We start from the raw sequence: 56,643 nt of genomic DNA on the forward strand, positions 1-56,643 counted from the left end.
CTGATCGGGCGCAAGCAGATCGAGGCCGCGCCCGAGGAGCAGCGCGACGCGATCCGCAAGCAGATGATCGACTTCTACAACACGACGGTGGCCACCCCCTGGGTCGCCGCCGAGCGCGGCTACATCGACGCCGTCATCGATCCCTCGACCACGCGGCTCGAGATCCGCAAGGCCCTGCATCTGCTGCGCGACAAGAAGATCTACCGCAATCCGCGCAAGCATCATCTGCTGCCGCTGTAGCGGCGACGGCGGCCGATCGCCGGGCGCGTGTCTTTCGCGGATTCGCCCGGCCGACCGGTCGCCGTGTGAGAGCCTTCAGCTATGGGTAGCTCACCGAAGGCCGTACTAGAGGGCGGGCCCGCCGACCTGCCGCAACGGATCGTGCCGATCACCCCGCCGGGCATCGAACTGCGCGTGCGGTTCAACGGCGGGTACGAGCGCTTCAGAGTGACCCCGCGGTGGCAGGAAACCCCGGAGGGTTCCCTGCCCGTCTACGAGTGGTGTGCCCGCGTCGAGCACTGATCAGAACACCCGCATCCGACCCGGCGTCCAGAATCCCGAACGGGTGGTGGTACCGGTCTCCACCCGGGCGGGCCGGGCGTCGGTGTAGTACCGGTCGTAGCGTTCGAGCGAACCCCAGTCGCGCGCCCAGTCGTCCTTCAGATAGGTCGGGACGGTCGTCGCCCCGGCCAGCATGTTGGCGAAGCCGAGCGGGCCGCCGAACTCCTCGGCCTGCCAGGTGTCGGTGGAGCTGACCGCCAGCGGCCGGTCCGGTTTGATGCGATAGCCGGGCATGGTCGCCACGCCGTCGCGGTGCAGGAACGGCTGCTGGCACGGGAATTGCAGGCCGACCGCCCAGTCCTCGAGCACCTGCTGCTTCGAGCCCAGGAAGTCGTTGAGCGACACCAGCTTCGGCACCCGCGGCGGGGTGAAGGCCAGCCACTGGTCGCCGATGAGCACATTGCGGTTGGCTACGATGCGGACCGCGTCGGCGTCGGGCGACAGCTCCGCGAGCGGCACCCGCAGATTGCGCCACGAGGGGGCCGGGCCGATATCGCGCGGCACGTACTTGCCCTCGGCGGTCACGCTCCCGTCGGGCTGCCGCTTGCCGTACTCCAGTTGCAGATCCTGGCCGTACTGCATGGCCCCGGTCTGGTCGAAGGACAGGATGCGCCCGGCGGCCGAGATCACCACCAGCGGCGCGTCGTCCGACCGCGCGGGCAGTCCGTACCAGCTCGAGGTGAGGTGCGCGGGCTGCTGGATGCCCTGCTGGTAGCTGCCCAGGACCGGGGTGGTCTTCGGGTTCAGACCGAACGGCAGCGCCACGGTGCTGCCGTTGACCCCGGCCTCGGCGATGGTGCCGCCGCCGGTGCCCGCGTTCTGGCCCTCGGCGAAGTTGGCGCCCACCGACTGGTTGGAGGTGTTGCCGGTGCCCGGCTTCACCTCGACCGAATCGGCCTTCAGATCGGTCGGCACGCCGTTGGGGTCGAAGCCGGTCGGGTCCGCGCCCGCGAGCGGGTCGTCGTTCTTCGGCGGATTCGCGGGATCGATGATCGGGGTCAACCGGCCCGCGTTCGGATCCGCCTCCACCAGAACGTCATTGGCGAGCCCGCACGAATTGCCGCCCAGCGCATCGAAATTCGAGCGGGCCAGCGAGTACGCCGGGTACTGGGTGGCCGCGCCCTTCACCAGCGACAGCACCTCGAAGGCCACCATGAGCGCGGCGATCACGGTCAGCGGGATGGCCGCGAACCGGCGAATCCGCCTGCCGCGCGCGGTCTTCGGGCTCGCGGGCGGTTTCGTGTAGTCCTCGCGCAGCGCCTGCCAGGCGACCAGCGCCAGCGCCAGGCCGAACAGGATGAGCACGATCGTGTTGGACTGCCGGCCGTGCAGCGAGACGGTCTTGTCGAACCACGGCACGCCGTAGCTGGACACGTACCAGTAGCCGTTGATGCCGGAGAACGTCAGCGCCAGCACGAACAGCAGCGCGGCCAGGAAGACCGTGCGGTTCTTGCGCGACCGCAACGCCGTCGCCGACACCGCCACGGCCGTCACCGCGGCCAGCGAACCCGCCACGCCCGCGTAGGCGCCGAAGTGGTGGGTCCACTTCGTCGGGTTGAACATCATGAAGAAGATCGTCCCGAACACCACGCCGATGAGCCGCCACGCCGGACCGCTGGAGATGCCCGGCACCCGGCGCCGCCGCAGCAGCACCAGCGCGGTGGTCACCAGGCACAGGATCATCACCAGGAAGGCGAACCGGCGCGACACCGAACCGTCCACGGTCTGCACGAACAGGTAGTAGTACCGCAGATAGTCCTCGTACCAGGCCAGATTGGGCCCGGTCACCTGCCGGACGCGATTGGCCTCCTGGATCCCGGCGAAGGTCTGATCGGTGTAGACGGCGGTGAGCACCAGGAATCCCGCGGCGGCGATGGGCGCCAGCAGCGGTAGCGACGATCCCCACATCGTCGCGAAGAAGCCGCTGCGCGCCTGCGCCGCGGCCGCCCGATGCCGCCGCACCACGATCCGCACCAGCGGCCGGATCCCGGCGAGCAGCGCGGCCACGCACATCAATCCGGTCGGCGCGGCGGCCAGCGTGAACGCCGCCACCAGCACCGCCACCGCCGCGGGCAGCAGCCGCCCGGTGGCGATGGCCCGTTCGATGGAGACCCAGGTCAGCAGCGCGCCCAGCGCCACGATCGGCTCCGAGCGCAGGCCGTTGTCGTAGGGCAGCCAGAACGCCAGGAAGACCAGCCCGCCGGTCCACAACGCCACGTTCGAGTTCCGCACGCCGCGCCCGAGCCGGGGCACCACCTCGCGGCTGATCACCAGCCAGCACAGGATCGCGCACAGCGTGGCGGGGATCCGCACCCAGAAGCTCGCGGTGGAGACCTGCGCGAACAGCTGGATCACGTAGTAGTACCAGCCGAAGGGCGCCTCCGGCACGCCGTACCAGCGGAAGTAGTTGGCCAGATAGCCCGCGTGCGGCGCGACCCGGACCATGGACAGGATGTAGCCGTCGTCGGAGGTGTTGGCACCCACGAAGTGCCACAGCAGCAGCGTGCCGATCACCGCGCCGTCGGCCCAGGTCGGCTTCAGCCAGTGCGCGGGCAGGACGCGCCGGTGGCCGCGGCCGTCGCTGGTGTCGAGCCGGGCCAGCGCGCCGAGCGCGAGCAGCGTGCACAGCACCGCGACGATCATCGCGGTGAGCTTGATCCAGGTCGGCGTCGAGGTGAAGCGGGTGTCGACGGTCATGTGGAACGACAGCCCGGCCGGGGCGGGGCCCTTCAGATCGGAGAAGACGCCGACCACCTGCGGCCGCAGGTCACCGTTGAGGGTGCCCTCGACCCCGATGCCCTCGAACGCGGCGTGCGTGCGCTGGATGTCGGAGGCGATGGTGATCGCGGTGCAGTCGCCGATCTGCGACCGCTTCGCCGACGCCACGATGGCGTTGCGGTCCATGACGTCCACCGAATCCGGGGTGATCCGGACGAACAGGCCCTCCAGCGCGGCCCGATCGCCCTGCGGCGGCGCGGTGTTGAGCACGATGCCCTGCGGCAGCTGCGCGACGAGCGAGCACGGGATGGACGCGGACAGGTCGATCGGGACCTGCGCCATCAGCGGCGCCTCGACGTTGCCGATCGTCCCGCCCTGCGGCCAGTTCACCTCGGCCGTGGTCTGCTGGACCGGCAGGAACGGCGTCGCGAGCGCGCACAGCGCACCCAGCAGACCCGCGACCAGCGCGATCAGGCGAGCGGTTCGGAAATCCCGCGGTGTCGCCGGGCTGGCGGCGGCCCTCGGTTCGGTCAAGACAACGGTTGCGGCGTCGGGCACGGTTGGTGATGTTATCTGCCCGTCCTGTGAGTGACCGCCTTCACTGGGCACCTCGACGCCGCATCCTGTTACCGGGCCTTGATGGGACCGTCCTGCGCCCAGCCCCAGCGGTTCTCCACCCGCACGCCGACGGTGGCCGGGCCGGTGCCGGACACGTACGGGGTGAACCGTTCCAGCGAACCCCAGTCCCGCCCCCAGTCGTCGTTCAGGTACGCGGGCACGGTCCGGGCGGAGAGCAGCAGGCCGGTCCAGCCGAGCGGACCGCCGCCGATGTCGTCCTGCCAGGCGTTGGAGGCGTCGGAGCCGACCCGGTCGGGCAGGATGCGCCAGGCCGGGACCTCGGCGACCCCGTCCTTGTGATCGAACGGCCGCTGACACGGGAAGGCCAGGCCGACGTGCCAGTCCTCGAGTACGGGGGCCGCGCGCCCGACCACCGAATCCAGCGTGGCCAGCCGGGGTACGCGCGGCGGGGTGACCGCGAGCCACTGCTTCGGAGTGAGATCGGCGGCGACGGCCACGATGCGAACGGCGTTGGCGTCGGCGGGGATTCGATCCAGCGGCACCCGCATGTTCCGCCACGACGGGCCACCGCCGATGTCCAGCGGCACGAACGAGCCCAGTGCCCGCTCGGTGCCGTCGTCGTCGCGATGCGCGAATTCGACGCGCAGATCCTGACCGTAGGTGACCACCCCGTCCTTGTTCACCGACTTGATCCGCCCCGCCGCGGTCACCACGAGCAGTTTGCGCGCGGCGTCGGCGCGGGCCGCGGCCAGATCCAGGCGGTACCACTGGGAAGTGAGGTGGGCCTGTCGCTTGTCCTTGGTGACGTAGCTGCCCAGCACCGGGGTGCGGGCCGGATCCAGGCCGAACGGCAGCGCGACCGTGCTGCCGTTGACGCCGGGCCGGTCCACGGTGCCGCCGCCGGTGCCCGCCTGGGTGGTGTTGGTGGTCTTGTTCTCCGATTTGCTGTCGATGGAATTCGCGCCGCCGCTGACGGTCTCCTCCGCGTCGGCGGTGAGGTCGCTCGCCACCCCGTCGGGGGTGAAGCCGACATTCTCGGCGGCCAGGCCGTCGGCGTCGGAGCCGGTGTAGGGGTGCAGCAGCGAATCGGCGGTATCGGTCTCGACCAGCACGTCGTCGGCCAGCCCGCACGAATCACCGCCCAGCGCACGGATATTCGATTTCGCGATCGAGTACGCCGGGTACTGGGTGAGCGCGGCCTTGCCCAGCGACGCCACCTCGAACAGCACCATGACCGCGGCCGCGACGGTCAGCGGCTCGACGGCGAACCGGTCGAACCGCCTGCGCCCCTCGGCCTTTCGATACGGTTCGCGGTAGTAGCGCCAGGCCGCGAACAGCAGGCACAGCACGGCCAGCCCGAGGAACAGCGTGGACAGGCCCTTCCCGGCGATCACCGGCGCCTTGTCCCACCACGGCACCCCGTAACTGGACACGTACCACCAGCCGTTGGACCCGGTGAAGGTGATCGCGAGCAGGAAGAACACCGCCGCCGCGAACAGCGAGCGATTGTAGGGCGCGCGAATCCCGTTGACGCCCACCGCGATCGCGGTCAGCGCGGCCAGCGATCCGGCCAGCCCCGCGTACACGCCGAAGTGATGGGTCCACTTGGTGGGCGTGAACATCATCAGCAGCAGCGACATGAACACGATGCCGAGAATCCGCGCCGAGGGCCCGCGCGAGGTGCCCGGCACCCGCCCGCCCTTGCGCAACATGACCAGCACGCACACGCCCAGGCACAGCAACATGCCCAGAATGCCGAACCGCCGCGCCAGCGAGCCGTCCGGCGACAGCATCAACAGCGAATCCCAGCGCGTGCGTTCGTCGAACCACGCCACGTTCGGGCCCACGAGGGTGCGCACCCGCGTCGCCTCCAGCACCGAGGCGAGCGTCTGATCGGCGAAAACGACCACCAGGACCAGGGTTCCGGCCGCGATCCCGGGCGCCAGCGCCGCGCCGTACCGCAGGACCGCCGACCCCCGGCCGAGCCGGGCCCGAGAGATGATGTGCCGCAACACCGGTCGCGATCCGGCGATCAGGGCCGCGAGACAGATCAGTCCCGTCGGCCCGGCCGCGAGCGAGAAGGCGGCGATCAGCACGCCGAGCGCGGCGGGCAGCAGCCGCCCGGTGGCGATCGAGCGTTCGACGGCACACCAGGTGAGCAGCGCGCCGAGCGCGATCAGCGGTTCCGGGCGCAGGCCGTTGTCGTAGGGCAGCCACGCGACCAGGAACACCAGCCCGGCCGTCCACCGCGCGACCGAGTCGCGGCGCACCCGGGAACCCAAGCGCGGCAACACCTCCCGGCTGATCACCAGCCAGCACGCCACCCCGGCCAGCAGCGCGGGCAGCCGCATCCACGGGCTCGAGTCGCTGACCCGGGTCATCCACGCCAGCACCTCGTACGGCCAGCCGAACGGCGCCTCCGCGACCCCGAACCAGCGGTAGTAGTTCGACATGTAGCCCGAATGCCGCGACGCGCGAGCCATGTTCAGGATGTAGCCGTCGTCGGAGGTGTTCGCGCCGATCACATGCCACAGCAGCAGCGTGCCCAGCACCACCGCGTCGGTGAGGGTGAACCGCCACCAGTGCGCGGGCAGGAATCGCCGCGCCCGGCGGCCGTCGGCGGTGTCGACGAGATGCAGGCAGCACAGCGCGATCAGGGTGAACAGCACCGCGCCGACGATCGCGGCGAGTTTGAGCCACGACGGGCTCGACGAGAACCGCGAGTCGATGTCCGCGTGCAGTCCCGCGTCGCCGAGGCGCGCCCGATCCAGATCGGTGAACACGCCGACGATCTGGGGCCGCACATCCCCGCCCACGGTCGAGGTGAACGGGGTGCCGTCGCGGCGCTGCACGCCGGTCAGCTCCGCGGTCGTGGCCGTCGCCGTGGACACCACCGACAACCGGTCGCAGCCGCCGACCTCGGTGAGCGACGCGGACACCAGCGGAATGTCGCGCAGCAGCACCGACAGCGTCCGGTCCGCGCCCGGATCGCCGGTCACCTTGGCCACCAACCCCTTCGAGGTCGCGTTCGGCGCGGTGGGGGCGACGGTCGCGAGGACCGTGCCGGACGGCAGATCGCGGAAGGCGGCGCACGGCACCGACGCCCGCAGTTCCAGCGGAACGTAGGAGACCAGCGGCGCGTCCACGTTCACCGCTCCCGGCTGCGGCCAGTCCAGACTCGCCCGATCCTGCCGCACCGGCAGCAGGGGCGTCAGCACCGCCAACAGGATGCCGAGCACCCCGGACACGAGGGCGATCAGGCGGACACGGGCCATCCGGGCAGAGTCAGCGCGCACGATCGACGATGCTAGCTACCGCCCGCGCACATCCCAGACCCACATGCCGTCGTCGTAGCGACCCGGGAACAACAGCTGATCGAGCGTCGCGTGCAGCACGTCGCCCTGCGGCGTGGGCGGCAGCACCACCACATCGGCCCGCCAGTACCGCAGATCCTCCCGGGCCTGCGCGCGCACCCGATCGTCGATCGCGGGAATCCGACCGCTCTGCTGCGCCTGCATGAGCAGCGCGGCGGTCGGCCGGTCGTCGGGTCCGTAGCGGCCCTTCTTGTCCGCGGTCGGGCCCACGAAATAGCCTCCGGCGAGCGGGAATCGGAATCCGCCGTCGATCTGCCACCGCAACGGCCAGGCGTCGAGCCGGGTCGGCGGCGGCGCGATCACGACCGACCCGTTGTCGACGTACTCGTCGACCGTCCCGTCGGTGAAGAACGAGGGCGTCGCCGCGCGGTGCACCACCGGCAGCACCGTCGGGGTCAGCGGGACCAGTGCGAGCGCCAGCGCCGCGAACCAGGTCAGCGGCCGCCAATCCGTCAGCGCCACTTGCCAATAGCCGAGGGCGCGGGTGGTGGCGACGGCCAGGATCGCGGCGATCGCCGGAATCGCCGCCATCACGAAGCGGGTCTCGAGGACCGTGTTCAGCAGCGGCAGGTGTTCGATCCACTTCCAGGGCAGACTGATTCCGGTCGGCCGCTTGCCGATGACGGCCTGCGCGCCCAGCGACAGCACGCCGAACGCCACGATCACCACCGTGGCCGCCCGCACCACCCGTTCGCGCCACAGCAGCACGGCCGTCACCGCGACCAGGCCCAGCAGCGGCCAGCCGAAGTAGGCGTTCTGCTCGGTCGGATTGATCGCCACGTTCTGGCCGGGCGCGAACACCCCGCCCAGCGATTCGGACGGGAACTGCGTCAGCGCCTTCAGATCGTTGCCCATCGGGCCGTGGTCGATCGAGCGGTAGCTCTGCGGCCCGAAGAACTGCCACCACAGCGGAATCACGGTGAGCGCCACCGTGATCAGCGCGGCCCCCGCGACGGTCGGGGCGAGCCCGCGCAACACCCGCCACCCGTCGCGCGGCCGGTGCAGGTAGTACACGACCGCGAACAGCCCGAACGCCAGCGCGAAGATCAGCAGCGGTTCCTCGCCGAGCGCGATCTGGAACGCCACGAGCAGCCCGAGCAGCCCGGCCTCGCGCGCCCGCCGCCCGAGCGTGGCGGATTCGCCGTCGAGCACCCGGCGGGCCATCCGGATCAGCAGCCCGGCGATGACCGGAAGCGCCGCCAGCACCACGAAATTCGGGTGCGCGCTCGCGTGCGAGATCATGGCCGGGGCGAAGCCGCAGAACAGCCCGCCCACGGCCGCTCCCGCCCGGGAGGCGACGAGTTCGCGGGAGAACAGCCAGTACCAGGCGTAGGCGGTTCCGGCCAGGCCCAGGGTGAGCACGAGCACGAACGTCACGGTCGGCCCGAACAGCAGGGTGACCGGGGTGAGCGGCACCCCGACGCCGAACGAGGCCGTGTTCGCCATCATGTTCACGCCGTCGGGGAAGTTCTGGAGATTCGTGCCGAGCGGATTGTTCAGGTGGGCCACCGCGTGCGCGGTCTCGGCGAAGAACCACTCCCACATGGTCTGGTCCTGGCCGCTCTTGATGAGATAGCCGTGGTCGGTGTCGCGCCACTGGCCCGACAGCACCAGGACGGCCAGGGCGGTGTAGGCGGCGGCGACGGCGAGGTCGGGGGCCGACGGTCTGCGAAACCGTCTGCGGCGCACCGGGGGAGTGGCCGCGCGCTCCGGCGCCGCGGTGCCGATTCGTCCCGTCTCGATCCGATCCGCTTCCTGCCCCACAACCACAGGTGCAACTCCTCTTGCCGACGATCAGCGGCCCAGGCTACCTGCCGAGGCTGGGAGCCGCCGCCCGGGAAGCGGAGTTATCCACAAGAAAAGGCCCGATTCCACAGTGTTATGCACAGGTTCGATCGGCTGTGCACAAGGACACTCAGGCGCGGACGACGAGAGTGAACGGGCCGATGTCGGTGGTCCTGAAGTGGGGATCGTCGAACAACGCCTTGGGGAAGGCCACGGTGTAGCGGCGCACATTCGGGTCGTTCGGGTAAACGTCCTCCGACAGCCGCAGCGTGTACTCGTCTCCGCTGCGCCGGAACACGAACGCGTCGGGCGCCCGCCAGGGGCAGTGGTTCAGCGCGTCGATCAGTTCCGCGGGGGTCTTCAGTTCGCTCCACCGCTTGATCGCCGCGGCCCGGCCCGCGAAATCGGCGAGCGGGTTGGCGTAGTGCGAGGTGAGCGCCTGGAAGCCGTAGTACGGGTAGTAACTGAGGAAGCTGGTGTCCGCGGTGAGCACGACCGTCTCGTCGCGCGGGCGTCCGGTCTGCGTCCGCAGGGCCTCGTCGATCGCGCGGTAGTGCGTGACCGCCGAGGGCGCGCGCTTGTCCGCGCGGACACCGTCGCCGTCGGTGTCGGTGTAGGCGGTGGTGATCTCGGTGGCCAGCACGGCCGGGATGTCCTGGGTGAACGCCAGTGCGCCCACTACGGCCACGGCCGCGGCCGCCGCCCGCAGCCGGGCCGGCTCGCCGACGGCCTGATACAGCGCGCGCGCCCCCTCGGCGAAGCCGAAGGTTCCGGCGGCGGCCAGCAGCACCTGCAGAATCGGCTCGAGCCGGAACGCGAGCAGGGTCGTCCCGCCCGCGGTGACCGCCATCGAGCCCAGCGACCACAGGTAGATCGCCGCCACCGACACGGCCAGCGCCTGCGCCCGCCGCGAACTCGCCAACCGCAGCACCAGCCAGATCGTGCCCAGCAGGCACAGGGCCCCCAGCAGCGGATGGGTGAAGTCGAACATCGGGAACGCCAGGCGCGCACCGGATTCCGGCAGATAGTGCAGGGCGGTCCCGCCACTCGGCCGCGGGCCCGAGGCCATCCGCAGCAGATACGGGCCCCAGGTGATCAGCGTGAGCACGCCCGCGATCGCGCCGATCACGATGAGCCGCACCAGGATCGGCCCCAGCAGCCGCCACGGCCCCGGCGCATCCTCGGCGGGCCGCCGATGGATGGCGTCGGACCGCCGCTGCCACAGCAGCGCGCACCAGGCCACCACCGCCATCACGCCCACGGTGAAGGCCGCGACCGCGAAGAACAGGGTGTAGAACATCCCCGACACGCCGACGAACACCCCGGCCCCCACGACCGCGCCCCATCCGCGCGCGGTCGCCGCCCCGGTTCGCTCGCCCGCGCCCCATTCGGCGGGCCGGTACAGCGCGCCCCAGGCCAGCGCCATGCTCGGCGCGAACAGCACCACCAGCACCGCGCTGTAGGCCTCCGGCGACGCGAACGCCACCATCACCGCGGTCGTCGCGGCCCCCACGGCGACCGCCAGGTCCGGCCGAATCAGCTTGGACCACAACACCGTCGCGAGCACCGCCGCCACCGCCAGCGACACGATCGCGTACGGCTTGAACGCCGCCCACCCCGCCAGCCCCAGCAGATTCGCGACCCGTCCGCCGATCCAGAACCACCCCGCCGGATAGAACGGCGGCAGATCCGCGTAGGTCATATCCCGCGGCGCGGCGGTATCGGTCAGCCGGGTCAGATACTCGGTCCGGAACTCCTGATCCACCGAGATCCCGAGCAGATACAACTTCGTCGCCGCCAACGGCATCCCCAGCGTCACCGTGACGAACCCCGAAACCCCCACCCACGCAAGCCCTTTCGCCCACCACCCCCACCCCCGCACCCGCGCCACCACAATCGCCCCCACCACGAACCCCGCCGCCCCCACCTGCCCCACGGTCGTCAACGCCCGCGTCACATTCGACGACCCGAACGCGGGCCACTGCACGGTAGAGAACGCGTAAAGCCCCACCACCCCCACGACAACGGCCACCCCCACCGCGACCACAGCCTCCCCCAAGCCATCCCCCACCTGCCGCAGAAATGCCCGCACACCGCCTCCGCTTTCCCTCTCGCCCGGTTAAGCCGTGCGCCAGCCTAACCACCCTGCCCGGCGCCCTAGCGGGCACCGGGCAGGGACAAGAGGAAGCCACGCCGAACCAGCGGGGACAAGAGGAGCCACGCCGAAACGGCAGGGACATGAAAGATAGCCCCGCCGGGCCTTGGGGTGGGGGTTCGTACTTCCCCCAAGCCGTCCCCACCTTCCGACTGGTAGGGCTTGGGCTTGGCGTGGCCCCGCTCCAGTTGGCGGGGCTTGGGCTTGGCGTGGCCCCGCTCCGGCTGGTGGGGCTTGGGCTCGGCACTTCCCCCAGGCGCCCCCGCCCCCCTTGTTCCTCGGGTCGGCGCCCCCAGGCGCCGACCCGAGGACTCAAATAGGCAACCGCCGAAAAACAGGCCGCGGGATATGCCGCAACACCATCATCACCCACCGGAAAGTCCCAGGCGCCCAGACGATCTCGCGACCACGATCGGAGGCCGCCACCGCCAGCGCCGCGACCTCCTCCTTGTCCACCGTCAGCGCGTTCTCCTGCACATGCGCCGACAGTTTGGTGCGGACCTGGCCCGGGCGGATGACCGTGACGCGGGGGCCGAAGGGGGCGAGGGCCTCGCCGAGGCCGAGGTAGAAGCCGTCCAGGCCGGCCTTGGTGGAGCCGTAGACGAAGTTGAAGCGGCGGACGCGTTCGCCCGCGACCGAGGACATGGCCAGGATGCGGCCGTAGCCCTGGGCCTTCATCTTCTCGCCGAGCAGCACGCCCACAGAAACGGCCGCGGTGTAGTTGATCCCGGCCATCAGCACGGCCTTGCGCTGGTTCTGCCAGAACTCCTCGCCGTCGCCGTCGATGCCGAAGGCCACGATCGCGACGTCGATATCGCCCTCGGCCCAGGCCGCCTCGATCACCTTGGGGTGGTCGTCGGTCTCGAGCGCGTCGAAGTCGACCAGCTCGACCTTGCTGGCCCCGGCGGCCTCGACGCGCGCGACCGATTCCGCGCGCAGCGGGTCGTCGGGCAACGCCGCGAGGACGACCCGGGCCGGGCCCTTCTTCAGGTACTCGGCCACGATCGCGAGACCGATCTCCGAGGTGCCACCCAGGAGCAGAATCGATTGCGGATTTCCGACCGCGTTGATCACTAGTGCAGCTCCAGCCTTCTCGCCATATCGGACATGAAAACGCCTGTGGGATCGATGTTCCGGCGGACCTTGATCCACTCGTCGATCCGGGGATACATCTGATGGAAGGTCTCCGCGGTGGTGCGCGAATCCTTCCCGGTGTACAGCCGACCGCCGAATTCCAGTACCCGCCGGTCCAATTCGGTCACGAACTCGTTGAGCCCCGCCTTGATCGGGAAGTCCACGCAGATGTTCCAGCCCGGCATCGGAAAGCTCAGCGGCGCTTGGTTTCCCGGCCCGAACAGCTTGAACACGTTGAGGAACGAATAGAACCCCGACGCCTGGATATCGCGGATGATGCTCTTGAACTCCTCCACGGCCTCCGGCGGCACCACGAACTGGTACTGCAGGAACCCGTTGGAACCGTACCCGCGATTCCACTCACCCAGCATGTCCAGCGGGTGATAGAACTGCGTCAGATTCTGCACCTTGCCGCGATAGGTGCCCGACTTGCGGTACCAGAGTTCGCCGATCGGGGTGAAGGTGTACTTGTTGGCCAGCCCGTTCGGGAACACGTCCGGCAGCGTGAAGAACGTCTTGCCGTTGAACCGCAGCGGATCGGCCCGCAACTTCTTCGGCAGCTCATCCAGTTTCGCCAGATTGCCGCGAGAGATGGCCGCCCGCCCCAGTTTCGGCTCGGGGCTGATGGCGTCGAACCACGCCGAGCTGTACTCGTACCGGTCCTCCGACCCGTCGCTGTGGAAGGCGATGGTCTCGTCCAGGGTCGCGGTGACGTCGCCGTCGGCGATGAAGTACGCCGTCTCGGTCGGCGTCATCTCGATGGTCGCGCGCAGGATGATGCCGGTCAGCCCGCAGCCGCCGACGGTGGCCCAGAACAGTTTCGCGTTGCGCTTGGGGGTGATGTGGTGGACCGTGCCGTCCGCGGTGAGCAGATCCATCGAGCGCACGTGATTGCCGAAACTGCCCGCGCTGTGATGGTTCTTGCCGTGGATGTCAGAGCCGATGGCCCCGCCGACGGTCACCTGCCGGGTGCCGGGCAGCACCGGAACCCACAGCCCGAACGGCAGCGCGGCCTTCATAAGCTGATCCAGGTTGACGCCCGCGTCCACGTCCACCAGGCGGGTGTCGCGGTCGATGCGGTGAATGTTGTTCAGCGCGGTCATATCGACGACGAGTCCGCCCGCGTTCTGCGCGTTGTCGCCGTAGGAGCGGCCGAGCCCGCGCGCGATGATCCCGCGCCGCAGGTGCGGGGGCTTGGACTCGTTGTCCTCGGCCACCATCCGAACGGCCTGCGCGATCACCTCCGGATCGCTGGTGGCGAGCACTTCGGCGGAGGTTGGTGCGGTGCGACCCCAGCCGGTCAGCCTGCGGGTGCGCGTCGGCAATTCGGGCACGGCGTCGCTCGCCGTGTCGGCAGAACCCGCGGCGGTGGAGGTCTGAGCTTTCGTGGACATCGGCATAGAGGCTACAGGTATGACAGACCATTGGTCCGTTTGTCGTGACCGCCCCGGCGGTTAGGCTCGTGGCCGTGACCGCGGAACCCCAGCTGCCCCTGCCGCCCGAACTGCCCCTGGTCGACGAGCCCGGCGGCACGGCGGTCGATCTGAAGACGCAGATCGTCCGGTTCGTCCTGTCCGGCGGCTTCTCCGCGATCATCGATTTCGGCCTCTACATGCTGCTGCTAGAGGCGGCCGGACTGCCGGTCGCGGTGGCCAAGTCGATCAGCTTCATCGCGGGCACGACCACGGCGTATCTCATCAACCGGCGCTGGACCTTCCGGGCCGAACCCAGTCGCGCGCGCTTCCTCGCGGTCGTCGCGCTCTACGCGGTCACCTTCGCCGTCCAGGTGGGCATCAACCAGATCCTGTTCTACGCGCTGGCCGACGAATGGTGGCGCAAGCCGCTGGCGTTCGTCGTCGCCCAGGGCACCGCGACCGTGATCAACTTCATCGTGCAGCGCGCGGTGATCTTCAAGATCCGCTGACCCCCACCGCCGATTCGGCCTTCGCGCCGAAGAAGTCACCCCCCTTGGCGCGCACGTTGTCGGTGCCCCACATCCGGTCCTCCCGGCTCGCGGGCGCCAGGCGCGGAATGTGCTTGCGGCAGTGGATGTACGCCTCCTCGACGTCGACGACCACCCAGCGTTCGGCGATCCGGCCGCGTTCGTGCGGCGGCAGGTCGGGCACGCAGTGCCGCAGCACGGCGTCGTCGACGATGCGCGCGGCGCCGTTGATGTGCAGGCCGATCAGCTCCTCGACGAAGTCCAGCACCAGGATCGCCACATGCGGATTCTCCAGAATGTTGCCCAGACTGGCCATTACGCCGTTGCCGCGGTACTCCGGATAGGCGAGGGTGCGCTCGTCGAGAACGTGCAGGAAGCCGGGGCGGCCCGCGCGGAAACTCGCGTCGCATTCCCCGCGCCGATCGGCGGTGGCGATGAAGGCCATGTCCATCCGCCGCACGAACTCGATCATCCGGGGATTCAGCCGGTCGAGCACCTGGTCGGCGTAGAAGCGTTCGGCGCGCTCGCGGGTGCCGAGCCGGTCCTGGAGTTCGCGCTCGCCGTCGCTGCCGTACCGCCCACCGGACATGCCGCATCCCCTCGAGATTCGAAAGACGGCACCTGGCGACCTCGGCGCCGAGCGTTTGCCGAACCGATGCTAATGCCCCGGGCCGGGCCGCGGGCGAGTTCGCTTGGAACCGCCCGATTTTCGTGGAACCCGACCGGTCGGATCAGGCGGGGGACAGCGTGACCGGCACCCCGTTGAAGACCGCGTTGCCCGACGGCACGTCGACCAGCGAATCATCGGTCAGCACATTGGCGTTCACCCCCGCGTGCGCGCGGGCCACCGACTGCGTGCTGTCGCCGTGCCCCCAGCCGTGCGGGAGGCTGACCACGCCCGGCATGATCTCGTCGGTCGGCTCGAGCGGCACGGTGAGGCTGCCCGCCGCCGATTTGATCACCGCGTGGTCGTCGAGGCCGAGGCGGGACACGTCGTCGGGGTGGATGTGCAGGGTGCAGGTGTTGGACCCGCCGACCAGCGTCGAGACATTGTGCAGCCAGCTGTTGTTCGAGCGCAGCTGCCGCCGCCCGATCAGCACGACCTCCGGGGCGGCCTCGTCGAGTTTGGCGCGCAACCGCTCGACGTCGGCGAGCAGCTGCGGCGGGGCGAGTTCCACCCTCTTCGAGGCGGTGAGCAGGATCTCGGGCAGCCGCGGTCGCAGCGGGCCGAGGTCGATGCCGTGCGGATTGTCCAGCAGCGCTTGCAGATTCAGCGTGCCGCCGCGCCATTCCCCGTAGGGGCCCAGTTTGAGCATCATGTCGATGCGCTGTTCGGTGGTGTCGGCGCCCTGGAGTTCGTCGCGCCGGTCCAGCATGCCCGCCTTGTGCAGGGTGCCCGCGATGATCAACTCGTCGACGGTCGCCACGGGATCGCGGCCGGGTTCGGGCGACTGACCCGAGATGGCCAGCGCCAGCCGCGCCAGGATGTGCGGTTCGGAGGGCCGGTCGCCGAGCGGCAGCAGCGGGCGGGAGTACCGGGTGTAGTCGCGCACCGCGAACGCCAGCAGCGCGAAATCGTAGTGCGGTGCCTGGAAGGTGCGCGGCGGCGGCAGGATGACATCGGCGTGCCGGGTGGTCTCGTTGAGGTACCGGTCGACGCTGACCATGAACTCGAGCCGGTCCAGCGCCGCCGCCAGCCGCGCCCCGCTCGGCGCGGACAGCACCGGATTGCCCGCGACGGTGATCAGCGCGCGCACCTGCCCCGCGCCGGGTGTGATGATCTCGTCGGCCAGCGTCGCGACCGGGAATTCGCCCATGGCCTCGGGCAATTCGCGCACCCGGCTGGTCCAGCGGCCGGTGCGGAACGGGCGGGTGCGCACGATGCCGAGCGCGGCCGGGGTGGCGAACATGGCCCCGCCGGGCCGGTCCAGATTGCCGGTGAGCACGTTGAGCACGTCGACCAGCCACTGGGTCAGCGTGCCGAATTCGGCCGTGCACGTGCCGATTCGCGCGTAGACCGCCGCGGTCGGCGCGGCCGCGAGTTCGCGGGCCAGTCGCAGGACGGTCTCGGCGGGGACGCCGGTGCGCGCGGCCACCACCTCCGGGGTGAACGGTTCGGCGGCGGCGCGGACCTCGTCGATGCCCGTGGCGTCGACGCGCACGTCGGTCAGCTCCTCCGCGAACAGCGTGCGCACGATGCCGAACAGCAGGTAGGCGTCGCTGCCCGGCCGGACGAACACGTGCTCGTCGGCGAGTTTGGCGGTGCGGGTGCGTCGGGGATCGACCACCACCAACCGGCCGCCCCGCTGCCGCAGCGCCTTCAACCGGCCCGGGAAATCCGGTGCGGTGCACAGTGATCCGTTGGATTCGAGCGGGTTGGCGCCCAGCATGAGCAGATAGTCGGTGCGATCGAGATCGGGTACCGGCACGGTCAGCGGATCGCCGAACATCAGCCCCGAGGCCACCTGCTTGGGCATCTGGTCCGCGGTACTGGCCGAGTACAGATTGCGCGTGCTCAGCGCCCGGATCAGCGCGGGCAGGTACATGCTCCCGGCGATGGTGTGCGCGTTGGGGTTTCCCACGTACAGCGCCGCCGCCTGCCGCCCGTGCTCGGCCAGCAGCGCCGGAATCCGCTCCGCGATCAGGTCGAACGCCTCGTCCCACGAGGCCGTCCGCCACTCCCCGGTCCCGCGATCGCGAATCATCGGCTCGCTCAACCGATCCGGATCCTCGTCCAACCGCCCGAGACTGGCCCCCTTGGGACAGATGAACCCCCTACTGAACGGATCCTCCCGATCCCCCCGCACCCCCACCACCCGATCCCCCGAGTCGAGCGTCACCTCCAACCCGCACACCGCCTCACACAGCGGGCAGGTCCGCAACAACTTCCGATTTCCCTCGGTGACGCTCGTCATACCCCCATCATCACCGGCCCGGCGGCCCAGGGAAACAGATCCGGGCAAAAAGTAACCGCCGGACATAGGGGCCCTCGCCTCCATCCCCACCCGGCCCTCCGGCCCCCTCATGTTCCTCGTCTTCCGGCCCCCAGGCCGGAAGACGAGGACCCCCACAACAACGAACCGCGAGGGCGCATGGCCCTCGCGGTTCGGTAAGTCGGTGTCAGCTGGCGAGCCGGACGCCCTGCGGCTTGCGGCCGGAGGCGGCGGCCCGGACGGCCGCGGCGACCGCGACCACCGGCGGAACCCAGCGGGCCTCGCTCGGGGCGACGCCCCAGCAGGCGGAGCCCGCCGAGAGCTGGGTGGGGGGCAACGGGATGCCGTCGCCGTCGGTGTACACGGTGATGCCCGCCTCGCGCAGCGCCTCGATGGCCATCGCGGCCTTCGCGGTGCCGGTCACCAGGTGGATCTCGCGCCGCTCGGCACCTGGGACCTCGATCACCGGACCGGAGAGGTTGTTCGCCCGCAGGAAGCGCCGGACGGTGGCGGCGAGTTCGCCGGTTACCTCGATGCCCGCCACATTCTCGTCGGTGATGAGGCAGATGCCGTTGGCCGTTTCGGCGACCGTCCAGCCGCGCTGGATGTAGTCCTGCGCGGCGGCGGCCATCGTCGCCGCCGGGACGGAAGTCGGAAACGTCGTACGCACTGTCTTCTCCATTCCCCGCATCAGATCAGGTCCTGCTTCGGTGTTCATGGGACTAATCGGGCCGTGACATCCGTGGTGTTACAGCTTCACGAAACTTTCTTGCCCGACGTCATCTGTGTCACAAGATCATCGGACTGATCCGGATTCGCTATCGAACCATCCGTTGTTCTCGTTCGGGGACAACGATCGTCGCCATACCTGCGAGGCAATTGCGTTGTCCCTGAGTGTTTCCCGTGAGCCCGTACGGGCACGCCGGAAATCACGAGCGTTGCCGCGAGCAAGTATCTCGGAGAGGATCGGGGCATGAGCGACGAGCCCGTCGGCGCCGAGCCCGACGCGGACGATTACGAGGTGGAACCGCGCTGGATCGCCTGGCGGGAGTCGGCGACCAGGCGCCTGGCCCGGCACGTCGGCGAGCCGGACGAGGACGGCCCGGCCGAACCGTTCCGCGGCCCGGGCGCGTTCGCGGGTTGGGCGGCGTCGGCCGCGCGCGGCCTGCTCGACCTCCAGTTCCGCCGACAGGCCACCCGGACCCTGCTCCCGCTGGCCTATCTGCTGGGCCTGGCCTTCGCCGTGGGCGTCCCGATCGTGCTGACCGTGCTGCTGTGGCGGTACTCGCTGGTGCTGGGGCTCGGCTTCGCGATCGTGGTGGCCCTCCCGCTCGGCCTGACCATCGCCGCGTCGGTGCGCCTGGCGCTCGAGTTCCTGGTGAACGCCTCCCGGCTGGCGAGCCGGGTCGAGCACATCAACGCCCTCGCCGACGATCTGTTCCAGGTGTTGTCCGATGTCGCCGAACCGGTCAACCAGCTCTCCGAGGACGTGCGCGCCGTCCAGTTCTGGCGATTCCGCAGGCGACCGCCCCGCAAGTGAACGAAAACCCTTATTCCGGAAGATGTCACACGGCGTTATGCCCGATCCTCCCTCATTGTGTTGTGCAACAATCCTTTCGCGTATCTCTTGGAACGAATTCGGATACGCCGGAAGGGTTTTGCCGTTCGGCGAGCAGTGACAGCGAGTACGATCGGCGGACGGAACTCAGGGGGATACATGGTTCTACCGCAGGGGATCACCGGGTCCACGATGCCGCGGCGGCAATTGGGCCGCAGACTTCGTGACCTCCGTAATCGTGCCCGCATGACCACCCGGGTCGCCGCCCAGCGCCTGGAATGGTCGGAGGCCAAGATCTGGCGCATCGAGACCGGCCAGACCTCGCTGCGCGGGCTGGACGTCGAGGCGATGTGCAAGGTCTACGGCGCGCCCGACGACCTCGTCGCCCCGCTCACCGCGCTGGCCCGGGAGACCAAGGCCCGCGGCTGGTGGACCGAGTACGGCGATGTCATCGCCGAGGGCTTCGAGGTCTACATCGGGCTGGAGGAGGCCGCCTACCGGCTCTCGACCTACGAGAACGAGCTGGTGCCCGGCCTGTTGCAGACCGAGGACTACACCCGCGCCATGCTCGCCGCCGCGCGGCCGGACATGTCGTCGGTCGAGACGGACCGCCGCGTCGCGGTGCGGGCGGCCCGGCAGGCGCTGCTCACCCGTGACACCGATCCGGTGCGGCTGCGCGCGCTGCTCACCGAGACCGTGCTGCGTCGCCGCGTCGGCGGTCCCGAGGTAATCAAGGGCCAGCTCGAGCATCTGCGGCGGATGTGCGATCGCCCGAATGTCGAAATCCGTTCGGTGCCCGACGATTCCGGCTACCACGAGGGCATGGACACCGGTAGGTTCGTCCTGCTCGAATTCGATTCCGGCACGGGCGAACTGGCCGAACCCCCGGTCGTCTACGTCGAAACCTTCACCGGCTCGGCCTATTTCGACAAGGACACCGAGATCGACCGCTACCGCGCGGCGCTGGCGAGCATCGAGGCCGTCGCGGTCGACGCCCGCGACCCGATCGAGGCGACCCTGGCCGCGCTCTGAGTCCCGGTCAGCGCAGGGTCTGTTCGAGCACCTCGCGGTGCGTCGGGGCGGCGTCGGCGTGCGCCGCGCGGCCCTTGTCGGTGAGGCAGACGAAGATCGAGCGCCGATCGTCGGTGCACATGCTGCGGCTGACCAGCCCCTCGCGCTCGAGCCGGGCGACCGCGCGGGACAGCGCGCTCTGGCTCAGGTGGCTCTCGGCGGCCAGTTCGCTCATGCGATAGGTCTCGCACGCGGCGTCCACCAGGCGGTCCAGCGTCTCGAACTCGCTGAGCCCGATGCGATGACGCCGCTGCAATTCCTTTTCGAGCGCGCAGGTGACATTGGCGTGCTTGGCCATGAGATCGCGCCACTCGCGGACCAGTCCGGTCGGCGCCACCCGCTGCTCGATCGCGGGCCGGTCGACGGACGCTGTCGACGGCTTGGACATGCGGCCATCCTAGTGCCCCGTGCGAGACCATGCAACCGCATTAAATGTTTGCGCATTTAATGCACGCGCATGTAATGTTCCGGATCGTGACTTCCACGGCAACACTTCAGGCCCACCCGGCCGACACTCGGTGGTCGGCCCGGCTCTGGGGCCTGTTGATCACCCTGTGCATCGTTCTGTTCCTCGACGGCCTCGACGTGTCGATGGTCGGCGTCGCGCTCCCGTCCATCGGCACCGAGCTGGGCCTGAACACCTCGACCCTGCAATGGCTGGTCAGCGGCTACGTTCTCGGTTACGGCGGGCTGCTGCTGCTCGGCGGGCGCACCGCCGATCTGCTCGGCCGCCGCAAGGTCTTTTTGATCGCGCTGGCGATCTTCGCCGTCGCCTCGCTGGCGGGCGGGCTGGTCAGCTCCGGGCCGCTGCTGATCCTCACCCGGTTCGTCAAGGGCCTGGCCGCGGCGTTCACCGCGCCCACCGGCCTGTCCATCATCACCACCAACTTCGCCGAGGGCCCGGCCCGCAACAAGGCGTTGTCCATCTACACCGTGTTCGGCGCGGGCGGCTATTCCATGGGCCTGGTGTTCGGGGGGCTCATGACCGGTCTCGGCTGGCGTTGGACCTTCCTGTTGCCGGTGCCGATCGCGCTGGCGGCGCTGGTGGCGGCCGCGCTGCTCGTGCCGCGCGATCGGCCCGCCGAGGAGGGCGGCCACGACCTGCTGGGCGCGCTGTTCTCCACCGCGGCCATGCTGCTGCTGGTCTACACCGTGGTCTCCGCACCGACGGCGGGCTGGGGTTCGGCCCGGACCGTGGGTTCGTTCGCGGCGGTGGCGGTGCTGTTCGCGGCCTTCCTCGCGGTCGAGCGGCGGGTGCGGCATCCGCTGATCCGGCTCGGCATCCTGCGCAAGGCGTCGCTGGTGCGGGCGAGCCTGGTCATCGTCGCCGTCGCCGGGTCCTACTTCAGCTGGCAGTTCATCGTGACCCTGTACCTCCAGGACACCCTGGGCTGGTCCCCGCTGAAGCTGGCCATGGCCCTGCTGCCGGTGGGTCTGCTGGTGGCGCTGTCGTCGGTGTTCTCCGACAAGCTGGTCGACCGGTTCGGCACCGGCCCGATCATCGCGGTCACCATGGTCGTGATGAGCGTCGGCTACCTGCTGTTCCTGCGGCTGAACACCGAGCCGTCCTACCTCACGATCATCCTGCCCGCGGTGCTGTTGATCGGCATCGGCTGGATCGGCTTCCCCGCCATCAACATTCAGGCCACCAACGGCATCGATGACGACGAGCAGGGGCTGGCGGCCGGTGTGCTGCAAACGTCCATGCAGGTCGGCGCGGCCATCGTGCTGGCGATCAACACCGCGATCGTCACCTCCGGCGGCGTGGGCGACGGTTCACCGGCGGCGATCCTCGACGGCTACCGCCCGGGCCTGCTGTTCGCGGGTGTGGTCGCCATCCTCGGCGCGCTCGTGGCCCTGACCCACTTCCTGCCCAAGCGCCGGTCCGCCGAGCCGGTGGCCGACACCGAGCCGGAGCCGGAACTGGCCGCGGCCTGACCGACCGCGCGAAAGCCGCGGCGCGCGAAGCGAATTCGCCGCCGCGGCTTTCGGCATATCTCACCCGGCCGCGCGCAGGCCCGGCGCGGCGGCGTCCTTGGCCGAGCGCACGAACCGCAACGGCCGCCCGTCCCGGCCGACCGTCGGCCACTCGATCCCGATCTCCGGATCGAAAGCGTCGATGTCGTGGTCGAATTCGGGGCTGTACTCCAGCGAGCACAGATAGGTCACCGTCGAATCATCGGCGAGCGAGAGCAGCGCGTGCCCGAGCCCCTCGGACAGGAAGACCGAGCGCCGATCGATATCGTCGATGAGCACGCTGTCCCACCGCCCGAAGGTCGGTGACCCGGGCCGCAGATCCACCACCACGTCCACGAACGCCCCGCGCGTGCAGGTCACGTATTTGGCCTGGCCCGGCGGATCCTCGGTGTAGTGGATGCCGCGCAGCACGCCCGCCGCGGAGGTGGAGGTGTTGACCTGCAACAGGTCGAACGGCCGCCCGACCGCCTTCTCGAACTCCGAGGCCTTGAACGTCTCGGCGAAGATGCCGCGCTCGTCCCCGCGCAGGACCGGGGTGAACTCCCACGCCCCCGGCACCGCCAGCTCTCGAATCCGCATGCTCACCAATCCCGTCCGCGCTCCAGCAGGCCCAGCAGATAACTCCCGTACCCGGACCGCACCAGCGGTTCGGCCAGGCGGCACAGCTGCTCGTCGTCGATGTATCCCATGCGCCAGGCCACCTCCTCGGGCACCCCGATCTTCAGGCCCTGCCGCTCCTCGATCGTCCGCACGTAATTGGCGGCGTCCAGCAGCGAGTCGAAGGTGCCGGTGTCGAGCCAGGCGGTCCCGCGCGCGAGCACCTCCACCTGCAACCGTCCCTGCTCGAGGTAGGTCCGGTTGATATCGGTGATCTCGTATTCCCCGCGCGCGGACGGTCGCAAACCGCGGGCGATCTCCACGACGTCGTTGTCGTAGAAGTACAGCCCCGGGATGGCGTAGTTGGAGCGCGGCAGTTTCGGCTTCTCTTCGATGGAAACCGCACGGCCCCGGTCGAATTCGATCACGCCGTAGGCGCTGGGGTCCGACACCCAGTACGCGAACACCGCGCCGCCGTCGAGGCCGTGGAACCGGTGCAGCCGGGTGCCGAGTCCGGGACCGTGGAAGATGTTGTCGCCCAGCACGAGCGCGACCGAATCGGAGCCGATGTGGTCGGCGCCGAGCACGAAGGCGCGGGCCAGCCCGTCCGGTTCCGGCTGCACCACATAACTGATGCTCACCCCGTATTGCGAACCGTCGCCGAGCAATCGGCCGAACGCGTCGGCATCCTCCGGCGTGGTGATCACCAGGATGTCCCGGATGTCGGCCAGCATGAGGGTCGAGAGCGGGTAGTACACCATCGGCTTGTCGTACACCGGCACAAGCTGTTTGCTCACCCCGCGCGTGATCGGATGCAGGCGGGACCCGGTGCCACCGGCCAGGATGATTCCGCGCATGGCACGCAGTCTGCCAGTTGCCCTCGACCGGGGCGCGGCGAGGTTCCGAAACGATCACGACGGGTTTGGCGAGATGCCGATCGGCCCATATCTGTTGCACAGGTCACTTCAGCGTGGTCTTCTGAAATGACACCGTGTGAGATGTCAGCGCCGACATCGCCGGCCGGGTTCCTCGGCCTTCCCGTCGGCGCGCCGGGAGTTAGGTAGGTGCGCGATGGTAGCGATCCCGATCGGCGAGGTGGTTCCCGAACCGGATCCCGGCGTGGTGGTCAACCCCGACCGGCTCAGCCTGCACTCCCAAGCCCTGCTGCTGGCCTGCAAGGGTGTGGTGGGTCCGGTGATCAAGCGCTATCCCATCCACCCGCAGACCATGCCGCTGGCCCGGCACGTGGTCGACGGCCTGGCCGCGCTGCGCCCGGGCCCGCGCGGCATCGAACGAGAACAGGTGCGGCTGGGCGGATTTCGGATGGAGATCGTCCGACCGGCGGGCGGCAGCCGCGCGTTGCGGCACGGCGCGGTGATGTACCTGCACGGCGGCGGATTCTTCCTGTGCGGTCTGGATTCGCACCGCCCGATCGTGGCGAGCCTCGCCCGCCGCACCGGCCTGCCGGTCGTCAGCGTCGAATATCGCCAATTGCCGGGCACTTCCATCGCCGGATCGATCGAGGACTGCCTGACCGCCTACCGCTGGCTGCTCGGCCACGGCGCGGATCCGGCGCGCATCGTCTTCGCCGGGGACTCCGCCGGGGGCTATCTGACCTTCGCGACCGCGCTGCGCGCGATCGAGGCCGGATTGCCCACGCCCGCGGGCCTGGTCGGCCTGTCGCCGCTGCTGGATCTGGACCACAAGGCCAAGCGGGGTTACGTCAATGTCGCCCGGGACGCCTACATCCCGATGTCGGCGGTGCGCCGCATGGTCCGCTACGGCGCGGAGATCGACGGCCGGGTCGATCCGATGCTGTCGCCGGTCAACGGCACGCTGGCCGGATTGCCGCCCGCGCTGCTGATCGTCGGCGAGGACGAATTGCTGCGCTACGACTGCGAATTGATGTCCCGGCGGCTCACCGCGGCGGGCGTCCCGCATTCGCTCGAGCTGTGGCGCGGGCAGGTGCACGCCTTCATGAGCATTCTGCCGAGCCTGCCGGAGAGCCGGGCCGCGCTGGCCCGGGTCGCCCGCTTCGTCCGCGCCCGGATCGAGCCCGAAACGGTCGCTCGCACAGCCTGATTGGAAAGCACCCCCGCCCAGCGCGCGCTGGACGGGGGTGCTGTCTGTCCCGGACGAACGGTTACTTGGCCGGCGGAGCCGCGCCGAAGGTCGGCTCGAACGGCTGGTTGATGGTGGTGAAGTACTGGTTCGCCGCGAGGATCGCGACGGGAGCCGTCACCAGCAGCTGCCCCACGAGGGTGCCGAGGGCGCCGACGGCGATGATCCCGCCGAGGCAGCCGACCGCCGCGGCGGGCAGGAACGCGCCGAACAGGCCGACGATGGCCGCCGCGGCGACCGTGGCCCCGGCGATACCGCCGAGCACGCAGCCCACCGCGCCGCCGGTGAGGCCGCCGGTCAGGGTGCCGATCGTCGCGCCCATGCTGATCGTGTCGACCATGCGCTTCCAGGCGGCCTGCTCCCGGTCGTACGGGGTCTTCCAGTTGGCCTGATCCTCGTAGGGCAGGGCGACCGGCTTGTAGACCGCGTGCTCGGTGTCGAACCGGGGGGTCAGGGTGGCGGTGTGGTCCGCGATGTCGGCGGCGATCGGGAACTCGAAGTCGTCGACGCGGAACTTCAGTTCCGTTCCGGCCACGGTGGTTCCGTCGGCGGCCTTGATCTTGAACACGCCGTCCTCGACCACCATGGAACCGGCGTCGGTGGAGATGACGGTCGATTCCGGGGTCGTGGTCGACTTGAAGTCGATCACATCGGCGGCGGCGGGCGCGGCGTGCACGGTTCCGGCGGTCACGCCGAGGGCGGCGATCACCAGGGCCGAGGTCGCCGCGAATTTCCTCATCTTCATGTGGGTCTTTCCAAAGCTGGTGGAACACAACCGCCCGCCCGGTGCGGCGAACCTTACCGGGCGGGCGCTGGTGTCATAGGTTATCGAAAACCGTTGAGCGACAGTCGAACTACTTCGACGGAGCCGGGGTGAACGGCTGGTTGATCGTCGTGAAGTACTGGATCGCGGCCAGGACGGCGACCGGCGCGGTGATCAGCAGCTGACCGGCCAGGGTGCCCAGGGCGCCGACGGCGATGATGCCGCCGAGGCAGCCGATGGCGGCGGCCGGGATGAAGGCGCCGAACAGGCCGACGATCGCGGCCGAGGCCACGGTCGCGCCGGCGATGCCACCGAGGACGCAACCGACCGCGCCGCCGCCGATACCACCCACGAGGGTGCCGATGGTGGCGCCGGTGGAGATGGTGTCCTTCATGCGGTTCCAGGCGGCCTGCTCACGGTCGTACGGGGTCTTCCAGGGAGCGGTGTCCTCGTAGGGCAGCGCGACCGGCTTGTAGACCGCGTGCTCGGTGTCGAACTGCGGGGTCAGGGTGGCGGTGTGGTCGGAGATGTCCGCGGCGATCGGGAACTCGAAGTCGTCGACGCGGAACTTCAGGTCGGCCCCGGCCAGGGTGGTCCCGTTGGCGGCCTTGATCTTGAACACGCCGTCCTCGACGACCATCGAACCGGAGTCGGTGGAGATGATGGTCGAGGTCGGGGTGGTCGTGGACTTGTAGTTGACGACGCCCTCGTCGGCGGCCGGGGCCGCGTTCACGGTACCGGCGGTCACGCCGAGCGCGGCGATCAGCAGTGCCGACGTCGCGGCGAATTTCCTCATCAGCATTTCTAGTGGAACCTCGAGAGAGAGTGGTTCGGGGGGACACGAGTATCGAATTCGAGCTCCGCTAACGCCCGGTGAACCTGTCGTGACCGTTCATTCAAATTTTGTTCACCATTGAGTCCCTGGGGACTGCAAGGTCTGCGAAACACGCTGTAACCGTAATGGTTTTGGGGAGGCGAACCGACCTCAGGTCCGAAAGGTTTACATATACTTGAGTGATCAAGGTCACAATTTTCCGGCTCCCAGCGGGCGTACCCGCTCCTGCTTCGGATGATAGCGATCGCCGATCGAGTGGCCCCGATCACAACGGACCCGGCCCGACCGCGATTCGGACAACCGTCGGCGAATCGGTTGCGCGCGCGCCGACCCGATAGGCTCGCACCCGTGCGACTGCTCGTAACCGGGGGCGCGGGGTTCATCGGCGCCAACTTCGTCCATCAGACCGTCACCGAACGGCCCGATACCCGAATCGTGGTGCTCGACGCGCTCACCTACGCGGGCAATCGCGCCTCGCTGGCGCCGATCGCGGACCGCATCGAGTTCGTGCACGGCGATATCGCCGACACCGAACTCGTCGACCGGTTGGTCTCCGGGGTGGACGCGGTCGTGCATTTCGCCGCCGAATCGCACAACGACAACTCCCTCGCCCGGCCGTGGCCCTTCGTGCAGACCAATATCGTGGGCACGTTCGCGCTGCTGGAGGCCGTGCGCCGGTACGACGTGCGCTATCACCACATCTCGACCGACGAGGTGTACGGCGATCTGGCCGCGGACGATCCGGCCTTCACCGAGACCACGCCCTACAATCCGTCGAGCCCCTATTCCGCGTCCAAGGCGTCGAGCGATCTGCTCGTGCGGGCCTGGGTGCGCTCGTTCGGCGTGCGGGCCACGATCTCCAACTGCTCCAACAACTACGGGCCCTATCAACATGTGGAGAAGTTCATTCCGCGCCAGATCACCAATGTGATCGACGGTCTGCGCCCGCGCCTGTACGGCGCGGGGCATCAGGTGCGCGACTGGATCCACGTCGAGGACCACAACCGCGCGGTGTGGACGATCCTGGAGCGCGGCCGCATCGGGCAGACCTATCTGATCGGCGCGAACGGCGAACTCGACAACAGGTCCGTGGTGCGGCTGATCCTGACCGAATTCGGCCGCGACCCCGACGATTTCGATCACGTCACCGATCGGCCCGGCCACGATCAGCGCTACGCCATCGACGCGAGCCTGCTGCGCGACGAATTGGGCTGGACCCCACGCTATTCCGATTTCCGCACCGGCCTCGCCGCGACCATCGAGTGGTACCGCGCGCACGAGGACTGGTGGCGGCCGCAGAAGGAGGCCACCGAACGCGCCTACGCGGCCGCGGGGGAGCGGGTGCTCTGAGCGGTCGCGCTCAGCCCCACACCAGGAACTCGTACTTCAGCGCCGCGGCCGTCAGCGCGACGACCATCGCCACCACGACCGCGATGGCGGGCCCGCGGTGCGGGATCACCCCGCGAACGTCGGTCCAGCGCAACGGCATCCAGCGCAGCAGCGCCGCGAAACCCACCACGGCCAGCGGGACGAAGTACCGGCCCTGCACGCCGTCGACGAGGTAGTAGTCCACCGGCGAGAACGACATGTACAGCGTCACGTAGATCATGGCGACGCTGGCCAGCACCGTCAGCGCGACGACCACCGTGCGCCAGCGCTGGGCCGAGAACCGTTCGGCCACACCGGCACTCACGGTGAACGCCAGCAGGCACGCCAGGACGGTCAGCGCCGGAACGTCGATGTAGGCGAAGCCGAGCTCCCCGAAGAACTGGGTGAACCAGCGCTGATCGCGATACCAGATGCTCTCGGTGAAGATGTTCAGGAAGTGCCCCGGATTGCTCAGGATCCCGTGCAGCTGATCGCCCGGCCGCACCGAATGCCATTGGGCGGGCGGGCGCATCAGGCCCATCCCGTCACCGGTCGGGGCGGCGATCTTCATCCACACCGCGAACAGCCCCGCGCCCACCGCCGCGCAGAGCCAGGGCAGCCAGCGCAGCCATTGCCCGAACCGGTACTGCCGCGCGGGAATCAGCACCACGAGCATGGCCAGCAGCACGTAGGTCGGCTTGCTCAGCGGCAGCGCGAGCGTCGCGCCCAGCGTCACCACGGTTTCGAGCCGGGTCAGCTCCGCCCCGAGGAACAGGCCCTTGACCACCATGACCGACACCAGGATCGCGAGCGCGTTGGTCATCGTGTCCGCGGTGACCGTACCCGCCTGGAACAGCGCGATCGGCAGCGCGGCCACGGTGAAGGCCAGCCACTGCACCCGATACGCGCGCAGGGCGCGCAGCGCGAAGCCGACGATCACCAGATACGCCAGCAGCCCCGCGAACCGGGTGAGCTGGACCGTCGAGCCCACGTTCAGATCCAGGGCCTGCGCCAGCCGAAGGCCCACGGCGGCGGGCACATACGGCACGGGGGAGTAGGCCGCGGTGTTGGTGAACCACACCGGCCGGGTCTGCTGTGAGACCGGCACCGAGCCGAGCAGGTCGTAGGCGCGCGGATCGGCGACCATCGGATCGGGTTCGCCCGGATTGTGGTTGTAGTCGTCGAAGGCGTAGCTCATCAGGCCGTCGATGCTCACCGGGACGTCACCGCCGTAGGCGACGCCGCGATCGTCGGCGATGCGGTGCGGCGTGAACCCGCCGTGCGCGACCTGATAGGCCCGGCCGAACTGGGTGATCTCGTCGTGTCCCCAGAACGCGGGGGTGAGCACCGCGAAGACCGCGCCGAACACGGCGGCCACGAGCACGAACGCGACCGCGCCGAAGCCGAGGTGGCGCCGCGTCCAGTCGGTTGCCCGTGCGAGAACCGTTGTGCGCGAAGACGTTTCGACGGTCTGCTCGGCGGGGGCGGGCTCCTCGACGGCCGCCCGCTCGGCCTGGGCCGTCATCAGTCGACCTGTCCGACCCGCTCGGCGATCGGTTCGCCCACCGCGGCGTAGCGCAGATACATCAGGCGCGCGGCCTCGTGCCGGGAGCGGCGGATGCCGTCGAGGATCAGTCCGGCGGTCCACGCCAGGCTGCCCAGCAGCAACAGGGTGAAGGCGAGGAACAGCGTCGGGAAGCGCGGCACCTGGTGAATCTCGTAGAACTCCACCAGGATCGGCACGGTCAGGATCACCGAGACGATCCACGCGACCGTGCCGAACAATCCGTAGAAGGCCACCGGCCGCTCGTGCCGGGCCAGTCCGATGATCAGCGCCAGGATCTTGAAACCGTCGTGGTACGTGCGCAATTTGGATTCGCTGCCCGCGGGCCGATCCCGGAAACCGACCGGCACCTGGGTCTGCGGCACCCGCAGATGCAGTGAGTGCACGGTCAATTCGGTCTCGATCTCGAATTCGCGCGAGACGGCCGGGAAGCTCTTGACGAACCGCCGGGAGAACACCCGGTAGCCGGAGAGCATGTCCTCGACGTTCTCGCCGAACACCTTTCCGACCACTCCGTTGAGCACCTTGTTGCCGGTCTCGTGGCCGGAGCGGTACGCCTGCGCGCCCTCGTCCTGTTTGCGCACGCCCAGCACGTGGTCGTACGGGCCGTTCAGCAGGGTCTTGATCAGCAGCGGCGCGGCGAAGGCGTCGTAGGTGTCGTCCCCGTCGATCATCACGTAGACGTCGGCCTCGATATCGGCGAACGCCCGCCGCACGACATTGCCCTTGCCCTTGACATGTTCGGTGCGCACGACCGCTCCCGCTTCCCGCGCCCGCTCGGCGGTCGCGTCGGTGCTGCGGTTGTCGTACACGTAGACGACGATGCCCGGCACGGCAGCCTTGAGGTCCGTGACGACCTTGGCGACCGCGGCCTCCTCGTTGTGGCAGGGCACCACTGCGGCGATACGAAGCTCGGTGGGGTCCACCCCGTCAATCCCTCATTATTCGAACCGGACGGTGAAATACGAACACCGGGAGGGTACAGGGCCGTGCTGCCCCTCGTGTACCCGGCGCGCGTTCCCCCCATGCACCCGGCGTGCTTTCCGCCGGGTACGGTCGGGCCGTGTCCGGAAGCGAGTACGTGATCGAGGAAGCGGGGCCCTCGCGGGCGTCGCTGGTCACCAAGATCCTTGCCGCCGTGCGTAAGGGCGGGGCCTTCCTGGTCGTGGGTGGGATCGGGTTTCTCGTGGACGCCGGGACCTACAACCTGCTCGTGTTCGCGGGCGGGAAAGGGCCGTTGTTCCACTTCCCGTTGCCCGCCAAGATCATCGCCATCCTGGTGGCCACGGTCGTCACCTACTTCGGCAACAAATGGTGGACCTTCGCCGGGAAGAAGGGCGGCAGCGCGGCCCGCGAATATCTGCTCTACGCGGTGTTCAATGTGGTCGCCATCGGCCTGCAACTGGCGTGTCTGGGCTTCTCCCGATACGTTCTGCACCTGTCGACCCCGTTGGCGGACAACATCTCCGGCACCCTGATCGGGCAGGCCGCGGCCGTCCTGTTCCGCTATTGGGCCTACGACAAATTCGTATTCACCGGCGCCGCGGCTGAGCAGGCCCGCACCGAGGCGCGTTGATATTCTCAGCCAGCGCGTCGAACATCGAGGGATTACGAGGGAATCCGATATGGACCAGTCGGCTGGGCAGGCCGTGACCGAAACCGAGAACGACCGGCGCATCGCCGACCCCGCGCCCGCCACGCTGCGCGGTGACCACCGCCCACCGGAACGGCTGACCCTGCAGCGCGGGGTGTTCACCGGCCCGTCGCCGAAGGTCAGCGACGAGCTGTACGCGGTCGTCAAGGGCGGCAAGGCGCATCGCGAGCGGATGAGCATCCGGGTGGACAAGGGCGCCCGCGCCCACACCAACACCTACTTCGGCCGCTTCGCGGCGAGCTACTGGCAGCGCTGGACCACCGTCACCGAGGTCGAGGTCGGCCTGACCGTCGAACTCGGCGGCCTGGCCCGAATCCGGTTGGCGGCCTCCGATATCGCGGGCCACCGGCGCATCGTCGCCAGCGCCGACGTGCGCGCCGACGGCCGCGTGGTGCTGCGCGCGCCCCTGGACCAGTACGTCGACGGCGGCGCGCTGTGGCTCGAATTCGACGCGGTCGGCGGCGACCTCGCGATCAGCGAACTGTCCTGGACCGCGACCGCGCCCGAGCACATCCGTCCGGTGGCGATCGCGATCTGCACGTTCAACCGCGCCGAGGACTGCGCCCACACCGTCGCGGCGCTGGCCTCGGATCCGGTGGTGCTGGACGTGATCGACGCGGTGTACGTGGTCGATCAGGGCACCGATCTCGTCGAGGACCGCCCGCTGTTCCAGGAGACCCGGCCGCGGTTCGGCGACAAACTGCGCTATCTGCGGCAGCCGAATCTCGGTGGGGCGGGCGGGTTCACGCGCGGCCTCTACGAGGTGTCCGCGGCCAACGAGCACGCCGACGTCATCCTCATGGACGACGACATCCTGTGCGAACCCGAGACGGTGATCCGGCTCAACGCCTTCGCCAATATGACGGTGGAACCGACCCTGGTCGGCGCGCAGATGCTGTTCCTGCTCAACCCCGACTACCTCAACGTCGGCGCCGAGGAGACCGACCTGGGCATCCTCCGGCACGGCCAGAAGGTGTCGAAGGCGTTGCGCAACACCAGCATGCTCAAGAAGCAGCAGGAGCGCCGCGTCGACGCGGGTTACAACGCCTGGTGGACCTGCCTGATCCCGGCGGAGGTGGTCGCCCGCATCGGGCTGCCGATCCCGATCTTCTTCCAGTGGGACGACGTCGAATACGGCCTGCGCGCCCGCGAACACGGCTTCGTCACGGTGACGCTGCCCAACGCCGCGGTCTGGCACGCCGACTTCTACTGGAAGGACTTCGACGACTGGGCGCGCTACTTCTCCTCGCGCAACTCCCTGATCGTCTCTTCCTTGCACACCGATCTGGACCCGAAGAAGATCAGCCGCCAGCTGTTCCGCGAGATCGCCGAGATGCTGGTGGCCATGCAGTACGGCCTGGCGCACACCACCTTGCAGGGCATCGAGGATTTCCTGAAGGGCCCGGAGGTGCTGCGCGACGGCGGCATGGCGGCGCTGGCCGCCGCCCGCACCAGCCGCGGCGACTATCCGGAGACCAAGAAGCATCCCGCCGCCACGGCCCCGATTCGCAACGCGGACATCAGCATTCGCCGCGCCGAGGGCGAGCCGAGCCGCCCGCATCTGGTCCTGATCAAGCGTGCGATCCAGCAGTGGACCGGCAAGGTCCAGCCCGGACTGGTCGGCGTCACCCGCGAGGACGCCTACTGGTGGCACGTCTCGCTGTTCGAGCACGTGGTCGTCACCGACGCCTCCCAGTCCGGGGTGCGAATCCGCAAGCGGGACAAGGCCCGTGCCCGCGCGCTGCTGCTGCGCACCTGGCGGGTGCTGCGCAAGCTCCGTCGCGACCTGCCCGAGCTGAGCCGCCGCTACCGGGCGGCCATGCCCGAACTCACCAGCCGCGAGAACTGGGAGCGGCTCTACGGCATCACAGGAACAGATCGGTCGTGAGCGGCCCGTCGCCCGGCGTCACCCGGTACTTGTCGAAGTCGGTGACGCCGTGCGCGGCGAGCACCTCGTCGTCGAGGAAGAAGTTGCCGGTGGTGTCCTTCGCGGGCGAGGTGAGCACCAGGTAGGCGGCGTCGGCGTAGATGTCGGGGGTGCGGGAGGTGGCGACCATCTCCTCACCGCCGAGCAGATTGCGCACGGCCGCGGTCGCGATCGTGGTGCGCGGCCACAGCGAGTTGACGCCGATGCCGTACTGCCGCAGTTCCTCGGCCAGCCCCAGCGTCGTCAGCGACATGCCGTACTTGGCGATGGTGTAGCCGAGATGCTGTCCGGCCCATTTCGGATCGAGGTTCAGCGGCGGCGACAGGGTGAGGATGTGCGGATTGCGGTCGGCCTGCGCGGAATCCTTCAGCGCGGGGATGCTCAGTTTCGACAGCAGGAAACTGCCGCGGCAGTTGATGTCCTGCATGAGGTCGTACTTCTTCATCGGCAGCAGTTCGGTCGGCGACAGGTCGATGGCCGAGGCGTTGTTGACGACCATGTCGATGCCGCCGAACCGCTCCACGGTCTCCCGCACGGCCGTGGCCACGGCCTCGTCGTCGCGGACGTCGCCGACGAACTTGTGCACCGAGCCGCCCGCCTGCTCGAGTTCGGCGGCCGCGGTGTGAATCGTGCCCGGCAGCTTGGGATGCGGCGTATCGGTCTTCGCGATCAGCGTGATGTTGGCCCCGTCGGCCGCCGCCCGCTTCGCGATCTCGAGCCCGATGCCCCGGCTCCCGCCCGACATGATCATCGTCCGCCCGGCCAACGCCCGGTCCGCACCCATAGCCTGCTCCCATCTGTCCGGCCGCCCCGACCCGGGGCGATACCTCCTAGCAGGCTAGGCGATCCCGTCCCCGCCGCGGGACCGCCGTTCCGTAAACCCCGAGCCGCCGTTTCGATCTATCGACCGCGCGAGCGCCGCTCCCGGTACACGGCCCGCTGCGAACGCTCCACGTTCTTCCACATGCGGGTGCGCTCGGCGCGCAGCCGGGCGTCGGTGCGGGCGGCGAGCCACGCGTTCTCCCGGCGCAACTTGCGATAACTGTCGAATCGGCGGCGCGGCAGCTCCCCGGACTCGAGGGCGGCCAGGACCGCGCAGCCGGGTTCGGTCTCGTGCGCGCAATCGTCGAATCGGCATCGTTCGGCGAGGTCCTCGACGTCGCGGAAGGTGTGCTCCAAACCCGCACCGGCCGACCACATTCCGACCGAGCGCAGCCCCGGCGTGTCGATCAGCGTCCCGCCGCCGGGCAACGGCCGCAGCTCCCGCTGCACGGTGGTGTGCCGCCCCCGCTTGTCCGAGGCGCGCACCGCGTCGGTGGCGAACACCTCCGCGCCGAGCAACGCGTTGGCCAGCGTCGACTTCCCCGCGCCCGAGGGCCCGAGCAGCGCGACCGTGCCGTCGAGCAGCGCGCCCAGCACGTCCATGCCCAGTCCGGTCGTGGCGCTCACCGCGAGCGTGACCGCGCCCGGCGCGACCGCGCGCACCGCCTCGAGCGGAATGTCCACGGCCAGATCGGCTTTGGTCAGCACGACCACCGGCCGCGCCCCGGACTCCCAGGCCAGCGCGAGCATCCGCTCGATCCGGCCGAGGTCCACATCGCCGTCGGCGGCCGTGCACACCAGCACCGTATCGACATTCGCGGCGAGCACCTGCGGCTCGGACCGCCCCGACACCGCCGCGCGCACGATCGCGGTGCGTCGCGGAATCCGCTGCCGGACAACGTATTCGGTATCCAATACCACCCAATCGCCGGTGCACAGGCCCTCGACGTTGGTATCCGCCCGCGGGCACCGAGCGCGCGCGAGCCCGATGGGGGTGGCGACGTCGCACTCGCTGCGATCCATTCGGATGACGCGGGCCGGGACCCAGCCGGTGTCGAGCAGCTCTGTGTATGCGGCGGATACGGCCGAATTCCAGCCGTAGGGAACGAGTCGGTCGTGATCGACCATGAGGAAAGCCGTCTTTCATCGGGCACGAAGCCCACGACGGGCTCAGTGCATCGGGCAGAACAGGGAAGTACGTGCGGCGCCGCGGTATTCGTCCCCGCGCGACTGCGCACCTCGAACAATCACGTTCACGTACTTCACCTCCTCGAACCTTCCGACGCTTTCGTCTGTGTGATCACAACGATGACAGCCCGGCCCCCGCCGCGCAACGCCTTTTCCCGCGGCCGGTGGTTTTCGGGGGTTCCCCCTTCACGAACACCGTTGTACAGTCGACCAATCCTGTTGCCGACAACCATCTTTCGTTCCGACAGGGGGAGCTCATGGGGGAGATTCTGCAAGCGGATCTCGACATCCTGCACCGGCTCGGCGGCACCCTCGGCGGCCACGCCGACGCCATCGCCGCGCTGAAGGTCACGGCCTCGGTCCGCATGCCCGATTCGCCCATCCAGGCGGTGTCCCAGCGGGTGGACGACGCCGTGGTCGCCGCGTTCGGTGTCATCGGCGGCAATATCCGCACGATGTCGCACCGCACCACGAACGCCGCCAAGACCTACGAGGAACTCGACAAGGCCAATGCGGCGCAACTGAGCCGGTACAACGGCGGCCGGTGACCCCGTGACCACCATCAGTCATGTCCGTGGCTGCGATCCGCAGTCGATGATCGATTTCGCCGCCGACCTCACCACCCAGAACGACACGTTCACCGGGCGCGTCGAACAGATGGCCCGCGACGTGGACCGGGCCATGGACGGCTGGAAGGGCACCGGCGCGTCGGCCGCCTCCACTCGCGCGGTGTCCGAACGACTTTCGGGCAACCACCTGAGCACGGGGGTGTTGTCGATCGTCGACCGGTACAACTCCTACGGCCCGCAGCTGTCGGCGACCCGGTCCGCCCTGCTCACCCTCGTCGATCACGAGATACCGAAGGCGGGCATGACCGTCGACAACGCGGGCAATGTCACCGCGCCCCGGGTGCCCGCCGTCGCGGGCGCCATCGATCCCGCCCTCGCGTCGATCATGCAGCGAAACCTCGACGGCCAGGCGACCAGCCTCCAGTCCCGCTTGAAGAAGCTGCTCACCCAGTTCGGCACCACCGAAACCACAGCGGCACAGGCCATCACGACCGCGATCGGGCAGCTCGGCCAGTACGAGAAGCATCCCGACGGGCCGCCGATCAGTCCCCAGGTCCAGGCCATTCTCGACGGCAAGGCCCAACTGCCCACCGATCCGAAACAATTGCACGACCTCTGGGAGAAGCTCACCCCCGCCGAGAAGGACGCGCTCTACGCGCGAGATCCCTTCCTGGGCAACCGCAACGGCATCCCGCAGGCCGACCGCGACCACTACAACCGCCGCACCCTGGTCGATCTGCGCGCCGACACGCAACGCCGCCTCGACGAACTGCTGGCGCACAAGCCGACCGACAAGACCCAGCTCGACGCCTGGCAGAAGCAGGTCGAGGCCGCCAGGCACGAACTGGCGGGGTACGACGCCGTCGCCAAGGGCCTGCAAACCCGCCCCGGCGAACCGCCGCGGCTGCTGTCGCTGCTCGACGGGCGCGGGCACGCCGCGATCGCCATCCGCAATCCCGACACCGCGGGCAATGTGGTCACCCACGTTCCGGGGGTGGAGGCCGATCTCAGCAAGATCGGCGACGGCGTGGAGCGCGCCGAACGCGAACGCCGCGCGGCCGAATTGGCCGACCCGTCCAAGCAGACCTCGGCCATCGCGTGGTACGGCTACGACTCCCCGCCCAAGCTGAGCGACTTCGTCCATGGCGGATATGCCGATACCGCCGCCGCGCCACTGGACGGTTTCCAATCCGGGTTGCGCGTCACGCACGAGGGCGACCGCTCGTCCAATACCGTGATCGGGCACAGCTACGGCGCGACCGCGATCGGGCACGCGGCCAGCGGCAGCCACACCCTCGACGCCGACAAGATCGTGCTCGTCGGCAGTCCCGGCATCGATGTCGACAAGCCGACCGATCTGCATCTGACCGGGGTGCGACCCCAGGACAACGCCCAGCACGTCTGGGTGACGACCAATGCGCACGATCCGGTCAAATTCGTTCCGAACTTCGTGCGCGGCCCGCAACCCTGGTCCACCCCGGGGTACGGCCAGCAGTTCCACTCGGACGCGACCGGTTTCTGGTGGAATCGCGGGGCACACAGTTCCTATTTCGATCCAGGGAATTCGGCGTTGACGAATATGGGCAAGATCATCAGCGGCGTCGGGACGCCGACGCGATGACCCGCGTGGCGTGGTCGCTCGCGCTGGTCGCCGCGGCGGCCGTCGCGATCACCGGCTGCGCGCACGAATTCGGCTCCCGAACGGAGAAATCGGATATGACACAACACGTTCCGGTCGACACCACCCTCACCGAGGAGCGGGCGCGGCAGCGGATCGTCGAGATCCTCACCGACACCCTGCGGCGGCTGCCCGCCGAGATCGCGCTGACCTGGCAGCACCCGCGGTTCCCGGACACCGTCTTCGGCGACGCCACGGTCGTGCCCTGCGTCGACGACGACAGCGTGCCCGATCCGCCCTACAACGCCGCCGCCGACTACTGGATCTCCGGGATGCCCGGCGACGGCGGCGCGCACTACCGCGATCTGTTCGAGCGGGCCTGGCGGGACCTGGGCTGGCGGCCGCTGCGCGACGAGCGGGATCCGGGGATGCCGCAGCTGCGCGCCGGGACGCCCGACGTGTATCTGCTGACGCTGACCCAGAATTCGCGCGGCGACCTGGCGCTGTCGGTGTCCTCGCCGTGTTTCCCGAACCACGCCCGGGGCGGGACGCCGATGCCGTCCGTCATCACCCATCCCTGAGGTACGGCCATGTCCGAGAACGACTTCGAGGAACTGGGCGTGAAGGTGCGCCGCGCCCAGCGCGCCCTGGCGGAGATTCGCGGCGTCGGGACGGCCGACGGGATCGAGGTGGTGGTCGACGCGGAGAACCACCTGCTGTCGATCTCGCTGCCCGAGGCCGAAGCCGTGCTCGCCGCGTTCGCCGCGGCCGTCGCCGACAAACGGGAGCGGGTCGAGGCGGCGACGCGCGAGCTCCGCGAGGACGAGCGGGTCGAGGCGGCGTCGACCTTCCTGCGCGCCAATGCCGCGCTGGTGGAAGCCGAACGCGCGCAACGGGATTCGTCGGAGTCCTACGACGACCTCGCCGCGCGCGGCTCGGGCTGGTCGGAGACCAGCTACTGAGGCCGCGTCAGTCCGGCTTGTGGAACTGTTCGCGGCGGCCGAGCCGGCGCAGCCGCAGCCATTCGGCCAGCCCGGCCGGATCCTTCTGCTGCACCAGGAAGAACCACGAGAACCTGGCCCATTCCTGCGGCAGCAGTTTGCGCATTCCGGGCTGGGACATCAGGTAGCCGCGGTTGCGGTAGGTGAAGTAGCGCTTGACCGGATCGTCGGGGTACTGGGTGTGCATGCGGCCGCCGAGGATCGGCTTGAACTCCGCGGAGCCGTTGGGGTGCAGGTACGCCGTTCGCAGGCAGGTGCCGAACGGCAGGCCCGAGCGCACCAGCCGCCGGTGCACCTCGACCTCGTCGCCGCGCACGAACAGCCGCAGATCCGGCACGCCGATCACGTCGACGGCCTTCGCCGACAGCAGCGCGCCGTTGAACAGCGAGGCGATGCCGGGCAGGAAGTCCTCGTCGCCCAGCTCCGAGCGCAGCCGCCGCCACACCACCCCGCGCCGCAGCGGGAAGGCCAGCCGGTCCGGTTCGTCGATATCGGCCACCACCGGCGAGACCTCGGCCAGTCCGTGCCGCCGCGCGCAATCCATCAGCGTCGCAAGCACTTCCGGGCCCTCGGGGCGGCCGTCGTCGTCGGCGAGCCACACCCAGTCCGCGCCCAGGGTCAGCGCGTGCAGGATGCCCAGCGCGAATCCGCCCGCGCCGCCGAGGTTGTGCTCGGAACCCAGGTAGGTCGTCTCCACCGACTGCTGCGCCACCAGCTCGCCCACCTCGGGCTCGTTGGCGTTGTCGACGACGATCAGATGATCGACCGGACGCGTTTGCGCGCTCAGCACCTTCAGCGATTCGGCAAGCAACTCGCGCCGCTTGTGGGTGACGACCACCGCGATGATCTTGGCCGTTTCGCCGTATTCGGTCATGCGGAGTTCCGCTCCAATTCCCGTTCCTTTTCCAGTTCACGCTGGATCTGCGCGACGTGGTCGCCCGCCTCGGGGCCCTCGTAGGCCCGCACGACGTCGACGATATCGCCCTGCATCTTCATCTGCCCGTGATCGATCCAGATCGCGGTGTCGCAGAGCTGGGCGAGGAATTCGTTGGAATGGTTGCAGAACACCAGGATTCCCGAGCGCGCGACGAGATCGCGCAGCCGGTTGCGGGCCTTCTTCATGAACTCCGCGTCGACCGCGCCGAGCCCCTCGTCCAGCAGCAGGATCTCCGGATCGATCGAGGTGACCACGCCCATCGCCAATCGCACCCGCATACCGGTGGAGTAGGTGCGCAGCGGCATGTCGAGATAGTCGCCCAATTCGGTGAATTCGGCGATCTCGTCGACCTTGGCCAGCATCTGTTTGCGGGTCTGCCCGAGGAACAGCCCGCGGATGATGATGTTCTCGTAGCCGGAGATCTCCGGGTCCATGCCCACGCCGAGATCGAACACCGGCGCCACCCGGCCGCGCACCCGCGCGCTGCCGCGGGTGGGCTCGTAGATGCCCGAAAGCAGCCGCAGCAGTGTGGATTTGCCCGCGCCGTTGTGGCCGACCAGGCCGACCCGGTCGCCCTCCTTCAGCGAGAGCGTGATGTCGCGCAGCGCCTCGACGACGACGACGTCGGATTGGTTGCGCCCGATCGCGCCGCCCGCCTTGCCGAGGAACGCCTTCTTCAGCGAGCGCGATTTCGCGTCGAAGATGGGGAATTCGACCCAAGCGTTGCGGGTTTCGATACTCACGTGGTCGGTCATCGAGCCTTCACACCCAGTAGGGGACGCGGGAACGGAACTGCTTCAACGCCAGGATGGCCACCGCCCAGCCGACCACCGTGATGCTGCCGACGATGATCCAGCTCAACGGTTTCTGCGCCTCGCCGAGCAGCGGCGCGCGCACGATCTCCAGGAAGTGGAACGTCGGCACCAATTCCACCAGACGCGCCCGCTCGCTGACCGACCCGCCCTGGGCGTGCAGCGCCTTGGTGGTCCACATGACCGGCGTGAGCACGAACAGCATCAGCGTGGTGCTGCCGAGGATCGGCGCGATATCGCGGTAGCGGGTGGCGAAGATGCCGAACACGATCGACACCCACATCGAGTTCAGGAAGATCAGCAGCATCGCGGGCAGGGCCAGCAGGCTCGACCAGTGCAGGTGATGCCAAAGGCCCAGCGCCGGAACCATGATCACGTAGATGACCAGGTTGTGCGCGAAGAACAGGAACTGCCGCCACACCAACCGGTAGACGTGCACGCTCAACGCCGACGGCAGCTGTTTGATCAGGCCCTCGTTGGCGATGAAGACGTCCGAACCCTCGAGGATGCTGGCCGAGATCACGTTCCAGATGATCAGCCCGACCGTCACGTACGGCAGGTAGTACCGCAGGTCCTGATTGAACAGCGCCGCGTACAGGATGCCCATCGCCGCCGCCTGCACGCCGGTGGCGATGGTGATCCAGAACGGGCCGAGCACCGACCGCCGGTACCGCTGCTTGATGTCCTGCCAGCCCAGCGACAACCACAGTTCCCGCTGCGCGAATCCGCCGCGTAGATCGTTGAACGCGCGTCCGAAGGTCAGGGAATCCGACATGAGTGGTACCGAGGTGTCGACCGGGCGCTGTTCGGCGGTCGCCGAATCGGCTGGAGCAGCTGCAGGCACAGTGCTCGACCTTAGCGCAGATGCGAACGATCCCGGTCCGAGCGATGCGGTACGGGACCGGGCGCCCCTGCCCTACAGGTACTGCCCGCTGGTTGGTCCGCCCCCGGCCGGACCGCCCTCCTGCGCGCCCCGCATCCCCGGCGGCAGCGCGTGGCGCATCTGCTCGAGCTGCGCGCGGGCGGCCATCTGCTGGGCGAACAGCGCGGTCTGGATGCCGTGGAACAGCCCCTCCAGCCAGCCCACCAGCTGCGCCTGCGCGATGCGCAGCTCCGCGTCCGACGGGATCGAGTCGTCGCTGAAGGGCAGCGCGAGGCGCTCGAGTTCGCTGCGCAGATCGGGGGACAGGCCCTGCTCGAGCTCCTGGACCGAGGTCTTGTGGATCTCCTTGAGCCGGGTGCGGCTCGCGTCGTCGAGGGGTGCCGCCCGCACCTCCTCGAGCAGCTGTTTGATCATGGTCCCGATGCGCATGACCTTGGCGGGCTGCTCGACCATATCGGCCAGCGACTCGTCCTTGGCGTCCTTGCCCTCACCGTCGTCCTCGTCGCCGACCACCTGGCCGCGCACGGGCGTCTCGCCCTGGGCGCCCGCGGGAACGATCAGCGGGCGGCCTTCGGGCCCGATCACCACGATGGAATCCGGTGCTCCGTCCGAATGCGTCATGATCTCCATCATGTCGCGTCCGGGCTCATCGCGCTAAGTCGGGGCGGAGCCGGGGCGAGTATTCTGTTGCGGTCTTGTCCGCCTCGTGGTTCGGTCTCGGTGAAAGTCGGTCGCCATGCTGCGTGATGTCTCGCCCGGTTGCCCGCGCGTCCGCCGCGCGGCCGCCGGTTATCGATCGGTTGGCGCTGACACGGTTACGCCGACTTGCCCGCTGCCCTTAGAGTGGCCCACATGACTTACGACGTCGCACGGGTTCGGGGCCTGATACCGTCCCTGGGCGACGGCTGGATCCACCTCGACCCGCAGGCGGGCATGCTGGTTCCGGATTCGGTATCTCGTGCGGTGTCAACGGGTTTCCGCACCTCGGCCTTCTCCCACACCAATCGGCACGGGGCCGCCAAGCGCAGCGGCGCGATCCTGGACGCGGCGCGCGAGGCCGTGGCCGATCTGGTCGGCGGCGACCCGGCCGGGGTGGTGCTCGGTCCCGATCGCGCGGTGCTGCTGGCCTGGCTCGCCGAGTCGCTGAGTTCGCGGCTCGGGCTCGGGACCGGGATCGTGCTGTCGCGCCTGGACGACGAGGCGAATGTCGCGCCCTGGTTGCGGATCGCCAATCGCTATGGCGCGCATGTGCGTTGGGCCGAGGTCGAGATCGAGACCTGCGAGATGCCCGCGTGGCAGTTCGAGGAGCTGATCGGCCCGACCGCCCGTCTGGTGGCGTTGACGGCCGCCTCGCCGATCGTGGGTTCGGCCCCGGCGGTGCGGGTCGCCGCGGACCGGGTGCACGAGGTCGGCGGGCTGCTGGTGGCCGATTGTTTCGGCGCCGCGCCGTACGCGCTGATCGATATCGACGAACTCAACGCGGACGTGGTCGCGCTGTCCGCGCCCGCGTGGGGCGGCCCGCAGATCGGGGCCCTGGTGTTCCGCGATCCCGCGTTCCTGGACCGGATTCCGTCGATGTCGCTCAATCCGTACGCCAAGGGCGCGGAGCGGCTCGAGGTCGGCGGCCACCAGTACGCGCTGCTGGCCGGGCTGACCACCTCGATCGACTATCTGGCCGGGCTGGACGAACAGGCGGGCGGCACTCGCCGTGAGCGCCTGGAGGTTTCGATCACGTCCTTACAGGACTACCACGATCACCTGTTCGAGCATCTGATGGAGGTGCTCGACCGCATCCCCGATCTCACCGTGATCGGCCGCGCCTCGACCCGCATCCCCACGGTCAGTTTCACCATCGCGGGCATGCAGGCCGAGAAGGTCTCCGCCCGCCTCGCCGACCATCGCATCGGCACCCTGAGCGGGGTGCACGGCGGCAGTCGCCTGCTCGACGCGCTCGGCGTCAACGACGAGGGCGGCGCGGTGACCATCGGATTGGCCCCCTACACAACGCGATTCGAGATCGATCAGCTCGGTCGCGCGCTCGCCGCCCTCGACTGAGCTCAGTCGCGGATCCGCAGCACCACCTTGCCGACGGTCTCGTCGGAGTCGAGCAGCCGATGCGCCCGCGCGACCTCGGCGACGGGTACCTCCGCGTGCACGACGGGTGCGACGGTGCCGTCGGCGATCGACGGCCACAGGTGCCGCCGCAGTTCGGCGATGATCTCGGCCTTGCTCGACGGCCCGGTGGCGGGGCGGCGGCGCAGATTGGTGGCGTGCACGGTGCCCCGCTTGCCCAGCAGCGCAGCCAGATTCAGTTCGGCGCGCACCCCGCCCTGCATCCCGATCACGCAGAGCTGCCCGTCCTCGGCGAGCGCGGCGACATTGCGCTCCAGGTAGGCCGCGCCCATATTGTCGAGAATGACGTCCGCGCCGCCCAATTCGCGCAGGATCGCGGCGAAGTCGTCGGTGCGGTAGTTGATCAGCACGCTCGCGCCGAGCTCCTTGCAGCGGTCCAGTTTGCCCGGCGAACCCGCGGTCACCGCGACCCGCGCGCCCCGGCTCACCGCGACCTGGATGGCGTGCGTGCCGATACCGCTGCCGCCGCCGTGGATCAGCAGCAGCTGACCCGCCCGCAGCCCGGCCCGCATCACCAGATTCGACCAGACCGTGGCCGCAACCTCGGGCAGCGCCGCCGCGGCGGCGAGATCGAGACCCGCCGGAATCGGCAGCACCTGGGTCGCGGGCACGACCACCCGTTCGGCGTACCCGCCGCCGGACAGCAACGCGCACACCTGGTCACCGGGGGACCAATCGGCAACGCCCGCACCGACTTCCGCGATCACCCCCGAAACCTCGAGGCCGATGATCTCGCTCGCGCCGGGCGGCGGGGGATAGTTGCCCTGCCGCTGCAACAGATCGGCCCGGTTCACCCCGGCCGCGGTCACATCGATGGCGACCTCGCCGGGCCCGGGCGGCGGTAGATCGGGCACCTCCGCCCACCGCATCACCTCGGGCCCACCGAATTCGTCGAGTGTCACTGCGCGCATACCGCGACCTTACGACGCCGCGAACGCGCGGCCCGCGTTACGACTCGACCGCTTCGCGCTTGGCGGTCTCCGCGTCGATCCCCTTGGCCATCTTGCCGAGCGCCTCCCGCAGCTCGTCCGCGTTCAGCGCCTCGTACCCGGGAATCCCGGCGGCCTCCGCGCGCCGGCGCAGATCCGCCAATCGCTCGGCATCCGACATCTCGACCATGACAACTCCTTTCGTCGCCGGGCGATTACCCCGGACACGCCGCGCGACACCCGCACGCCGCCCAGTTCACGGCATGTTTCCCGGTCCGCTCCCCGGTGTTTTCCACCGGCGTGGCCGTCCCGGGGACTAGCGTGTCGCGGGTGAGCAGCTTCGCCGACTTCCAGAACGAGATCTATCTGGCCGGACTCTCCGGCGCGGTGCCCGGATTACCCATGACCGCGGCCGGTTTGGAGCGCCGCGCGCGGGAGGTTCTCGATCCGGCCGCGTACGCCTATGTGGCGGGCAGCGCCTCGGCGGAACGTACGGCGGCGGAGAATGTCTCGGCCTTCGACCGGCATCGGCTGCTGCCCCGGATGTGGCGCGGCGCGAGTGACCCTGGGGCGCGCGATCTTTCGGTGGAGGTGCTCGGCACGAGGCTGGCCGCTCCGGTGCTGACCGCGCCGATCGGCGTGCTCGGCCTGTTGCACGAGCGCGGCGAGACCGTGGTCGCGGAGGTGACCCGGGAACTGGGCATCGGCATGGTCCTGTCGACCGCCGCGTCGTCGACGATCGAGGAGGCGGGCGCGGCGGCCGGGGCCTGGTGGTATCAGCTGTACTGGCCGGGCGATCACGAGTTGGCCCGCTCGTTCGTCGACCGCGCGGTGAAGGCGGGCGCCCGGGCCGTCGTCGTCACCGCCGACACGCCCGGCATGGGCTGGCGGCCGCGCGATCTCGAACTCGGACATCTGCCGTTCCTGCGGGGCGAGGGATTGGCGAACTACCTGTCCGATCCGGTCTTCCGCGCCAAGCTCGCGACCGCGCCCGAGGAGAGCGAGGAGGCCCTGCGGATGGCCGTCCTCACCTGGATCGGCCTGTTCGGCAATCACACCCTGCGCCCGGCCGATATCGCGAAACTGCGGGAGTGGACCGATCTTCCGATCGCGGTGAAGGGCGTGCTGCACCCCGACGACGCCCGCGCGGTCGTCGACGCGGGCGCCGACGCGGTGGTGGTGAGCAATCACGGCGGCCGTCAGGTCGACGGCGCGATCGCCGCGCTCGACGCCCTGCCCGCCATCGTGGCCACCGTCGGCGATCGCGCCGACGTCCTGTTCGATTCGGGCATCCGCACCGGCTCCGACGTCATGGTCGCGCTCGCCCTCGGCGCGAAAGCCGTTCTCTACGGCCGTCCCTGGGCCTACGCCCTGGGGGTGGCGGGTCGCGACGGGGTCCGGCACGCCCTGCGTCTGCTCCTCGCCGATTTCGACGCGACCATGGGCCTGTCCGGTTGTGCCACGGTCGCCGCCCTCGATCGCACGCTGCTGTCCAGCAAGCGGTGATCTTCCCTTTTATCCACTTCTAGAATGTCGCTATGCCAGACGAACCGAGCGGTCGCCAGGCCCCGGCCACCAGATGGCTGACCGCGGCCCAGCAACGCGCCTGGCGCGCCTACATGGACGGCCACCAGCGCCTGATGTCCGAACTGAACCGGCAACTCCAGCGCGACAGCGACCTGACCCTGCCGGAGTACCGCATCCTCGTCCTCCTGTCCGAATCCCCCGACCGCTCGCTGCGCATGAGCGACCTCGCCGACGGCGTGCTGTCCTCCCGCAGCCGCCTGACCCACCAGATCCGCCGCATGGAGGAACAGGACCTGGTCCGCCGGACCAGCGCCGAGGAGGACGGCCGCGGCGTGCGCGCGCACCTGACCGAGGAGGGCATGCGCCGCCTGCGCGCCGCCGCGCCCGGACACGTCACCGCGGTTCGCCGCGATTTCATCGATCTGCTGACGCCGGAGGAACTGACGGTGATCGGCGAGGTCTTCGAGCGGGTGGACAAGGAGATCAACAACCGCTCGTAATTACGCGATGGAATTTGTCCAAGCGGAAACGATGACGTCAGTGAACGATTCAAGCGGACGCTAGGTCGATTATTCGACCGCGAACACAATATTCGGGACATAAAATTGCCCGAAACCGTCGACGGTGTGCCCTTCGCGGAGCTACCGTAGAGATCTGTCGGATTTCATGCCGGACCGACACTCACACTTCTCGACGCACGCGATCGAGTCCCCGAATTATGGGAAACAAATACTCATCGGTCGGATTATCGCGGCGTTCGAACACGTCTCGTCGACGAGAGACGAAAATGCGAAGGAGGTGAAATGAAATGCCGAAGATGTCCTACATCGAGCCCGAGGTGATCCGCCTCGGCAGCATCGAGGAGCACACCGCGGCCCTGACCCACGGTCCGCACGACCTGCTGGGTAAGGGCAACATCCTGTAATCCGGGAACCCCTCCCTCCGGTGTGTGTCCGGCAACTCCCCGGAGGGAGGGTCCGCCGAATATTCGGTGAACGAGAGGTGGCCGCGCATTATGCGTGAATTGTTTTCGGCTGATCGGGTCGGCTGCGCGGGCCGGTTGACGCTTCCGCATCGGGGAGCGCCCATTGATTTCGCGCACATTCCCTATATCGCCTTTCCTGAGCGGGCAATTCCCGCGAGCCCCGCGTACCTGCGACAATGGCTGCGGCCGGGCTGCGCGGTACCCGAGTCGCCACCGCGGCCCACCTATTTCGCACTGGGCGGTATTCTCCGCCGCTCATCGGACGACGATCTGATCGATCGAATCTCCTTCGCGCTGCGCACCGGCGCGCACGCCCGGCTGGCCGAGGTGCCCGGCGATCTCGTCGGCTGTCTGGTCGCCGCCGACCGGGTCTATCTGTTCCGCAGCCTGTTCACCCGTGACACCCTGTTCTATCGGCAGTCCGGGAACACCCTCGAATGGTCCAGCGACCCCGCCGATCTCGTGCCCGACGCCCTCGACGCGCTCGACCGCGACACCCTGCGCCGAATCTGCCGGGGCGACAGCGTCTTCGCCTATCGCGGGCTGGGCTGGCTCCGGCCCGGGCACCTGCTGATCTTCGACGGTCACACGGCCCGAACCGTGCGCTACGACCGGATCGAACCGGCGCCGCTGCCGCGCGGCAGCACCATGCGCGACTACGCCGACCGCGCCTGGGAACTGCTGCTGGCCGCGTGCCGCCCCTACGCGGACAGCGGCCGCGTCGGCCTGCTCCTGAGCGGCGGACTGGATTCGGCCGCCGTGGCCGCCGCCCTGGTGAGCGCGGGCGCCGACGTCACCGCGTATCACCTCGACACCCCCGACCCGCTCGCCGACGAATCCGGTTACGCGCGTGCGGTCGCCGGGCACCTGTCCATTCCGTTCACACCCATCCCCACCGATATCGGCCCCGGCTATCTGGATCCGCGCTGGCGCTTCGCCCACCCCTACAACCACACCGGTTTCCGCTGGCTGGAGCAGGCCGTGCGGCGGGTCGCCGAGGACGGCGTCGGGCTGCTGACCTGGGGCCGCGACGGCGATCTGCTGTTCGGCCCGCTGCTGCGCTACGGCGTGCGCGACGTGCTGACCGGGCGGGTGAGCCGGTCGGAGAAGCTGCTCATGCTGCGCGGACTGCTGTCCTCCCGCTGGCGCACGTCGAGCCTGATCGCGAGCGTGCGCGGCTCGTATTCGCTGGTCACCGAGAACGCGCCGATCGGCGAAAACGCCCATCACACAGACTTTCTCGTGCCCGCGCTGAACCCGCCGTTCGAATTCCCCGATCCCGAATTCGTCCCCGAGGAACAGACCACCGACCTCGCCCTGTCCTGGCCGCACGGCGTCACGTTCTGTTCGCCCATGGCCGACCGGGAACTCTACGAACTCCTGACCGGTATGCCGGTGGCCTACCGCTGTGTCGCCCACGGCGGCCGGACCATCGGCAAACCCGTGCTGCGGCTGCTGCTCCAGGACCGGTTGCCCCCGGTGATCTGGCGACGGCACGGCCGGATGTGGCCGGATTCCCCGCACGAGTCCTTCTGCATGAACCACCCCGCCGTACTCGCCGACCTGCTCGGCCCCGACGCGCTGCTGGCCCGGCTGAACATCGTGGACCCGCGGCGGCTGGCGGCGGTCCTGGCCGATCCGATGCTGTTGCGCCGCAACGCCGAAACCCTCGTCTACACGGCCATGACGGAACTGTTCCTGCGTGGCCTCGAACACCGCACCCCCGTGAGGAGCTGATCCCCGTGCCCCTGCTGCGACTCGGCGACGACGCCGTCCTGGACACCACCGACGGCGTCGGCATCGTCATGGACACCCGGGCGGGCGAGTACTTCCGCCTCAATCCCACCGCGACCCTCATGCTCGGCGTCGCCCAGCGCTGCGACACCCTCGACGAGGCCGTGCGCGAACTCGCCGAACTCATCGACGCCGAACCCGGCGTCCTGCGCGCGGGCCTGGCGAAACTGACCGATCAACTCGCGGCGCACCACCTGCTCGCCCCCACGGACACCCCGCGATGACCACCCTCGCCGACCGCCTCGAGGCCATGCTCACCGATATCGACGGCGTCCCCGCCCCGCCCCGGCCGCCGATCCGCCTGCGCGCCTACGCCGTTCACCACACCTGGACCGCGCTGCGCCTGCTCCGCACCCGCGGCTGGGGCCCCGCCCACCACCACCTGCGCGACCTGAGTCCGGGCCCGCGTCCCCTGACCCACCTCGCCCCGGCGGTGGCGATCCGCCTGGCCCGCCGCGAGGTCCTCTACAGCCAACTGACCCTGCGCGTGACCCACCCCGACGCCCTCTGCCTGCCCCGCTCCCTGTCCCTCGCCACCTACCTGTCCGCCCTCGGCCTTCCCGCCGAGGTCATCGTCGCCCGCGAACGCACCTGCACCAACCCCCGCTACTCCTTCCACTCCTGGACCGAGCTGTACGGGGAGGTGCTCAACGACAATCCGGACGTAACACTGGGTTTCGCGGTGCTGCAACGCGTCCGGGCCCGCGCCCTGACCGACCGCGCGCCCGGTGTGCCAGCATGAGCGTCATGCCGATCGCCGTCTCGTCCATCGCCCACCTCCGCCTGACCGTCACCGATATCGACCGCTCCCGCGCCTTCTACGAGCGGGTCTTCGGCTGGCCGGTCGCCGTGGAGGTCCCCGCCGACGCCGACGAGCGGACCCGCGAGTTCCTGTCCTTCCTGTACGGCGGCGTCATCTACCGCATGCCCCAGGGCCTGCTCGGCCTGCGCCCCGCCGCCACCGACCGTTTCGACGAGAACCGCGTCGGCCTCGACCACCTCGCCTTCGCCGTCGGCTCGGTCGACGAATTGCGTTCCGCCGCAGCACATCTGGACGCCTGCGGGGTGGTGCACGAGGACATCAAGGACATCGGCGTCAGCTACATCCTGGAGTTCCGCGATCCGGACAACATCGCCCTGGAACTGGTCGCCCCGAAGTAGGCGGTCAGTCGCTCGTATCCTCGCGCTCGTGCGCCGCGGGCTGGGTGCGGCGCAGGGTCGTCCAGGCCTCCAGATCCTCCGCCAGGATCGTGTTCAGGTGCAGCATGGTGAGAGGTCTTTTTGGATAATGTGCAAGAGTGGCACAAATCTCTGGCGACGTTCAACCACCTGATCGAGCCAGGTATTGGCAGTGATCACAAACGACTGTCGAGAAATCTTCTGAGGGCAATATAGGTCTTCCCGTCGGGTAGGATTTCTCGCCTCAGCATCGCGCTGATTTTGTCTATCGAGTACTTTTGAAGCCGCAGCCTTTTAGCGTCTGCGAGCAGCTGCTCACCCTCTTGGAAGTCCGTTGCAAGAAAACAGTGGATACGTTCATTGCTGCTTCCGACGGACGTAAAAAAGGATCCCAATTTGGCGAGCTGACGTGGTCGCAGGCCGATTTCCTCTTCAAGTTCTCGGACTACTGCTTCCTCCACCGTCTCGCCAGGGTCGACCTTTCCCCCCGGGCACTCAAGTAATACCTGATTCATCAGTGGCCTCCACTGCTCTACCAGTAATACAGTCTCATCGTCCAGCAAGGGGACCGCAATCGCTACTGGGGGCTGGTTTACATAAGTGATCTCCTCCGATGCACCCGTGAGGTCGCCTGGTAGTACATTGGAAACTATCGAAAAGTTCTTAGCTCGAAAGACTTCTGTCTCGTTCACAGTGGCACTTCCTTTGCTTCCTTCCAGCCGATTTGAAAGTACTTGAACCATCCATATGCAAGTTCGGTTTCGTCGGAGTGGATCTCGAACTGTAAGGACTCGGTCCCTCGCTTTCCTGGAAGAAAATGGCTTATTAACAAAGTATTGTTGTCGATCCCGATGGCGCGCCAGATAGGATAAAGATTTGTCAACCGAAGTTCGACGTCCAACCCGTGGAGGTCCTTAAAGCTCTTTAAACGGGCTACGGTTGTCCCATAGTCAGCTTTCCAGGTCTCATGGTCTTCACCTTCCTCGCGGGCTCGCGCGACGTATGCAGACGAGGCAGGATCTGTTAATAGTATTCGGAGTCTGAGATGGCGCGCGCTCCGCAGGTCTAACGCCCGTCGGAAATCATCACTCGTTACCGATCTTTTGGCGCTGATACCCATGAAAAATACCTCGTGCTGTGCTGCACTCATGGCTGCACCGAGTGTTGTGTACGTTCCAGGGCTGCGAACTTCATGCACCGCCATCTCGCGCGGATTAGTGGTTAGCTCCTCTCCATTCGCCTGTTGACGCCAGAACAAAGAAACTCGCGCAAGAATTGCAATTGACACAAGTTCGAACGCGGCAAGGACATAGAGCCAATTGGGTCTCTGCGCAGATATCTGGTCTGATATGGAGTTTGCGAAAACCCCTAGAGGAACTGCTAATAATAGACCGATTAATGTCGAATCTCGTATGAGCTTCAGGGTGGGAGAACTATTCATTTACTACCTTGATTATATTTTCGAGACGACCTACTTCGGAGAAACCCAGAATTGACAAAATATCAGTGACGAATAGTGATGCATCGTCACGCCGAAGTAACCTGAGTGACCATGAGTCTAAGGCAGGATGAAACCCTGCCCCGTCCTGCTCGGTTCCGTTGTAGATAGAGGTAGAAATATCCGCTAGGTTTACTTCTGCCGTATGTGAGGTGAACTCACGCTCTGTGTATGACGGCAGGTCTCTAAAAGGATTCGCTCTCTTGATCGACAATACGGGTAGCTTGAGAGCTGAACCGATCAAGAGTGACAAGGAATCGCTGGAGATTGCCCCCTTTATGCTGGAGCCGCTGAAAACAACATCGTTGCAACGGTATAGTGCGACCAGCTCGGAATGGCTTTTCGGCACCACCGGATCGCACTTCACCTCGCGAGGTGTTAGTAGCCGGGAAAATGAATCCGCAAGGATATAAGCGCTGATATCAATCAGCGAAGATCCCACTTCGTTCATAAGCGCATCGGAGCACCCCACGTTCCGTGCCCAATCCAAAAAAATATGACCCCCAAAACCTCCGGGAACTATGACTGCTCGATTTCCGCTTTTCGTCAAGTGATATACCAATTCGCAAATTGCATCAAATATTGCTATATTGGTGGAATTGGATCCTCGGGGTGTCGCGGCGTTTCCGCCGATCCTGATCACGATCCCGCCTCTGCTGCCGGCAACGGCGACCGGATCGATCATGATGGATCACCTCTCAATCGTTACTTGGTGAAACCAATCGCTCCTCCGTCGATGCGGGAGTCTGGGTTTCTGGGCGCGATAATATGCGATGCTTCCTCTGAAGCGAATTCAAAGTTTTGAAACTGCGGCGTGTCGCATGAAACACGCCGGTTGAATATTTGGCCGTTCGTCTCCACGGCGGCCAGATGCGGCCACCAGTGCCGTGAAGCTGGAGGCGGGGCTGCCCGACTCGCGCTTCTGATCCGGCTCATATTGATAATCTGTACCACAGCAAGAAAGAGGCCGATTCTTACTTCTCGCAAGTTTCGATAAGCGCCCTGCGAGAAAGCTGCAGGAGATTTTTCCATTTGCGTGGATCACGACGCCGATCCAAACTGCGTCTGAGTATGTTAGCGGACACATCGATCCCGAATCTGATGCCGCAGATCGTGAGTAGATACCTCCACGCGACCGATCAGTACAGTTGGGAGTGGTAGCTACGAACAGCCGTACTGCGCGGAGAAACCAGCGGAACGCAAGCTGTGGAAAATCATGCATTCCAACCAGCGGAAGGAACGGCATGGCTTTTAATCCCTGCCCGGAAACCAAATGTTTGCTCGGTACTTAGTAAGGCAGCCTATCGGCATTAGAATTGATTTATATCACAGCAAGGTCTACTGGTCGGTATCTACAACATGCGGCAGGCCAGAGCATCGAACAATAATTCGAGTGAGCAGTTTATCCACAGCTGGTTGATAAGTCCAGCCGCAGGGACGGAAAGTCCAGGTGGGCGCAGACTTACATGAGTGTCATTACTTAGGTATATCTTGGACGAGGCACGCAACCATGGATAGAATTCCCTGGTCGGGCTTCCGTTCCGTGGTCGACGTGAGTTCTGCTTGGGAGGCAGGTCTCCGAAATTACCAGAGGTCATAGCGCTGCGCGAATCACACGCGCGAGTTGCTGGAAATTCTACTCCGGACGTGCTTCGGGGGTGCCGGGGCCATCGGCATCCCCGAGCAAGCCGATCGGCACCACGACGTTGAACCGGTGCTGTCCAATCCGTATTTCGTCGGTATTGTGGTGTACAAGGGCGTCTACCACCAAGGCAAGCACCCGGCGCTCACCGACATGGAGACGTGGCTGCGAGTGCCGGACGTGCTCAAGGCGCACAACACGGCAGGCGAGAAGGATCGTAGGCACCCGCACTACCTGAAGGGCTCGATCTGGTGCAGGTACTGCGGGCGACACATGGTGTACTCCCGCAACCAGGGGAAGCTCGGCGGCTGGTATGAGTACTTCTTCTGCATGGGTAAGAAGGATCGGGGCAACCGGTGCCCGTGTCCCGACGTCAAAGCTGGCCGCGATTGAGCAAGGCGTAGTGGACTTCTATCAGCAGCTCCAACTATCTCCGGAACGGGCAGAACAGATCCGCATAGTGGTGCGTTAGGAACTGTCGGCCGCTCGTGATGCCGCCAAACTGGATATTGCCAACGCCGCTCGTAACAACAGCGACTCGCTACGAACGCAAGAAGTTGCTGGAAGCGCACTACGCCGGAGCCACTCCGCTCGACATGATGAAGATCGAGATGGACCGGCTCACCCGTGAACTCCACCAGGCCGAGCAATTGAAAGCGGCGGCCAAGCTGTCCCTGACGGACTTGGATCAGCAGCTGGAACGGGGCAGTGGGAGATCGCCACCCACTTCTCCCGGCTCTACGAGCTAGCCACGCCAGCGATCCGCCGGGTGATGAACCAGGGTTTTCCGGCGGCTGTATGTCGCTGAGGACGGCAGCATCGAGGATGCCGAACTGAACGAACGTTCGTGCATCTGCTTGCCAAGGCCGCGCGACAGTGATCAATCAAACAGCGCAAGGCGAGCGCGGCGGGTCTTCGGCGAGGATGTGGTTGGGAGTGCGCCACGCACTCCCAACCCCCTGGCCGACGGAACGACTAATACCTTCGGGCCTGGTGGTGATTGGGCGACGGTATTTGAGGAAGGTCAGGACGAAAGCAACGTGGTACTGCTCAGTTTCTGGAAACCAGCCAAGAAGGCCGAAACTCGGCCGAAACTGGCGTTCGGGCCGGTTTCGAATGATTCACTTTTGGCGGTGGGTGTGGGATTTGAACCCACGGTGGCGTGAACCACGACGGTTTTCAAGACCGTTCCCTTAGGCCGCTCGGGCAACCCACCTCACCCCGCCACACCGGCGAAGCGACCTAAAGCCTACTGGCGACAGGCACCCGGCGCGCAAGGGGCACGGTGGACGGGGCGGGACAGAACTCGCTCAACCTGTACGATTGACCGGCTGGACCTGCGGAAATGGGGTGCGTGTGCGCGGCGTTGTCGGGATGGTTGTTGTCGTGGTGGGGCTGCATGTGCTCGGGTGGGGGACGTTGCTGCTGCTCGTCGTGCCGGGGCATCATCTGGTGAACGGGGCCGTGTACGGGGTGGGGCTGGGGGTTACCGCCTATACCTTGGGGATGCGGCATGCGTTCGATGCGGACCATATCGTCGCGATCGACAATGTGACGCGAAAGCTGGTGGCGGAGAAGGGGACTCGAAGAGTCCACTCGGTGGGGTTCTGGTTCTCGCTGGGGCATTCGTCGGTCGTGTTCGCGCTCGTCGGGCTGCTGGCGCTGGGGGTGCGGGCGCTGGCGTCCAACCTCCAGGACGACAACTCCGCATTGCAGAAGTGGACCGGCACCTGGGGTACCAGCGTCTCGGGCACGTTCCTGATTCTCATCGGCCTGCTGAATCTGGCGTCCCTGCTGGGCATTTGGAGCGTCTTCCGCCGCATGCGCAAGGGCGAGGTGAACGAGACCGAGCTCCAGAACGCACTCGAACCCCGGGGGGTTCTCGCCCGCGTCCTCGCACCGGCCATGCGCACCGTCCGCCGTCCCTGGCACATGTTCCCCGTCGGCCTGCTGTTCGGCCTCGGCTTCGACACCGTCACCGAGGTCGGCCTCCTCGTGATCGCGGGCGGGGCGGCGGCCACCGGCCTCCCCTGGTACGCGATTCTCGTTCTGCCCGTGCTGTTTTCGGCGGGCATGTCGTTGTTCGACTCGCTGGACGGGTCGTTCATGAGCTACGCCTACGGCTGGGCGTTCACCCGGCCCATTCGCAAGATCTACTACAACCTGGTGATCACGGGGCTGTCGGTCGCGGTGGCGCTGCTGGTGGGGGGACAGGAGCTGATCTCGTTGCTGGTCGAGCGGACCGGCGCGGAAACGGGTGTGGTCGCCTGGATCGCCAATCTGGATCTGGGCGCGCTCGGGTTCATCATCGTCGGACTGTTCGGGCTCACCTGGGCCACGGCCGTGGCGGTGTGGCGCTTCGGTGACGTCGAACGGCGCTGGGGCGCGCCGCTGTCCGACTGACCCCTACCGAAACCGGGTGGCGCCGCTCACTTTCCCCGCGACTCGATCATGACCTGCGTCGACGCGTTCGCGGGCCTCTGGCAGGATGGGACATATGGTTCGTCGCCGGTTCCGGCGTCGGCTGTCGGGCGCCCTCGCCAGTGCCGCACTTCTGGGTGCTGCCGTTCATTCGGTACCGGCCGTCGCCGCCCCTGATTCGCCGCCCGTCAACTCCGGCTCCGCGGACAGCCCGGCGCCGCGCACCGACACCCCGCCCCCGGCCGTCGCGACCATCGACCACATCGAATCCCTCACCGATCGCGAACTGCGCGTCTTCGTGAAGTCCCCGGCGATGGAACGCACCGTCGAGGTGCGGGTGCTGCTACCCGCCGACCAGAGCCACCCCCGCCCGACCCTCTACATGCTCGACGGCCGCAGCGCCCCGGCCGACAGCAACAACTGGATCGAACGCGGCGGCGCGCTGAACTTCTTCGCCGACAAGCCGATCAACGTCGTCTTCGCCGTCGGCGGCCCGGCCGGGTACTACACCGACTGGCAGCGCCCGGATCCGGTGCTGGGCAACAACAAATGGGAGACCTTCCTCACCCGCGAACTGCCCCCGCTGATCGACCGCGCCTTCGACGGCGACGGCCGCGACGCCGTCGAGGGCGTCTCGATGGGCGCCGAGGCGGCCATGATGCTCGCCATGCGCAGCCCGGGCACCTATCGCGCGGTCGCGGCCCACAGTGGTTGCTACGCCATGGGTTCCGATATCGGCCAGGCCCAGGCCCGGGCGGTGGTCCGCACCTACGGCGGCGATCCCGACAACATGTTCGGCGACCAGGAGGACCCGGACTGGCTCGCGCACGACGTCATGATGCACGCCGACGGCCTGCGCGGCACCGCGATCTACCTGTCCTCGGGCAGCGGCCTCCCGGGCCCGTTCGACGGTCCGGGCAATCCGGATTCGCAGACCTCGGTCGTCTTCGGCGGGCCGCTCGAGGCCGCGGCCAACGCGTGCACGATGGCCCTGGCCGATCGGCTCGAGCGGATGCGGATCCCGGCGACCGTCGACTTCCGGCCCGTGGGCACGCACTCCTGGCCCTACTGGGCGGGCGACCTGCCCAAGGCGTGGCCCACCCTCGCCGCCGCGCTCGGCGTCGGCTGACTCAGCCCAGGAACCGGGCGAGGACGTCCGGATCGGTGGCGAAGGCGAGGAACAGATCGTTCTCGTGCGGATCGCCCGCGGTCACCCGCACCCCGTCGATGCCGTAGGGCCGCACCAGAACTCCCGCGCTCGCGCTCGCCTCACCGAAGTCGGCGCTGCGCTCGCCCAGCGGTAGCCAGAGGAAATTCGCCTCGCTCGGCGGCACGGTGTATCCGGCCGCGATCAGCGCCGTCCGCATCCGATCCCGCTCGGCGACCACGTGATCGGTGCGGTCGAGCAGTTCGTGCCGGGCCTCGAGCGAGGCGATCGCCGCGGCCTGCGCGAGCCGGTTCACGCTGAACGGGATGTGCACCTTCAACAGCGCCGTGATCACCTCGGGATCGCCCACGGCGTATCCCACGCGCAGCCCGGCCAGCCCGTACGCCTTCGAGAACGTCCGCAGCACAAGCACATTCGGCCGCGTCCGGCCGATCTCCACGCCGTCGGGGTGATCGTCCACGCGCAGGTACTCGTAGTACGCCTCGTCCAGCACCACCAGGATGTGATCGGGCACCGCGTCCAGGAACCGCTCCAGCTCCGCGCGCCCGTAGGCCGTGCCGGTGGGATTGTTCGGATTGCAGACGAAGATCAACTTGGTGCGCTCGGTGATCGCGGCCGCCATCGCGTCGAAGTCGTGCGCGTACCCCTCGGTGAGCGGCACCTGGATCGCGCGCGCGTTGCCGACCTGGGTGACGATCGGATACGCCTCGAACGACCGCCACGCGAACAACACCTCGTCCGTCGGTGCCGCGCAGGTGATCTGCACCAGCTCCTGGCACAACGCCACACTCCCGCAGCCGACCGCGACATTCGCGACCTCGACCCCGTGGAACGCCGCGACGGCCGCGCGAAGTTCGCTCGCCATGTTGTCCGGGTACCGATTGGCGGTCTCGGCGGCCTCGGCGATGGCCTTCACGACGG

Annotated in this window: 53 protein-coding genes and 1 tRNA gene (2 of these 54 cut by a window edge); 25 read left to right on the forward strand and 29 right to left on the reverse strand. The window is 68.1% G+C overall.

From position 1 onward, the window contains the following. On the forward strand, window positions 1–240 hold the final stretch of the coding sequence (locus ACWDSJ_RS04450; protein WP_450029202.1) for an acyl-CoA carboxylase subunit beta. Its footprint begins 1,305 nt before the window's first position; 240 of the gene's 1,545 nt are visible here — the last part of the coding sequence; its start codon lies beyond the left edge, outside the window; its stop codon occupies window positions 238–240. 81 nt (window positions 241–321) lie between these two features. Continuing rightward, window positions 322–522 (forward strand): DUF5988 family protein, encoded by a 201-nt coding sequence (locus tag ACWDSJ_RS04455; protein ID WP_387358695.1) that lies wholly within the window; start codon window positions 322–324, stop codon window positions 520–522. Here the strand turns inward: ACWDSJ_RS04455 and ACWDSJ_RS04460 are convergent, their stop codons facing one another. The 6 genes from ACWDSJ_RS04460 to ACWDSJ_RS04485 form a co-directional block, all read right to left on the reverse strand. Then, window positions 523–3,837 (reverse strand): arabinosyltransferase domain-containing protein, encoded by a 3,315-nt coding sequence (locus tag ACWDSJ_RS04460; protein WP_450029203.1) that lies wholly within the window; start codon window positions 3,835–3,837, stop codon window positions 523–525. A gap of 68 nt (window positions 3,838–3,905) precedes the next feature. Then, the gene (locus tag ACWDSJ_RS04465) at window positions 3,906–7,133 is read right to left on the reverse strand and encodes an arabinosyltransferase domain-containing protein (RefSeq protein ID WP_450029437.1); all 3,228 of its coding nucleotides are present in this window, start codon (window positions 7,131–7,133) and stop codon (window positions 3,906–3,908) included. A gap of 36 nt (window positions 7,134–7,169) precedes the next feature. After that, the gene (locus ACWDSJ_RS04470; RefSeq protein WP_450029204.1) at window positions 7,170–9,002 is read right to left on the reverse strand and encodes a glycosyl transferase; all 1,833 of its coding nucleotides are present in this window, start codon (window positions 9,000–9,002) and stop codon (window positions 7,170–7,172) included. A gap of 145 nt (window positions 9,003–9,147) precedes the next feature. After that, a complete protein-coding gene (locus ACWDSJ_RS04475) occupies window positions 9,148–11,109 on the reverse strand; it encodes an arabinofuranosyltransferase (protein ID WP_450029205.1) in 1,962 nt (653 codons plus the stop codon). A gap of 375 nt (window positions 11,110–11,484) precedes the next feature. Then, window positions 11,485–12,246, reverse strand: coding sequence for a decaprenylphospho-beta-D-erythro-pentofuranosid-2-ulose 2-reductase (locus tag ACWDSJ_RS04480; RefSeq protein ID WP_450029206.1), 762 nt, complete (start codon window positions 12,244–12,246; stop codon window positions 11,485–11,487). Beyond that, entirely contained in the window at window positions 12,246–13,700 is a 1,455-nt protein-coding gene (locus tag ACWDSJ_RS04485) for an FAD-binding oxidoreductase (protein ID WP_387358705.1), read from the reverse strand. Before ACWDSJ_RS04485 ends, ACWDSJ_RS04480 begins: the two co-directional genes overlap by 1 nt. A gap of 74 nt (window positions 13,701–13,774) precedes the next feature. Here ACWDSJ_RS04485 and ACWDSJ_RS04490 point away from each other — a divergent pair, with 74 nt between their 5' ends. Then, window positions 13,775–14,230 carry a GtrA family protein gene (locus ACWDSJ_RS04490; protein WP_387358707.1) on the forward strand — a complete coding sequence of 152 codons (456 nt, stop codon included), beginning with the start codon at window positions 13,775–13,777 and terminating at the stop codon, window positions 14,228–14,230. Here ACWDSJ_RS04490 and ACWDSJ_RS04495 read toward each other — a convergent pair. The 3 genes from ACWDSJ_RS04495 to ACWDSJ_RS04505 form a co-directional block, all read right to left on the reverse strand. After that, the gene (locus ACWDSJ_RS04495) at window positions 14,217–14,837 is read right to left on the reverse strand and encodes a pyridoxamine 5'-phosphate oxidase family protein (RefSeq protein WP_387358709.1); all 621 of its coding nucleotides are present in this window, start codon (window positions 14,835–14,837) and stop codon (window positions 14,217–14,219) included. The genes ACWDSJ_RS04490 and ACWDSJ_RS04495 overlap by 14 nt on opposite strands. 142 nt (window positions 14,838–14,979) lie before the next feature. Continuing rightward, on the reverse strand, window positions 14,980–17,163 hold the full coding sequence (locus ACWDSJ_RS04500; protein ID WP_450029207.1) for a molybdopterin-dependent oxidoreductase: 2,184 nt from the start codon (window positions 17,161–17,163) through the stop codon (window positions 14,980–14,982). A 205-nt stretch (window positions 17,164–17,368) separates the two neighbouring features. Beyond that, window positions 17,369–17,863: a hypothetical protein gene (locus tag ACWDSJ_RS04505; protein ID WP_387358713.1), complete on the reverse strand. Its 495-nt coding sequence runs from the start codon at window positions 17,861–17,863 to the stop codon at window positions 17,369–17,371. 291 nt (window positions 17,864–18,154) lie between these two features. Here ACWDSJ_RS04505 and ACWDSJ_RS04510 point away from each other — a divergent pair, with 291 nt between their 5' ends. Both ACWDSJ_RS04510 and ACWDSJ_RS04515 read left to right on the forward strand, forming a co-directional pair. Beyond that, window positions 18,155–18,721: a DUF4282 domain-containing protein gene (locus ACWDSJ_RS04510; protein ID WP_450029208.1), complete on the forward strand. Its 567-nt coding sequence runs from the start codon at window positions 18,155–18,157 to the stop codon at window positions 18,719–18,721. 210 nt (window positions 18,722–18,931) lie between these two features. Then, window positions 18,932–19,771 (forward strand): helix-turn-helix domain-containing protein, encoded by an 840-nt coding sequence (locus ACWDSJ_RS04515; protein ID WP_450029439.1) that lies wholly within the window; start codon window positions 18,932–18,934, stop codon window positions 19,769–19,771. 7 nt (window positions 19,772–19,778) lie between these two features. Here ACWDSJ_RS04515 and ACWDSJ_RS04520 read toward each other — a convergent pair whose 3' ends face one another. After that, complete coding sequence (locus ACWDSJ_RS04520) at window positions 19,779–20,198, reverse strand: MarR family winged helix-turn-helix transcriptional regulator (RefSeq protein ID WP_450029209.1); 420 nt, start codon at window positions 20,196–20,198, stop codon at window positions 19,779–19,781. Between the two features lie 74 nt (window positions 20,199–20,272). On the opposite strand from ACWDSJ_RS04520, the gene ACWDSJ_RS04525 reads away from it, so the two are divergent. Then, window positions 20,273–21,748, forward strand: a complete 1,476-nt coding sequence (locus tag ACWDSJ_RS04525; protein WP_450029441.1) for an MFS transporter — start codon at window positions 20,273–20,275, stop codon at window positions 21,746–21,748. A 60-nt stretch (window positions 21,749–21,808) separates the two neighbouring features. Here ACWDSJ_RS04525 and ACWDSJ_RS04530 read toward each other — a convergent pair whose 3' ends face one another. Further along, a complete protein-coding gene (locus ACWDSJ_RS04530) occupies window positions 21,809–22,366 on the reverse strand; it encodes a dTDP-4-dehydrorhamnose 3,5-epimerase family protein (protein ID WP_387358721.1) in 558 nt (185 codons plus the stop codon). Between the two features lie 2 nt (window positions 22,367–22,368). Next, window positions 22,369–23,241: a glucose-1-phosphate thymidylyltransferase RfbA gene (rfbA, locus tag ACWDSJ_RS04535; protein ID WP_450029210.1), complete on the reverse strand. Its 873-nt coding sequence runs from the start codon at window positions 23,239–23,241 to the stop codon at window positions 22,369–22,371. Window positions 23,242–23,455: 214 nt separating this feature from the next. Between rfbA and ACWDSJ_RS04540 the strand changes: the two genes are divergently transcribed. Continuing rightward, window positions 23,456–24,466 carry an alpha/beta hydrolase gene (locus ACWDSJ_RS04540; RefSeq protein WP_450029211.1) on the forward strand — a complete coding sequence of 337 codons (1,011 nt, stop codon included), beginning with the start codon at window positions 23,456–23,458 and terminating at the stop codon, window positions 24,464–24,466. A 61-nt stretch (window positions 24,467–24,527) separates the two neighbouring features. Here the strand turns inward: ACWDSJ_RS04540 and ACWDSJ_RS04545 are convergent, their stop codons facing one another. Further along, the gene (locus ACWDSJ_RS04545; protein ID WP_450029212.1) at window positions 24,528–25,250 is read right to left on the reverse strand and encodes a hypothetical protein; all 723 of its coding nucleotides are present in this window, start codon (window positions 25,248–25,250) and stop codon (window positions 24,528–24,530) included. Window positions 25,251–25,359: 109 nt separating this feature from the next. Beyond that, on the reverse strand, window positions 25,360–26,070 hold the full coding sequence (locus ACWDSJ_RS04550) for a hypothetical protein (protein ID WP_450029213.1): 711 nt from the start codon (window positions 26,068–26,070) through the stop codon (window positions 25,360–25,362). 381 nt (window positions 26,071–26,451) lie between these two features. Here ACWDSJ_RS04550 and rfbB point away from each other — a divergent pair, with 381 nt between their 5' ends. After that, window positions 26,452–27,453, forward strand: a complete 1,002-nt coding sequence (gene rfbB, locus ACWDSJ_RS04555; RefSeq protein ID WP_450029214.1) for a dTDP-glucose 4,6-dehydratase — start codon at window positions 26,452–26,454, stop codon at window positions 27,451–27,453. A gap of 10 nt (window positions 27,454–27,463) precedes the next feature. On the opposite strand, the gene ACWDSJ_RS04560 is transcribed toward rfbB, so the two are convergent. After that, window positions 27,464–28,996: a DUF2142 domain-containing protein gene (locus ACWDSJ_RS04560; RefSeq protein WP_450029215.1), complete on the reverse strand. Its 1,533-nt coding sequence runs from the start codon at window positions 28,994–28,996 to the stop codon at window positions 27,464–27,466. Continuing rightward, a complete protein-coding gene (locus ACWDSJ_RS04565) occupies window positions 28,996–29,961 on the reverse strand; it encodes a glycosyltransferase (RefSeq protein WP_450029216.1) in 966 nt (321 codons plus the stop codon). Before ACWDSJ_RS04565 ends, ACWDSJ_RS04560 begins: the two co-directional genes overlap by 1 nt. Before the next feature lie 137 nt (window positions 29,962–30,098). Between ACWDSJ_RS04565 and ACWDSJ_RS04570 the strand changes: the two genes are divergently transcribed. Both ACWDSJ_RS04570 and ACWDSJ_RS04575 read left to right on the forward strand, forming a co-directional pair. Beyond that, entirely contained in the window at window positions 30,099–30,611 is a 513-nt protein-coding gene (locus ACWDSJ_RS04570; RefSeq protein ID WP_450029217.1) for a GtrA family protein, read from the forward strand. A gap of 49 nt (window positions 30,612–30,660) precedes the next feature. Beyond that, window positions 30,661–32,577 (forward strand): glycosyltransferase, encoded by a 1,917-nt coding sequence (locus tag ACWDSJ_RS04575; RefSeq protein ID WP_450029218.1) that lies wholly within the window; start codon window positions 30,661–30,663, stop codon window positions 32,575–32,577. Here ACWDSJ_RS04575 and ACWDSJ_RS04580 read toward each other — a convergent pair. Next, window positions 32,555–33,400 carry an SDR family oxidoreductase gene (locus tag ACWDSJ_RS04580; protein ID WP_450029219.1) on the reverse strand — a complete coding sequence of 282 codons (846 nt, stop codon included), beginning with the start codon at window positions 33,398–33,400 and terminating at the stop codon, window positions 32,555–32,557. The genes ACWDSJ_RS04575 and ACWDSJ_RS04580 overlap by 23 nt on opposite strands. A gap of 116 nt (window positions 33,401–33,516) precedes the next feature. Continuing rightward, complete coding sequence (rsgA, locus tag ACWDSJ_RS04585; protein ID WP_450029220.1) at window positions 33,517–34,566, reverse strand: ribosome small subunit-dependent GTPase A; 1,050 nt, start codon at window positions 34,564–34,566, stop codon at window positions 33,517–33,519. Between the two features lie 317 nt (window positions 34,567–34,883). On the opposite strand from rsgA, the gene ACWDSJ_RS04590 reads away from it, so the two are divergent. Genes ACWDSJ_RS04590 through ACWDSJ_RS04605 form a run of 4 tightly spaced genes read left to right on the forward strand, consistent with a single transcriptional unit; the run spans window position 34,884 to window position 37,775 of the window. Beyond that, entirely contained in the window at window positions 34,884–35,174 is a 291-nt protein-coding gene (locus ACWDSJ_RS04590; RefSeq protein ID WP_387358745.1) for a hypothetical protein, read from the forward strand. Window positions 35,175–35,178: 4 nt separating this feature from the next. After that, complete coding sequence (locus ACWDSJ_RS04595; protein ID WP_450029221.1) at window positions 35,179–36,816, forward strand: alpha/beta hydrolase; 1,638 nt, start codon at window positions 35,179–35,181, stop codon at window positions 36,814–36,816. After that, a complete protein-coding gene (locus tag ACWDSJ_RS04600) occupies window positions 36,813–37,394 on the forward strand; it encodes a hypothetical protein (RefSeq protein WP_450029222.1) in 582 nt (193 codons plus the stop codon). The genes ACWDSJ_RS04595 and ACWDSJ_RS04600 overlap by 4 nt, the downstream gene beginning before the upstream one ends. A gap of 9 nt (window positions 37,395–37,403) precedes the next feature. Next, complete coding sequence (locus tag ACWDSJ_RS04605) at window positions 37,404–37,775, forward strand: hypothetical protein (protein ID WP_450029223.1); 372 nt, start codon at window positions 37,404–37,406, stop codon at window positions 37,773–37,775. A gap of 7 nt (window positions 37,776–37,782) precedes the next feature. Here the strand turns inward: ACWDSJ_RS04605 and glfT1 are convergent, their stop codons facing one another. From glfT1 to ACWDSJ_RS04625, 4 genes are all read right to left on the reverse strand, one after another. Beyond that, entirely contained in the window at window positions 37,783–38,688 is a 906-nt protein-coding gene (glfT1, locus tag ACWDSJ_RS04610) for a galactofuranosyltransferase GlfT1 (protein ID WP_450029224.1), read from the reverse strand. Continuing rightward, window positions 38,685–39,506: a galactan export ABC transporter ATP-binding subunit Wzt/RfbE gene (gene wzt / locus ACWDSJ_RS04615; RefSeq protein WP_387358752.1), complete on the reverse strand. Its 822-nt coding sequence runs from the start codon at window positions 39,504–39,506 to the stop codon at window positions 38,685–38,687. The genes glfT1 and wzt overlap by 4 nt, the downstream gene beginning before the upstream one ends. Before the next feature lie 7 nt (window positions 39,507–39,513). Then, window positions 39,514–40,338: a galactan export ABC transporter permease subunit Wzm/RfbD gene (wzm, locus tag ACWDSJ_RS04620; protein ID WP_387358753.1), complete on the reverse strand. Its 825-nt coding sequence runs from the start codon at window positions 40,336–40,338 to the stop codon at window positions 39,514–39,516. 141 nt (window positions 40,339–40,479) lie between these two features. After that, window positions 40,480–41,067 carry a bacterial proteasome activator family protein gene (locus ACWDSJ_RS04625; protein WP_450029225.1) on the reverse strand — a complete coding sequence of 196 codons (588 nt, stop codon included), beginning with the start codon at window positions 41,065–41,067 and terminating at the stop codon, window positions 40,480–40,482. 231 nt (window positions 41,068–41,298) lie between these two features. Between ACWDSJ_RS04625 and ACWDSJ_RS04630 the strand changes: the two genes are divergently transcribed. Next, window positions 41,299–42,501, forward strand: coding sequence for a cysteine desulfurase-like protein (locus tag ACWDSJ_RS04630; RefSeq protein ID WP_387358757.1), 1,203 nt, complete (start codon window positions 41,299–41,301; stop codon window positions 42,499–42,501). A 2-nt stretch (window positions 42,502–42,503) separates the two neighbouring features. Here ACWDSJ_RS04630 and ACWDSJ_RS04635 read toward each other — a convergent pair whose 3' ends face one another. After that, entirely contained in the window at window positions 42,504–43,490 is a 987-nt protein-coding gene (locus ACWDSJ_RS04635) for an NAD(P)H-quinone oxidoreductase (protein WP_450029226.1), read from the reverse strand. A gap of 37 nt (window positions 43,491–43,527) precedes the next feature. Next, window positions 43,528–43,698: a hypothetical protein gene (locus ACWDSJ_RS04640; RefSeq protein WP_387358761.1), complete on the reverse strand. Its 171-nt coding sequence runs from the start codon at window positions 43,696–43,698 to the stop codon at window positions 43,528–43,530. Window positions 43,699–43,838: 140 nt separating this feature from the next. On the opposite strand from ACWDSJ_RS04640, the gene ACWDSJ_RS04645 reads away from it, so the two are divergent. The 6 genes from ACWDSJ_RS04645 to ACWDSJ_RS04670 all read left to right on the forward strand — a co-directional run bounded on the left by ACWDSJ_RS04645 (window position 43,839) and on the right by ACWDSJ_RS04670 (window position 48,975). After that, complete coding sequence (locus tag ACWDSJ_RS04645) at window positions 43,839–45,014, forward strand: alpha-hydroxy-acid oxidizing protein (RefSeq protein WP_450029227.1); 1,176 nt, start codon at window positions 43,839–43,841, stop codon at window positions 45,012–45,014. Window positions 45,015–45,046: 32 nt separating this feature from the next. Beyond that, entirely contained in the window at window positions 45,047–45,535 is a 489-nt protein-coding gene (locus ACWDSJ_RS04650) for a MarR family winged helix-turn-helix transcriptional regulator (protein ID WP_387358765.1), read from the forward strand. Between the two features lie 515 nt (window positions 45,536–46,050). Next, complete coding sequence (locus ACWDSJ_RS04655) at window positions 46,051–47,757, forward strand: asparagine synthase-related protein (protein ID WP_450029228.1); 1,707 nt, start codon at window positions 46,051–46,053, stop codon at window positions 47,755–47,757. A 5-nt stretch (window positions 47,758–47,762) separates the two neighbouring features. Continuing rightward, a complete protein-coding gene (locus ACWDSJ_RS04660) occupies window positions 47,763–48,038 on the forward strand; it encodes a PqqD family protein (protein ID WP_450029229.1) in 276 nt (91 codons plus the stop codon). Then, window positions 48,035–48,556, forward strand: a complete 522-nt coding sequence (locus ACWDSJ_RS04665) for a lasso peptide biosynthesis protein (protein WP_387358771.1) — start codon at window positions 48,035–48,037, stop codon at window positions 48,554–48,556. The genes ACWDSJ_RS04660 and ACWDSJ_RS04665 overlap by 4 nt, the downstream gene beginning before the upstream one ends. A 5-nt stretch (window positions 48,557–48,561) precedes the next feature. Further along, entirely contained in the window at window positions 48,562–48,975 is a 414-nt protein-coding gene (locus ACWDSJ_RS04670) for a VOC family protein (RefSeq protein ID WP_387358773.1), read from the forward strand. Window positions 48,976–49,169: 194 nt separating this feature from the next. Here the strand turns inward: ACWDSJ_RS04670 and ACWDSJ_RS04675 are convergent, their stop codons facing one another. Genes ACWDSJ_RS04675 through ACWDSJ_RS04685 form a run of 3 tightly spaced genes read right to left on the reverse strand, consistent with a single transcriptional unit; the run spans window position 49,170 to window position 51,176 of the window. Then, on the reverse strand, window positions 49,170–49,685 hold the full coding sequence (locus ACWDSJ_RS04675; RefSeq protein WP_450029230.1) for an NUDIX hydrolase: 516 nt from the start codon (window positions 49,683–49,685) through the stop codon (window positions 49,170–49,172). Next, window positions 49,682–50,434 carry a hypothetical protein gene (locus tag ACWDSJ_RS04680; RefSeq protein WP_450029231.1) on the reverse strand — a complete coding sequence of 251 codons (753 nt, stop codon included), beginning with the start codon at window positions 50,432–50,434 and terminating at the stop codon, window positions 49,682–49,684. The genes ACWDSJ_RS04675 and ACWDSJ_RS04680 overlap by 4 nt, the downstream gene beginning before the upstream one ends. Then, window positions 50,427–51,176 (reverse strand): hypothetical protein, encoded by a 750-nt coding sequence (locus ACWDSJ_RS04685; protein ID WP_450029232.1) that lies wholly within the window; start codon window positions 51,174–51,176, stop codon window positions 50,427–50,429. The genes ACWDSJ_RS04680 and ACWDSJ_RS04685 overlap by 8 nt, the downstream gene beginning before the upstream one ends. Before the next feature lie 939 nt (window positions 51,177–52,115). Here ACWDSJ_RS04685 and ACWDSJ_RS04690 point away from each other — a divergent pair. Both ACWDSJ_RS04690 and ACWDSJ_RS04695 read left to right on the forward strand, forming a co-directional pair. Then, the gene (locus ACWDSJ_RS04690; protein WP_450029233.1) at window positions 52,116–52,526 is read left to right on the forward strand and encodes a zinc ribbon domain-containing protein; all 411 of its coding nucleotides are present in this window, start codon (window positions 52,116–52,118) and stop codon (window positions 52,524–52,526) included. 95 nt (window positions 52,527–52,621) lie between these two features. Continuing rightward, a complete protein-coding gene (locus tag ACWDSJ_RS04695) occupies window positions 52,622–52,882 on the forward strand; it encodes a hypothetical protein (RefSeq protein WP_450029234.1) in 261 nt (86 codons plus the stop codon). Window positions 52,883–53,261: 379 nt separating this feature from the next. On the opposite strand, the gene ACWDSJ_RS04700 is transcribed toward ACWDSJ_RS04695, so the two are convergent. Then, a tRNA-Ser gene (locus ACWDSJ_RS04700) sits at window positions 53,262–53,349 on the reverse strand. 158 nt (window positions 53,350–53,507) lie between these two features. Between ACWDSJ_RS04700 and ACWDSJ_RS04705 the strand changes: the two genes are divergently transcribed. Both ACWDSJ_RS04705 and ACWDSJ_RS04710 read left to right on the forward strand, forming a co-directional pair. After that, complete coding sequence (locus tag ACWDSJ_RS04705) at window positions 53,508–54,536, forward strand: HoxN/HupN/NixA family nickel/cobalt transporter (RefSeq protein ID WP_450029235.1); 1,029 nt, start codon at window positions 53,508–53,510, stop codon at window positions 54,534–54,536. Window positions 54,537–54,630: 94 nt separating this feature from the next. Further along, window positions 54,631–55,683 (forward strand): alpha/beta hydrolase, encoded by a 1,053-nt coding sequence (locus ACWDSJ_RS04710; protein ID WP_450029236.1) that lies wholly within the window; start codon window positions 54,631–54,633, stop codon window positions 55,681–55,683. A gap of 1 nt (window position 55,684) precedes the next feature. On the opposite strand, the gene hisC is transcribed toward ACWDSJ_RS04710, so the two are convergent. Further along, window positions 55,685–56,643 carry the 3' portion of a histidinol-phosphate transaminase gene (gene hisC, locus ACWDSJ_RS04715; protein ID WP_450029237.1) on the reverse strand. The gene runs 115 nt beyond the window's last position, so the window shows 959 of its 1,074 coding nt (coding positions 116–1,074); the start codon falls outside the window, past its right edge; its stop codon occupies window positions 55,685–55,687.

This window comes from Nocardia sp. NPDC003482 (assembly GCF_053588115.1).

Bases quoted from the DNA above. Each gene is read 5' to 3' on its own strand.
- ACWDSJ_RS04630 (WP_387358757.1), top strand. From the start codon at position 41,299: ATGACTTACGACGTCGCACGGGTTCGGGGCCTGATACCGTCCCTGGGC.
- rsgA (WP_450029220.1), bottom strand. From the start codon at position 34,566: ATGGTCGATCACGACCGACTCGTTCCCTACGGCTGGAATTCGGCCGTA.
- ACWDSJ_RS04530 (WP_387358721.1), bottom strand. From the start codon at position 22,366: ATGCGGATTCGAGAGCTGGCGGTGCCGGGGGCGTGGGAGTTCACCCCG.
- ACWDSJ_RS04485 (WP_387358705.1), bottom strand. From the start codon at position 13,700: ATGTCCACGAAAGCTCAGACCTCCACCGCCGCGGGTTCTGCCGACACG.
- ACWDSJ_RS04580 (WP_450029219.1), bottom strand. From the start codon at position 33,400: ATGGGTGCGGACCGGGCGTTGGCCGGGCGGACGATGATCATGTCGGGC.
- glfT1 (WP_450029224.1), bottom strand. From the start codon at position 38,688: ATGACCGAATACGGCGAAACGGCCAAGATCATCGCGGTGGTCGTCACC.
- ACWDSJ_RS04605 (WP_450029223.1), top strand. From the start codon at position 37,404: ATGTCCGAGAACGACTTCGAGGAACTGGGCGTGAAGGTGCGCCGCGCC.
- ACWDSJ_RS04625 (WP_450029225.1), bottom strand. From the start codon at position 41,067: ATGACGCATTCGGACGGAGCACCGGATTCCATCGTGGTGATCGGGCCC.
- ACWDSJ_RS04600 (WP_450029222.1), top strand. From the start codon at position 36,813: ATGACCCGCGTGGCGTGGTCGCTCGCGCTGGTCGCCGCGGCGGCCGTC.
- ACWDSJ_RS04710 (WP_450029236.1), top strand. From the start codon at position 54,631: ATGGTTCGTCGCCGGTTCCGGCGTCGGCTGTCGGGCGCCCTCGCCAGT.
- wzm (WP_387358753.1), bottom strand. From the start codon at position 40,338: ATGTCGGATTCCCTGACCTTCGGACGCGCGTTCAACGATCTACGCGGC.
- ACWDSJ_RS04520 (WP_450029209.1), bottom strand. From the start codon at position 20,198: ATGTCCAAGCCGTCGACAGCGTCCGTCGACCGGCCCGCGATCGAGCAG.
- ACWDSJ_RS04640 (WP_387358761.1), bottom strand. From the start codon at position 43,698: ATGGTCGAGATGTCGGATGCCGAGCGATTGGCGGATCTGCGCCGGCGC.
- ACWDSJ_RS04685 (WP_450029232.1), bottom strand. From the start codon at position 51,176: ATGATCGATCCGGTCGCCGTTGCCGGCAGCAGAGGCGGGATCGTGATC.
- ACWDSJ_RS04525 (WP_450029441.1), top strand. From the start codon at position 20,273: ATGTTCCGGATCGTGACTTCCACGGCAACACTTCAGGCCCACCCGGCC.
- ACWDSJ_RS04575 (WP_450029218.1), top strand. From the start codon at position 30,661: ATGGACCAGTCGGCTGGGCAGGCCGTGACCGAAACCGAGAACGACCGG.
- ACWDSJ_RS04545 (WP_450029212.1), bottom strand. From the start codon at position 25,250: ATGAAGATGAGGAAATTCGCGGCGACCTCGGCCCTGGTGATCGCCGCC.
- ACWDSJ_RS04505 (WP_387358713.1), bottom strand. From the start codon at position 17,863: ATGGAGAAGACAGTGCGTACGACGTTTCCGACTTCCGTCCCGGCGGCG.
- ACWDSJ_RS04705 (WP_450029235.1), top strand. From the start codon at position 53,508: ATGGTTGTTGTCGTGGTGGGGCTGCATGTGCTCGGGTGGGGGACGTTG.
- ACWDSJ_RS04540 (WP_450029211.1), top strand. From the start codon at position 23,456: ATGGTAGCGATCCCGATCGGCGAGGTGGTTCCCGAACCGGATCCCGGC.
- ACWDSJ_RS04455 (WP_387358695.1), top strand. From the start codon at position 322: ATGGGTAGCTCACCGAAGGCCGTACTAGAGGGCGGGCCCGCCGACCTG.
- ACWDSJ_RS04635 (WP_450029226.1), bottom strand. From the start codon at position 43,490: ATGCGCGCAGTGACACTCGACGAATTCGGTGGGCCCGAGGTGATGCGG.
- ACWDSJ_RS04465 (WP_450029437.1), bottom strand. From the start codon at position 7,133: ATGGCCCGTGTCCGCCTGATCGCCCTCGTGTCCGGGGTGCTCGGCATC.
- ACWDSJ_RS04670 (WP_387358773.1), top strand. From the start codon at position 48,562: ATGCCGATCGCCGTCTCGTCCATCGCCCACCTCCGCCTGACCGTCACC.
- ACWDSJ_RS04550 (WP_450029213.1), bottom strand. From the start codon at position 26,070: ATGCTGATGAGGAAATTCGCCGCGACGTCGGCACTGCTGATCGCCGCG.
- ACWDSJ_RS04650 (WP_387358765.1), top strand. From the start codon at position 45,047: ATGCCAGACGAACCGAGCGGTCGCCAGGCCCCGGCCACCAGATGGCTG.
- ACWDSJ_RS04500 (WP_450029207.1), bottom strand. From the start codon at position 17,163: ATGACGAGCGTCACCGAGGGAAATCGGAAGTTGTTGCGGACCTGCCCG.
- ACWDSJ_RS04680 (WP_450029231.1), bottom strand. From the start codon at position 50,434: ATGAATAGTTCTCCCACCCTGAAGCTCATACGAGATTCGACATTAATC.
- ACWDSJ_RS04560 (WP_450029215.1), bottom strand. From the start codon at position 28,996: ATGACGGCCCAGGCCGAGCGGGCGGCCGTCGAGGAGCCCGCCCCCGCC.
- rfbA (WP_450029210.1), bottom strand. From the start codon at position 23,241: ATGCGCGGAATCATCCTGGCCGGTGGCACCGGGTCCCGCCTGCATCCG.
- wzt (WP_387358752.1), bottom strand. From the start codon at position 39,506: ATGACCGACCACGTGAGTATCGAAACCCGCAACGCTTGGGTCGAATTC.
- ACWDSJ_RS04515 (WP_450029439.1), top strand. From the start codon at position 18,932: ATGCCGCGGCGGCAATTGGGCCGCAGACTTCGTGACCTCCGTAATCGT.
- ACWDSJ_RS04590 (WP_387358745.1), top strand. From the start codon at position 34,884: ATGGGGGAGATTCTGCAAGCGGATCTCGACATCCTGCACCGGCTCGGC.
- ACWDSJ_RS04665 (WP_387358771.1), top strand. From the start codon at position 48,035: ATGACCACCCTCGCCGACCGCCTCGAGGCCATGCTCACCGATATCGAC.
- ACWDSJ_RS04495 (WP_387358709.1), bottom strand. From the start codon at position 14,837: ATGTCCGGTGGGCGGTACGGCAGCGACGGCGAGCGCGAACTCCAGGAC.
- ACWDSJ_RS04655 (WP_450029228.1), top strand. From the start codon at position 46,051: ATGCGTGAATTGTTTTCGGCTGATCGGGTCGGCTGCGCGGGCCGGTTG.
- ACWDSJ_RS04510 (WP_450029208.1), top strand. From the start codon at position 18,155: ATGAGCGACGAGCCCGTCGGCGCCGAGCCCGACGCGGACGATTACGAG.